The following is a 56357-nucleotide window of genomic DNA, read 5'->3' on the forward strand; positions in this document are numbered from 1 at the left end:
CTGCTTATGCCGCGTCCGGCATAAGCAGGTTTCGATCAGAGACGCGATAACTGCCCAGTTTTGTGCCCCGGCATCGTGACCTGCGAAGAGCGCGTTTTTCCTGTTATGCAGAGGTCTCCATAACAGGAATTATGCCCACCAGGTGATTATGCACAGTTCGCTGAGGAGTCACCTGCAAGTGCCGCCGCGCTGGTGACTTTCAACACAACGAACTGCGCATAATTCAAAGGCTCTGAAGGAATTGCATCAACTGATCCGGTGGCCGATACCGACCGGGGCGCGCCCCGATGGGTTGCAGTTTATCAAGGGTGCGCTCCTTCATTGATAGATCAGCCTGGAGGTACATGTGCGTTGTGGCGGGGCTTTCGTGGCCCAGCCAGAGTGCGATGACGGTGATGTCGACCCCAGACTGCAGAAGATGCATTGCCGTGGTATGGCGGACCGTATGCGGTGATATCGAACGTTGCGCGAGTTGTGGGTGACGCTCAGCCGCGGTTGCAACGGCAAGCTTGAGGCGCTGAGTAACACTTGAGCGCGCCATCTTTCCCCCGCTTCGGCTTGGGAACAGAAACTATCATCGGCTGTACCCTCCAGCCTGCGTTTCCAGTTCCGGATCAGCGACGCGGTTGAACGCCAGAGCGGGACGCTACGTTCCTTTCGCCCCTTGCCGTGAAGGTGTGCTGACATTGCCTGGTCGATGACAACATCGCCGACCCGCAGGCCTATGGCCTCTGACACGCGCGCACCGGTGTTATACATTAGACTGAAGAGTGCTCGATCCCGCTGACCTGCCCAGGATCGAGGATCCGGTGCCTCGAGGATCGCCTGCATCTCTGGGCGCGACAGAAACCCCAGTACCGGTTTGTCAAACCGCTTCATAGGGATAGCCAGTGCTTGCTGGATCACGGGGAGCGCGGTCAGGTCGTAGTGGGCGGCGTACTTCAGGAATGATCGGACCGCTGCCCAGCGAGCGTTGCGGCTGCGCGCTCCGTTCTTGCGATCATTCTCCAGATGATCGAGGAAACTGAGGATGAACTGGGCGTCGAGATCAACCAAAGCCAATGCGGTCGGAGCCTTGCCGATTTTGGACTCTGCGAAGCTGAGCAACAAGCGGAACGTGTCCCTATAGGAGGCGATTGTGCGTGGACTGACAGCACGCTGATGGCCCAGGTGTTCAACGAAGAAACGTTGGAGCAAAATGGAAAATGTCGGCATCGGGGTCGGATCAGCCATGATGGTGTTCTCCTGCTGACGCCGCGAATTGCTCAAAGCTCTTGCCGGCTACGGCCATGAGATCCGGGACGCCAGTCAGATACCAGTATGTGTCGGACACCTTGGCATGGCCGACGTAGGTCGAAAGTGCGGCCATGGCGTTGCCGATATCGGCTCCATGCTCATGCCAACGTTGGACGCGACGGCAGATGAACGTGTGGCGCAGATCATGTATTCGCGGTTGAGCGTAGGCACCACGCGCAATCCACCCGAGTTCGCTTCGCAGCCGCTGAAACACCCAATGGATGGTTCGTGTTGGCAGCACTCCGCCGGATGACGACGGGAATAACGGCATATCTGGGTGGGTAGCGCTGTGTCGCGCGCGCACAACCATATAACGGTTCAATGCCGACACCACTGTCGGATGTATTGGAACGTGTCTGGATTTGCGAAATTTTGTGTTCCGGACGGTGAGGACGCCCTGATCAAGATCTGCATCGCCACATCTCAGGTGAAGAGCTTCGGAAAGGCGGAGGCCAGTGGCGGCAATCAATCCGAAGATCGTCTCATAGGTCGCAGGTCGCAACCCATCGTGTGGAGCAAGGTGTCGGGCGGCGGCGAGAAGATCGCAGATCTCCTGCTCCGAGTAGATGTGCGGCGCCAAGCGGCGATGTGAGCGGCCAAAGATTGCGGTCTGCGGAAACTCGGTCGCAGGATCGAGCCGCGCCAAATATCTTGCAAAGGGGCGAAGGATGTCCAGACGGCGCGCCCAAGACAAGGGCTTGGCGTACTTGGCTTGACCCTGCACCCAATCCAGGGTGATACGCGTTGTCAGAGGACCAGTATGCCCTGTCGCATCAACGAAACGGGCGAACGCGGTGATCTGGCTTCCCGGAATCCGCAGATCAAACCCCAGCTCGCGGCGTTCGGCAAGGTAATCCTCGGCCAGCGAGAGCAGAGTGCGGGAGGCGGTCATGACGTGCTCCCCGGCCAAGGCAAGGCCACTGCCGAGAGTTTGGTCAAATCGACTTTGGCATAAATTGCCGACGTATCAAGGCTGCGATGTCGCAGGACGTCGGCGATATCCTTCATAGGCACACCGGTACGTAAAAGACGACTGGCCACGCTGTGCCGCAAAATGTGGACCCCCGTGCGGGTCCATCCACATCTTCGATAGCCAGCCAAGACCGCGCGCTTGACAACGCCTTTCTCGATCGGCTCGTCATACGGCGCGACGTGCCGAACAAATATGGCACGGTTGGAGGTCTGGGGTCGCTCCTCGCGTAGATAAGCGGCAATCGCGCTGCCCGTTGCCGAGGGTAAAGGGAGAAGATCGGCGCGCCGCCCTTTGGTTCCGATAAGGCTGATCGTCCCATCGGCCCAATTGATGTCCTCCAGGCGCAGGTTGACGACCTCGCTGGATCGCAGGCCGAGATCAATCAAACACCGCGTCATCGCATATGCGCGCCGGTGCGACGGAAAGGGTTGATCGAAGGATTGCAGCAGTTCGTCGATCTCAGCGTCACTGAGAACTTCCGGCAAGGATGACAATCGCCAGTGGGCCGCACGCGGAATGGTGGCAGTCAGTTCGCTAACCCGGTCGCCGGACATGCTGCGGAAGCGAAGATAGCAACCAATAGCGCCGCCGATCACGCGGATGGTGCCGGGGCTGCGCCCGTGATCGCCGAGAACAAAGCGCCGGACAGCGGTGGTGCCGATCTTCGATAGCGTGATCGGTTGGTCGCTGAAATGGGCAAGCAGAAACTCGCCAACGATGCGACCGCGCTGACGGCGGGTGCTGTCCGCCAAACCCCAGACATCGCGCATATGTTTGTCAAAACGCGCCAGCTCTTGCGCAACGGCCGTGTCGGAGGCGGGATCCTGCGCTCCTATGCCTTCGGCTCTCAGCACTTCCAGCAACTGGGCGAGTGCAGCGCGCAGCTCGTGGCGCGACCGACGGACCGGATAAAGGCAACTGCATACAGGCAGATGTTCGGACAGAAACCGCGCGACCATGGCCTCGCCAATCATGCTCAGGCTACACTGCTCCGCAGTCAGCCAATACGCAAAATGCGCAACGCAGCATAGATAAACACGCTGCGTGCTCGGCGCATATCGCCCGCGACGCAGGTGCGCCCCGTAGCGCGAAACGTAGGGCTGAAGAATGCTGTCCTCTAACCACATGTGTGGCTGCGCTTGAACGACGATCTCTTGGGACATGATGAACTCCTGTCAGGTTGAATGAACCTTCAAGGAAATCAGGATTATGTGCAGAACGAACCCATATACGTGACCGCTATCTTCCAACGGTACCAAAGGAAATGCAGCTTCTCCCTCAGCGAACTGTGCATAATCACCTGGTGGGCATAATTGCGGTTGAGGGCGATGGGACGGATTGTGCGCTCGACGGCGTTGGAATCCAGTTCGATGCGACCGTCGTCGAGGAACAGGATTAGCCCGTCCCAGTATTTGGCGATGTATTTCAGGGCCTCTCCTGTCGGCGATTTGGCTGAGACGCGTGCACGGCTTTGAGCGAGCCAAAGCTCGAATGCATCGATGATGGGTTTTGAGTGCTCCTGCCGCGCGGCGCGGCGTCGGTCGGCACTTTGATCGCGCAGGTCTTTTTCGATGCGATAGAGCGCTTGGATTTGCGTCAGGCCTTCCTGCGCGATTGGGGCCGCGCCGGATTGGGTGACGTCGTGCAGTTTGCGACGGGCATGGGCCCAGCAATAGGCCAATGTCACATCCTGCGCAGGCCGTTTGAGCAGGCGGTTGTAGCCCGCATATCCATCGACTTGCAGGGTACCGCTGAAGCCTTTCAAGATACTGTCTGCATGCTGGCCGGAACGTCCCGGTGCATAGGTGAAGGCGACCCCGGGTGGGTCCTCGCCACCCCATGGCCTGTCATCGCGGGCCAAGGCCCAAAAGTATCCGGTTTTGGTGCGTTTGCGCCCAGGTGCCAGAACGGGCGCAGGGGTTTCATCCATGAAGAGCTTGGTTGAGCGCTTCAGATCGGCCATGAGCGCCTCATAGACCGGGGTCAGTTCAAACGCCGACTTGCCCACCCATGCGGCCAGGGTCGAGCGATCCAGATCGATCCCTTGGCGGCTGTAGATTTGCGCCTGCCGATAGAGCGGCAGGTGATCCGCATATTTTGAGACGAGCACATGGGCGAGCGTTGCCTCGGTTGGCATGCCGCCAGCGATGATGTGGCGGGTGCAGGAGCTTGGGCAATCCCGCCCTCGCAGGACCGGCAAGCGTATTTAGGGCGGCGTGTGACAATCACCCGGAACTGGGCCGGAATGATGTCCAGCCGTTCGCTGACATCCTCGCCAATGACGTGACGCTCAGGTCCGCAGGCGCAGGATCGCTCGGGTTCAATGACCACCTCAACCCGTTCCAGATGTTTGGGTAGTGATCCGCGATTGGTCTGGCGCTGCTTCGGTGGCCTAACCCGACAGCTTCGGGCGGCGACCTTTCCGGGTCAGCCGGGTTGGCAAAGGTGGAAGACGCGCTCTCGATGCGCTGGAACATTGCGAATGATCATCCGCGCCTGAAGCGCCAAGGCATCTCAAGCTCCCGTGCTATGCGATTAGCCTCGTCGACATCGCCATGCATTTCAGCCGCGTAATAGGTGCTGCCGGGACTGTCGCCTTCGACGACGTAGATCTCCAAGGCGTCAAGGATTTCAGGATCAAAATCCCAGAACAGTCGGAATGCCAACTGGCGCCCGTCCATCGGACGCACGATATCATTGCTATCAAGTTCCTCGAAGTCAGGTTTCTGCTCGAACCAACGCTGAAGTTCCCGGGTCAGGTCCGCGCGCTTGTCCTCCGGCAGATTGTCGATGAAGTCGGTAGCCATAGCGGTATTCCACTCTTCGAGCGCCTCGGCATCCTCGGTGATATCAAAGGCGTATGTGTAGATGGCGTCTTGCAATGCCTGAATGCGATCGAGCAGGTCATAGGTTCTCTCGCCAAACTGCAGGTCTTCGGGAGATACGTCATAGGCCGTGTAGCGATCGGCATTTGGCAAGTAATTGGACGCAACCAGTTCACCACCACCTGGCAGAACATCAAAGATTAGCGGTTCGGTTTCCAGTGCGCGTTCGAGGACATCAAGATCGTTCAAGGCACCAGCGGTGCTTGGCCCATCCGGAAAGCAGAACCCGGCTGCCAGCAGTGCGGTCAAGAAGCTTCTTCTGGTGAGTTCGGACATGCGTGTCTTTCCTTTCATGGGAGGATGAATGTTAAAACGAGGCTTTTCTTTGAAGACTTGCCGTTTCAATAGCGATTGAGCCACCAGCGCCCTGTGGCATCGCTCATCTCGGTCTCGCCGGTTACTGCCTGCAGAAAGCGGCTGAGCCGCTGGCTTTCGCGGCGAGAGTTGAGCCGGGAGAGCTCCCTTGAGACCTCCCAATAGCGCCGAAGGACGTCATGCGCCTTAAGGGGCCAGGACTGCGGGGGGTCAGGGGGCATCAGCGCAGGTCGGAGGTCTTCACCGGTAATCTCGCGGAGGTGGCCGAGAAGGGTTTGCTCACGCTCCTTGAGGGGGATGCTCGCCGGGTCTTCTGCAAAGACCTGATCAGTTTGATCGGTCTGGGTCATGTGATTTTTCCTTGATCGTAAATGTCATTCAGCTGGATGCGGCTAGCTCTTCCGGTGCGCATGGGGCTGGATCCAAAGTTTGAGTTCGATCTGTTCGGCGGCCTCGACCAGGCGTTGAGGCCCGTATCCGCGCAATTCAAGATCCATCGCCCGCTTGCTGACGGGGTAGTCTCGCCCGATGGAGGCAAGAAGAAAGCCGCGCACGCCCAGCTGATGCCCGTCGGCCGCGATGGCAAGCAGGCGCTCAAGTTCGTGTAAGGCATAGACCCGCTTCAGCGTGCGCGGCGTCATCGCGCGCGCAATTGTCAGCCTCAGGAATAAGGTTCGTGGGGTTCGATCAAGTCTCGGTGGGTGGTGCTGTGCCATTGGTTTCGTCCTCTGCGGAAAGACAGAAAGACCAAAGGTCGGCATGGTGGTGCGCACACTGGCGATAGACATCTTGTATTGCGCGGCGTGGCTCATGGGATAAACCCTTTCGTTGCCTGATCTTCGGCCGCATCTCCCAATATGGGGACCACCTTGCTGGGTCAGCAGGTTGGTGAGAGCTGCGTGCCCTCTCTTGATGCAACATTGAGAGTATCGCAGAGGGGGTTAAATTCCAATAGGGATTAGCATTTCGACCAAGCACGGCTTCGGTTGACCAGATTGCACCCAATGAGCACTGGTCTGCTCAAAAGGATTCGATTGCCCTGCACACGAAGTTCTGAGTTGATGGTCCAACGCATCTGCTGAGTTCGAATTCACGAGGGTATTCCTAATGGCACGAGACGTGTTTCCGAACCTTACTCAAGAGTTTCAATGCCGTGTTCAAAGTGGCCTCAGAAAACATTTCGGGGCCAGGGCACCGGAGATTGACGCCGAGAGCTGGGAAAAGCTCAAGCCTATCTTGGCCGCTTACAAGAAAGAGGCCGAATACTTGCGCGGTTTTGTAAACAAAGGCCAAGTTGCAAAGCTACGTCGGATCTCCGAGAAAACACAAAATCTTCTGACGGCACTGGAGCAAGCAGACGAAGCCGGACTGACACTGATTGTCGCGCATGCTTTGAAAGAAGATCCTTCCGAGGATGCGCAGAACTCTCTGGATGATCTTCGTGGCGCGCTAGAGGCCCTTATCCAAAACTTGACGACCCAGCCACGCGATGAACCTTTCCTGAAGGACACGTCTCGAGAGCACCTGGTGGAGTGGTTTATGTACTGGTGGCGCCGTTCGACCGGGGAGGAGCCTAAGATCCAGGAAGGAATTGACGGCTTCCCGCCGCCGACGCCATTTATGTACGTCGCCAATGAAGTGTTTAACCTTCCAAGCATGCCACATCCAACTGGAGCATCTTACAAGTCGCTGAAAGATCATTTTCGTAACATACGCGATCGAAAGAACAAGATCGTGCGCCTAGGAAAACACATATCAAGTCTATCCGGTCCTCAATCAGATGACACCTAGGGGATAGGCAGTTTTCAAAAACGGAAAATCGTCCATCCCTGATCCCGGCTGCTCCAATCGATAGATCTCCTCCATGAAGAGCAACGACATGGAGTGGCCGATGCGCCGGGACGTTTCACAGCAACAGAGCGCAGAGCACGCAGATGAGACGCTGCGCGCGCTGGTTCGGTTGTTGGCGCGTGTCGCGGCCCGTGAGGCGTTGGCGGCCACTCCTCAAGCGGACGAGGAGCATCAGCATCCTCTTCCTGACGAAGGGGATCAAGATGCCGAGTAAGTCCAACCAAAAGCCCGAGCCGATGCTGGACATTATCGATGTCGCAGCGATCTGCCGGGTCTCTGAGAAGACCGTGCGCCGCTGGATTGAGGCTGGCGATTTGCGTGCAGCGAAGCTTGGAGGCCAGTGGCGGATCAGTCATCGCGACCTCAATGCCTTCGTTAGAGACCGGATGAGCCAATGACCAACTCTGTCCACATATGTCCCGCTTTGTCAGTGGGTTACGGAGATGTCGGGATAGCGTGGCCGTGCAATCCGAGCCCGATTATTATGCTACGCTTTCCCGAATATCCCCCGGTGTCCACCCGTGACCACCCGAGGTCAGCCCTTTACATGAGGAATGTCGCCCGATGACTGATCATACAACTCCGCAAGCCTCTGTCAGCCCGTTTGTCGCCGAAGATACGCCGATGCTGAGCGACGTGATCGCACAGGTCGATGGCCTCCCGGACCTCAAACAGACGCGCCAGCGCGATTTCAAGTCAGCGTTGACCACAATTGCGCGGTTACTTGGCAAGGCACCGGACAGAGTGCCGGCCAATATCAACTGGCTGCACGTCAGGCTGCGCCGTGTCGCGCCGGCGGCGTACAACATGTCCAACAAGCGCTTTCAGAACATCAAAAGCGACGCCATCAAGGCCCTGGCGCTGACCGGGTGTTCGCGCGATCGCGCAGACTGGCTGCGTCCGCCGTGTCCGGCCTGGCGGGCCCTGCTGGATCGCGTAGCTGACAAACATGACCTCTGGAAGCTTACGCAGCTGGCGCAGTACTGCACCGCCCTTGGCGTTTCGCCCGATGCCATCAGCGACGATCATATAAACGGGATGCTGGAGGCCCTAATTGCGGAAAGCTTTCAGAATAATCCCGAGCACAAGGCCGCAGACGCCATAAAGGTCTGGAACCGGTTGCGCAAAGAGGTGGACGGCTGGCCGGATATCGAGCTTAACCGGTTGCCCCGCAAAAAAGAGCCATGGACCATTCCGCTCGAACAGTTCCCGCAAAGCCTGCAGGACGACGTGGCGACTTGGATCAACCGTCTCGCCAATCCCGATCTTCTCGACGAAGACGCGCCCGCCAAACCGCTCCGGCCAACCACCATCAAGCACCGGCAGTTTCAGCTGCGCGAGGCAGCCTCGGCTTTGGTGCGGTCCGGCATGCCGATCGCCCAGATCGACGGCCTCGCAGTGCTGGTGGATCTCGACAACATGAAGCGGGCGCTGCGCTGGATGATGGGACGCTTCGACAATAAACCGACAGAGGCCATAAAGGGGGTGGCAGTTTGCTTGCAAGCTGTCGCACGGCACCAAGTCCGTCTAAAGGAAAGCGAGATCAAATCCATCGCTGCCCTGATCAAGCGGCTTGGCCAGGATGTCGATGGCCTGCGTGAGAAGAACCGGCAACGGCTTCTGCAATTGGACGATCCGAGCAATCTCGCCAAGTTGCTTAACCTGCCAGCCGCGTTGGTGAAGACTGCGCAGAAGTTGGAGTCGGCCAAACCCCGCAAAGCCGCCCTCAAGCTGCAAGCGGCGTTGGCGATTGAGATCCTCCTCAATGCCCCGTTACGCGCCGGCAACCTCTCAAACCTACACCTGGAGCGTCATCTGCGCCCGATTGGGTCCGGCCGGACGCGGCAGGTTCATATTCATATCCCCGCCGATGAGGTCAAAAACGACAAGGCGCTCGATTATCTGCTGCCGACGAATGTCGCTGTGATGCTCGACCTTTATATGCAGAAGGCCCGGCCGATTCTGGAGGGCCAACCTTCGGACTACCTGTTTCCGGCTCAGAACGGCGGGGCCAAACGCCCGGCACACCTGAGCCGGCTCATCAAAGATACGATCCTCGAGCACACCGGCCTGATCATCAATGCGCACCTTTTCCGCAGCATCGCGGGCAAGATCCACAGTCTCGTGCAACCGGGAGATTACGTGACGCTAAGCCATGTTCTGAACAATTCGCTCCCCATGGCCATGAAGGCCTATGCGCAGTTTGAGCGTCAGTCCTCGCTACAGCACTACCAGAACTCGCTGGAGGCAGCCCGGCGCGGAGGCGGAGTCTGATGCATCCTTCGAAAGACCCAAGACGCCATCGTCTAAAGCTTGATGACTGGCCTGAGAGCGACCGGGCAGCGTGGGCGGAGGCTCTTGCCCCGGGAGACCTGCTCGACGGCACCATGGGACCTGCGCATCACTGGGGTGAGGAGACACGGGATCTTCGTCGCAAGGCCTATGGGCGCTGGCTCTCGTCACGGATTGCTGCAGGGGGGCTTGATCCTGCGGCAGTCCCCACCTCTCGGATCACCCGCGATTCTGTCAGCGCGTATATCTCCGAGCTACAGGCACAGGTCGCTCCTTGGACAGTATTGGGATACATTGCCGGATTGCATGCCATCGCTGTGACCTTCAACCCTGAGGGCGATTGGCAATGGCTGCGCCGCGTAGTGGCTAAACTTGAGGTGTCCGTCCGGGACAGCAAGGACAAGCACAGCCGTCTGCGCCCGGCACCCGAGATCCTTGATTGGGCCATATCACGCCTGCAGAAGATTGAGCGCGAACCGCCAAAACGCTTCGCAGATACGCATTACAGGGATGCATTGATGATCGGTCTCCTGATCTGTTGTCCTACGATGCGCTTGCGGAACCTGACCGGTATCGAGATCGGCCGGCATCTGATCCCGCGCTCGGATGGCTGGGAGTTGCGGTTTCCTGGCGCGGAGATGAAGGCGCGCAAGCCGGTGGAGATGCGCGTGCCCGAGATTCTGAACCAATATCTCGCGCGCTACTTGGACTGCCACCGCCCGGCCTTGCTGGACGGGGCTGCTTCCGAACGGCTCTGGATTACGCAGTATGGCAAACCCATGACCCAGAAGATGGTCAGTTCACGTATCATCATCGTCACCAAGCGCGCCTTTGGCATGCCCATCAATCCACATCTGTTTCGCGACTGCGCGGTCACCTTTGTCGCGCTGAACGATCCCAAACACGTCGGTATTGCAGCACCCCTTCTCGGTCACATCGATCCGCGCACAACGGAACGCCACTATATCCAGGCTCAACAAATCGCAGCAGGCACCAAATTACAGTCCTCGCTTCAGACCTTGCGTAAACAACATGCGCCGCTTCAATATCGACCGACAGACCAAGAGGACCCAGACACATGAAAGCCGCCATTTATGCACGGTATTCGACGGACATGCAGAACCCTGCATCGATCGAGGACCAGATCCGGACTTGTGAGGAAAATGTCTTGGCGGCGGGCGGAACGACGGTTCAGGTCTATACGGACGCGGCCATCAGCGGCGGTTCGATCAAGACACGCCCCGGACTTCAGGCGCTTATCGTGGATGCAGGACTGGGTCGGTTCGATACGGTCGTCGCCGAGTCCCTCGACCGAGTAAGTCGGGATCAGGAAGATATCGCCGGTATTTACAAACGCCTGCAATATGCAGACATCACGCTCACGACCCTGGCCGAAGGTGAGATCAGCGAGTTGCACATCGGCCTGAAGGGCACGATGAATGCAATCTTTCTCAAGGATTTGGCGCAAAAGACCCGTCGCGGACTGCGCGGCCGTGTTGAGCAAGGTTTGTCCGGCGGTGGCAATTCTTATGGCTACCGTGTTGTCCGCCGGCTGCTGGCGGATGGCAGTGCCGCAACGGGTGAACGTGAGATTGAACCTGCGGAAGCTGAAGTTGTTTCGCGTATTTTCTCGGAATACGTCGAAGGACGGTCTGCCCGTAAGATTGCAGCCGGTCTGAACAGCGACCGCATCCCCAGCCCGCGAGGCGGAGAATGGAATGCGTCAACGATCCACGGCAGCCGCCAGCGGCGCAATGGCATTCTTAACAACGAGATGTATGTTGGGCGCCTCGTCTGGAACCGGCAGCGGTTTGTGAAGGATCCGGACACTGGTAAGCGGCAGTCGCGTCTCAACCCCGCCGAAGAGTGGATTACCACAGATGTGCCTGATCTGCAGATTATTGACGAGGATATCTGGCTAAAGGCGCAAGCGCTCAAGTCTCGCTACGCCAGTCATGCGGGCAATAAGCGTCAAACGAAGAAGCGCCTGCTCACAGGGCTCGTCAAATGCGGATGCTGTGGCGGCAACATGACGATTGCCCGCAAGGACCGTTACTATTGCGCGGCACGCCGCGAGAAGGGCACCTGTGAGGCGGCCTTTGGCATCGCCGCCGCGGAAGTCGAGAGCCGCGTGCTGGACGGGTTGCGCGATATTCTTGTTGGTAATGATGCTCTGGTTGAAGAGTTTACAACCGAGTTGAAGGCCGAGTTCGCTAGGTTGAGCAAGCGCAGCACCTCCGACCAGGCAGTGTTGCAAAAGGACTTGGCAGAGGTTGAACGTGGGATCACCCGCTGTGTCGATTTCATAATGTCGGGAGACGGGGCACCTGCCTCGGTTCGTGACCGGCTGACCACCCTGGAAGACCGCAAGTCCGCCCTGCAGGCACAGATCGCCCGCAATCCGGTGTCGCCGGTTGTCAGGTTTCACCCGAACTATGTAGATCTCTACCGGAAGAAAGTCGGCGAACTCGCAGGCCTTCTCTCGGATGAGTCGACGCGTGAAGATGCCATGACCGCTATCCGCAGCCTGGTTGACCGTATTGAGGTGCGCGCTGGCGTCAAGCGGGGCGAGACCGAAGTGACCCTGGTCGGCACGTTGGCCGGAATATTGGCGCTTGGCACAAACACGAACGCCGCCCTGAAGGACGGCGGTACGTGCTTGTTGGTTGCGGGAGTAGGATTTGAACCTACGACCTTCAGGTTATGAGCCTGACGAGCTACCGGACTGCTCCATCCCGCGCCAAAACTGGTCGCCCCAAGCAAAATACTATGAATGGGGCGCATCGAAAGAGAGATACATCGAGGTTCTTACTAGGTTTGGCAGTGACCTACTCTCCCACGTCTTAAGACGCAGTACCATTGGCGCGAAGGCACTTAACGGCCGGGTTCGGGATGGGACCGGGTGTTTTGCTCTTGCTATGACCACCAAACCGAGAAAGAACCTCGAAATTCCAAGTCAAACTGACTTTCTGTCCGTAGAAGTCTGACTTCTACTGGATCAAATCAAGCCTATCGGGCAATTAGTACCGGTCAACTGAACGCATTGCTGCGCTTACATCTCCGGCCTATCGACGTGGTGGTCTACCACGGCCCTCAGGGATACCTTGTTTTGAGGGGGGCTTCCCGCTTAGATGCCTTCAGCGGTTATCCTTTCCGATCATAGCTACCCTGCACTGCTGCTGGCGCAACAACAGGTCCACCAGTGGATCGTTCACCCCGGTCCTCTCGTACTAGGGGCAACTCCTCTCAAGTATCCTACACCCACGGCAGATAGGGACCGAACTGTCTCACGACGTTCTAAACCCAGCTCACGTACCTCTTTAAACGGCGAACAGCCGTACCCTTGGGACCTGCTCCAGCCCCAGGATGAGATGAGCCGACATCGAGGTGCCAAACACTGCCGTCGATATGGACTCTTGGGCAGTATCAGCCTGTTATCCCCGGCGTACCTTTTATCCGTTGAGCGATGGCCCTTCCACTCGGGACCACCGGATCACTATGGCCGTCTTTCGACTCTGCTCGACTTGTCAGTCTTGCAGTCAGGCTGGCTTCTGCCATTGCACTCAACGAGCGATTTCCGACCGCTCTGAGCCAACCTTCGCGCGCCTCCGTTACGCTTTAGGAGGCGACCGCCCCAGTCAAACTACCCGCCACGCAGGGTCCCGGATCCGGATAACGGACCGCGGTTAGACATCAAGAGTGCGAAGGGTGGTATCTCAAGGGAGGCTCCACAAGAACTAGCGTTCCTGCTTCAAAGCCTACCACCTATCCTGCACATCACAATCCTGATGCCAGTGCGAAGCTGTAGTAAAGGTGCACGGGGTCTTTCCGTCTAACCGCGGGAAGCCTGCATCTTGACAGGCAATTCAATTTCGCTGAGTCGATGTTGGAGACAGCGGGGAAGTCGTTACGCCATTCGTGCAGGTCGGAACTTACCCGACAAGGAATTTCGCTACCTTAGGACCGTTATAGTTACGGCCGCCGTTTACCTGGGCTTCAATTCAGAGCTCTCACCCCTCCTTTTAACCTTCAGGCACCGGGCAGGCGTCAGACCCTATACGTCGTCTTGCGACTTCGCAGAGCCCTGTGTTTTTAGTAAACAGTCGCCACCCCCTGGTTTGTGCCCCCAGCCAATACTTGCGTAGAAACTGGGCCTCCTTCTCGCGAACTTACGGAGGTATTTTGCCGAGTTCCTTCAACATCGTTCTCTCAAGCGCCTTGGTATTCTCTACCAGTCCACCTGTGTCGGTTTAGGGTACGATCTAGCGATGGAGCTATTTCCAGGAACCTCTAAGCGGCCCGTTCAATCCGATAAGAACGAACAACCCTCGAGATCCGTCACTTCCATCTGGCCCAGGAATATTAACCTGGTTCCCATCGACTACGCCTTTCGGCCTCGCCTTAGGGGTCGGCTTACCCTGCTCAGATTAGCTTTAAGCAGGAACCCTTGGACTTTCGGCGACAGGGCCTCTCACCCTGTTTGTCGCTACTCATGTCATCATTCTCACTAGTGATCTCTCCACCGGATGGCTCACGCCCCGGCTTCATCGAAAGCTCCTCTCCTCCAACACGCCCGAAGGCGCTAAGGAGGAATGGAACTATGTCACACTACGCTCTGCTACCAGTGCATACGCACTCCTAAGCTTCGGCTCATGGCTTGAGCCCCGTTACATCTTCGCCGCAGGACAACTTATTTAGACCAGTGAGCTGTTACGCTATCTTTAAAGGATGGCTGCTTCTAAGCCAACCTCCTGGTTGTTTTGGTCGTCCCACCTGCTTTCCCACTTAGCCATGAATTAGGGGCCTTAGCTGTAGGTCAGGGTTGTTTCCCTCTCCACTACGGACGTTAGCATCCGCAGTGTGTCTGCCATCTAGTACTCCTCGGTATTCGGAGTTTGGTTAGGATCAGTAAGCCTGTGGGGCCCCATTACCCATCCAGTGCTCTACCCCCGAGGGTATTCGGATGACGCTCTACCTAAATAGATTTCGCAGAGAACCAGCTATCTCCGAGTTTGATTGGCCTTTCACCCCTAGGCACAACTCATCCCGACCTTTTTCAACAGGTGTGGGTTCGGCCCTCCAGTAAGTGTTACCTTACCTTCAGCCTGGTCATGCCTAGATCACTCGGTTTCGGGTCTGATCCATCTAACTCATTCGCCCTATTAAGACTCGCTTTCGCTGCGCCTACACCTAACGGCTTAAGCTTGCTAGATAGACCAAGTCGATGACCCATTATACAAAAGGTACGCCGTCACAAGACTGGACACTAATAACAATCATTTGGTCGGGATCGAGACCCGGAAATGCACGGTCTCGAGTCCGGGGTTCGTGCTGTAGATCCCCGCGTTGGAGCGGTGGTCCACACCAAGGCTCATCCGCACGCCGTTACGGGCCTGGTAGCCGACTTCGATGCCCGATCTGAACTGGATCGGACCGCCGAGATCGACGCCATCGCCTTCATCATAAAGGCCGGCCATCGCGTGAAACTGCAAGAACAGGTTCTCACGGGCGTTGCTGAGCGTGTAGGCATAGCCGGCGCCGCCGAAGATCTCCTTGTCCGACGAAGCGGACAGGCCGTAGATCATCTGGAACGGGCCATATGCATGCCGGGTTTCCCTGCGGATGGCGAATTCCTCGCCAACCGAATTTTCCTGGAAAACCGTTTCCCCAAGTGAAAGCCCCGTATAGGGCTGGACCTCGCTTTTGGCCAGGCAGCCATTGTTTGTGCAATGATTGGCGCCCATGTCGATCAGACCGACGATGAGACCGATCACCGCAATGGTGCCGTCCGTAACAAATGCAAGATCCGACATGCTGTCCTCCGTGATGCGTTGATCACGTTGATGCAGCAGATTGTCATTAGAGTCCAGTCAAGCTCCGACTGATTGTAGGCGTTCGGTTTCAGGTACTGTTTCACTCCCCTCGTCGGGGTGCTTTTCACCTTTCCCTCACGGTACTGGTTCGCTATCGGTCAGTAAGGAGTACTTAGCCTTCGAAGGTGGTCCTCCGATCTTCAGACAGGATTTCACGTGTCCCGCCCTACTTAATACGTCCTATCGAGCTTCCCATACGGGGCTGTCACCCGCTATGGCCATGCTTCCCAGCATGTTCTGGTCACTCTCAAGGCTCGGCTAGTCCCCGTTCGCTCGCCGCTACTAGGGGAGTATCAATTGATGTCCTTTCCTCCGGGTACTTAGATGTTTCAGTTCTCCGGGTTTGCTCTTATAACCCTATGTATTCAGGTTATAAGTACCTGTTTCAGCTTTCTATTGATAGCAGAGCTAACAATAGAGAACTGTCAGGTGGGTTGCCCCATTCGGAAATCCATGGATCAAAGCTTATTCTCAGCTCCTCATGGCTTATCGCAGAGTATCACGTCCTTCATCGCCTCTTACTGCCAAGGCATCCACCAAACGCCCTTCTCGCGCTTGATTTGATCCAGAAAAAGACAGACTTGCATCCGCCGCGGCATGTCAGCTGGTCAGTTGACACGCCTTTATCCTGAACCAAAAGTCATACTTTCCCGCCCCGGATCGCTCCGGGACATTGGTTAGTGTACTTGACTTGGACAACTCTGTTCGTTTCAGCTGGCATACGCATGGGCGGTTGAGGAAGCAGCCGCGTCATACGCTCGCCTTCGGCCCGAGGGCCTTGGGCACCAAACTGAGATGTTCGCGTACTTACGAGCATCAAACAGTGTTGATATTTGTATCTCTCTTAACGATGTCAAATTCGTCCGATTGGACGGCAAAACGCCAGATGGCGCTTAACGGTCAAATCGAAGGATGGTGGAGCCTAGGAGGATCGAACTCCTGACCTCCTGAATGCAAATCAGGCGCTCTCCCAGCTGAGCTAAGGCCCCATAAGACCCAGGTCATTGCCCTGGATGAATGGTGGGTCGAGGAGGACTTGAACCTCCGACCTCACGCTTATCAGGCGTGCGCTCTAACCACCTGAGCTACCGACCCAAACAGGCCGGCGGGCCTGAAATCCTTGGTCTGAAGAGATATGAGGACGGCCTGGTCCGTCTGATGATGACCGGTCTGACTGACCGATCTTGCTAAGTGATCCACGAGATTGGCGAACCAATCTGCCAGGATCATCCTTAGAAAGGAGGTGATCCAGCCGCAGGTTCCCCTACGGCTACCTTGTTACGACTTCACCCCAGTCGCTGAGCTTACCGTGGTCGGCTGCCCCCTCGAAAGGTTGGCGCACCGCCTTCGGGTAAACCCAACTCCCATGGTGTGACGGGCGGTGTGTACAAGGCCCGGGAACGTATTCACCGCGTCATGCTGTTACGCGATTACTAGCGATTCCGACTTCATGGGGTCGAGTTGCAGACCCCAATCCGAACTGAGACAGTTTTTTGGGATTAACCCATTGTCACTGCCATTGTAGCACGTGTGTAGCCCAACCCGTAAGGGCCATGAGGACTTGACGTCATCCACACCTTCCTCCCGCTTATCACGGGCAGTTTCCATAGAGTGCCCAGCCGAACTGCTGGCAACTAGGGATGTGGGTTGCGCTCGTTGCCGGACTTAACCGAACATCTCACGACACGAGCTGACGACAGCCATGCAGCACCTGTCACTGATCCAGCCGAACTGAAGGAAACGATCTCTCGTAACCGCGATCAGGATGTCAAGGGTTGGTAAGGTTCTGCGCGTTGCTTCGAATTAAACCACATGCTCCACCGCTTGTGCGGGCCCCCGTCAATTCCTTTGAGTTTTAATCTTGCGACCGTACTCCCCAGGCGGAATGCTTAATCCGTTAGGTGTGTCACCGAATAGCATGCTACCCGACGACTGGCATTCATCGTTTACGGTGTGGACTACCAGGGTATCTAATCCTGTTTGCTCCCCACACTTTCGCACCTCAGCGTCAGTATCGAGCCAGTGAGCCGCCTTCGCCACTGGTGTTCCTCCGAATATCTACGAATTTCACCTCTACACTCGGAATTCCACTCACCTCTCTCGAACTCTAGACTGGTAGTTTTGGAGGCAGTTCCAGGGTTGAGCCCTGGGATTTCACCCCCAACTTTCCAATCCGCCTACGTGCGCTTTACGCCCAGTAATTCCGAACAACGCTAACCCCCTCCGTATTACCGCGGCTGCTGGCACGGAGTTAGCCGGGGTTTCTTTACCAGGTACTGTCATTATCATCCCTGGCGAAAGAGCTTTACGACCCTAAGGCCTTCATCACTCACGCGGCATGGCTGGATCAGGCTTGCGCCCATTGTCCAAGATTCCCCACTGCTGCCTCCCGTAGGAGTCTGGGCCGTGTCTCAGTCCCAGTGTTGCTGATCATCCTCTAAAACCAGCTATAGATCGTAGGCTTGGTAGGCCATTACCCCACCAACTACCTAATCTAACGCGGGCCGATCTTTCACCGAAATTCTTTCCCCCGAAGGGCGTATACGGTATTAAACCCAGTTTCCCAGGACTATTCCGTAGTGAAAGGCACGTTCCCACGCGTTACTAACCCGTCCGCCACTAGACCCGAAGGTCTCGTTCGACTTGCATGTGTTAGGCCTGCCGCCAGCGTTCGTTCTGAGCCAGGATCAAACTCTCAAGTTGAAAAGCTGTTGCCAGCTTATCCTTGACGTTCGAACCTCTGCACATCTCATCGACCCGGCAGGGCCGATGAAGTCATCTGTTTGATGTACATCGTTTCCAAGGAAACGTTGCCGTTCAAACAGTGAAGCTGACTATCCATCATCGGGTCCGTTGCGAAGCGCGGGGCCCTAGGTAGTTGATATGCAGGATTTGATCCATCGAAAGAACCAAACCGCCCACATATCTCTTCAGATACTTGCGATTTCAAAGAGCGTAGAGACAAAATCAACACGAAGCGCCTAAATCGTTTGGCGCAACCTGCGTCACTTACCTCAAGTATTTTTGCCTCGCTTCCCTCTGGAGCGTCGCTCCGTCGTTCCGTCTGGCGTCCCGTTGTGCGCCTCAGCGCCGCCGGTGAGGGGGTATTTACGGTTTGCCGCCGAACCCTGCAACCCCTTTTTTCGGGAAACGTCATCTTTTTTTGATGTTTCCGGTTTTTCTCATGAAAACATGGGGTTAGATGCGTCTAATTTCAATAACAGGTGCTCTGGCGCAATTTTGTTCCCCGCCCGCCGCAGGGCCGCGCGCAACATATAGCGTTATCCACAGGCTTATCCCCAAGACTCGCCGGTCGCGTTGCCGCAAACCCGGCGACTCGTCGCGATTCAGGGGGTGAATCGCGCGGGAATCTCCTCGCCCGACTCGAAATTTCCCGGAATTTTCCCCTCCGAGCCCGGATCACACCCCCGATTCAGCCGTGCATCGGGTGAATCGCGCCGGGGACAGGATCGGATTCGCGCCGAAAACGCGGTCACGACCCCTGACCAAGTGCCTTTTTCATGGGCAGGCGGCGAATCCGCAGCGCCAGCAACCCCAGAATCGCCGCCAGATAGGCCAGCGGCTCAATCTGAAAGCCCTTGGTCAGCCAAAGAAAGTGAATCGCACCCAGCACCGCGATCCCATAGGTCAGCCGGTGCAGCACCCGCCAGCGCGCCCCGAGCCAGCGCAGCGCCCGGTCATTCGAAGTCAGCGCCAGGGGAATCATCAGCACGAACGCCGCCATGCCCACCGTCACATAGGGCCGCTTGAGAATGTCGGCCCAGATCTGCGCCACGATCTGCACATCCAGCACCGCCCAGACCAGAAGATGCACCACCACATGAAAGAACGCCATCAGGCCCAGCGCGCGGCGGAACTTCAACAGATTGATGCCCGCGATGCGCCGCAGCGGCGTGATCGCCAGCCCCGCCACCAGAAGCTGAAGCGCGATCTTGCCCAGCTCCTGTTCCAGCGCCTTGATCGGCTCGGGGCCAAGCCCCCCGGTCGCGCCCATATAGAAGAGCACCGGCACCGGCAGCGCGCACAGTATATATAGGGCCGCTGCGGGGACCCGCCGCGCAAGGGCGTTGATGCGCGCCGCGATCATCAGAAGAACCGGGTCAGATCCATGCCGTCATAAAGCCCGGCCACGTCCTCGCCATAGCCGTTGAACATCAGCGTCCCGATGCGGGGCGAAAAGATTCCGCCGCCGACCCGGCGCTCGGTGGCCTGGCTCCAGCGGGGATGATCCACCTCGGGATTCACATTGCTGTAGAAACCGTATTCGCGCGGGTTGGCCTTGTTCCAGCTTGTCGGCGGCTCGGAATCAGTGAGCGTGATGCGCACCACCGATTTGATCGACTTGAAGCCGTATTTCCACGGCACCACCAATCTGAGCGGCGCGCCGTTCTGCTTGGGAATGTCGCGCCCGTAGATGCCTGTCGCCATGATGGTCAGCGGATGCATCGCCTCGTCAAGGCGCAGCCCCTCCACATAGGGCCAGTCCAGCACCGGATAGCGCGTGCCCGGCATCGCCTCCTTGTCCAGCACCGTCTCGAAGGCGACGTATTTCGCGCCCGGCTGCACCCCGGCCATGTCCAGCAGATCGCCCAGCTCGAAACCGTTCCACGGAATCACCATCGACCAGGCCTCGACACAGCGAAAGCGATAGATCCGCTCCTCGATGGTCATACGGGCCATGATGTCATCGAAGTCATAGGCGCCGGGCCTGTCGACCAATCCGTCGATCTGCACGCTCCAGGGGGCAATGCTCAGGCGGTCGGCATATTTATGGGGGTCGTCCTTGCCGGTGCCGAACTCGTAATAGTTATTGTAGGTGGTGATGTCTTCCCAGCTGTTGGGCTCAAGGCCCTCACCCTCTCCCGCGGCGCGGGCGCGCCCGCCGATCCCGGCCAGCGCCACGCCTCCGGCCATGCCGGCCATCCCTGCCATCCATTGCCGGCGGTTCAGGAAAACCGGCTCGGGGGTCACGTCGCGCGCGCTCAGGTCGTTCTTCCAGCGATAGGCCATCTGCGGGTCTCCTAAGGGTGGTCCACATATCTCTATATAGAGAGGCCCCGCCGCCGGTCACGCCCCGGCCCCCCGCAAACCCCGTCACATTGGCGTGGTCGCGTTGTAACTTGGCCGGATCTTGTTGAACGGAATCGAGGTGCCATCGGCCTGCACGATCCGCACATGGCGCCGCCGCATCAGGCGCGGTTCGGCCACGCCGACGGAATGGGCGATGGTCTCGACCTCGCTGATCACCGAGCGCGCGTAATGGGCGACCTTCTGGAACTTGTCCTCGACCACCAGACCGGCCTGCAGGCGCGGATCGTGGGTGGTGATCCCGGTGGGGCAGGTGTTGCGATTGCACTTGAGCGCCTGGATACAGCCCAGCGCGAACATGAAGCCGCGCGCCGATGTCACGAAATCCGCCCCCGCACACAACGCCCAGGCCACGTCCGACGGGTTGACCAGCTTGCCGCTGGCGATGATCGGGATTCGCTCTTTCAGACCGTGGCGGTCGCGCAGGTCCACCATGCGCGGCAGCGCCTCGCGGATCGGCATGCCCACCAGATCGATCAGCGGCATCGGCGCAGCACCTGTGCCGCCCTCGCCGCCATCCACGGCGATGAAATCGGGTGCGCTGTCGGGGCCACGCTCGTTGATCAGCTCGAACATCTCGGTCCAGGCATCCGAAGAGCCGATCACCGTCTTGAAACCGCAGGGCTTGCCCGAGACCTTCCTTATATGCGCGATCGTGTCCAGTAGTTCGGCGAAATCGTTGATCTCGCGGTGGCGGTTGGGAGAGATGCTGTCCTTGCCCTCGGGGATGCCACGGATCATGGCGATCTCGGCATTCACCTTTTCTCCGGGCAGGATGCCGCCTTTGCCGGGCTTCGCGCCTTGTGCCAGCTTGAGCTCGAACATCTTCACATAGGGGTTGGCGCCCATCGCCCGCAGCTTCTCGTCGTCAAGATTGCCGTGGCTGTCGCAGACGCCGTATTTGGCCGTGCCGATCTGATAGACCAGATCGCAGCCGCCCTTGAGGTGAAACGGCGACAGCCCGCCTTCGCCGGTATTGAGCCAGATACCCGCCCTTGCCGCCCCCCGGCTTAGCGCCTCGACCGCCGGGCGCGAGATCGCCCCATAGCTCATGCCCGAGATGTTGAAGATCGACCGCGCGCGATAGGGCACGGCCGCCGTCGGCCCGATCTCCATCGGGGCGGTGGTGGCGAACTGGTCATCGAGCGGCGGAAAACAGGCATTGACGAAGATCGGTGTGCCGGGGATCGACAGGTTGCGGGTCGAGCCGAAGGCCACCGTGTTCCCCTTGCCCTTGCCCGCATGATAGACCCAGTCGCGTTGCGCGCGGTTGAACGGCATCTCCTCGCGGTCCATCGCAAAGAAATACTGCCGGAAAAATTCGCCCAGCTTGCTGAACAGCCCCCTGAACCGTCCGATCACCGGATAGTTCCGGCGGATCGCGTCGCCGGTCTGGGTCTTGTCGAGGATATAGAAGGCCAGCGCCAGCGCCATGGCGACGCCCAGAACCAGTACAAACAGCAACGCCAGAATCTGCAAGGCGCTCATCGCGTAATTCATTTGGCCGGATCTCCGTTGGATGGGCGCGGGCGCGCGCGGGCTTGATCTGGCGCGAAAATACCCCTTCCGCGCAAGGCTACAACCGGAAACCGGGCATACATCCGTATGCAGGGATCAGCCCCGCACATCACCCTTGGCGCGGGCGTCAAGGAACCATGCGTAGGTCTCGCGCAGGCCCTGTTCCAGACCGATACGCGCACGCCAGCCCATCGCGGAAAGACGCGTGACATCCATCAGCTTGCGCGGCGTGCCGTCGGGCCTGGAAGGATCGCAGGTGATGCGCCCGTCAAAGCCGGTGACGCGGGCGATCATCCGCGCCAGTTCCAGGATGCTGACATCCTCACCGAAGCCGACATTGATATGGCTCAGCATCGGGCTGGTATTGGCGCCGTAGGTCGCCTCGTCCAGGTCGAGCACGAAAAGCGAGGCCTCGGCCATGTCATCCACATGCAGGAATTCGCGCCGCGGCGTGCCGCTGCCCCAGATCACCACCTCGTCGCGCCCGTCTTCGCGCGCCTCGTGAAAGCGGCGCATAAGCGCGGGCAGCACATGGCTGTTCTCGGGGTGGAAATTGTCGCCGGGACCGTAAAGATTGGTTGGCATCACGCTGCGGTAATCGACACCGTGCTGCCGGTTGTAACTTTCGCAAAGCTTGATCCCGGCGATCTTGGCGATGGCGTAGGGTTCGTTGGTGGATTCCAGCGGCCCGGTCAGCAGCGCGTCTTCCGCCATCGGCTGCGCGGCGTCGCGCGGATAGATGCAGGACGATCCCAGCTGCAACAGGCGACGCACACCCGCGCCGTAAGCCTCGTGGATCACGTTGCATTCGATCATCAGGTTGTCGCGGATGAAATCGGCGGGGTAGGTGTCATTGGCATGGATGCCGCCCACCCTGGCGGCTGCCAGAATCACCACATCGGGGCGCGCATCCTGCATGAAGGCGCGCACCGCGCCCTGATCGGTCAGGTCCAGCTCGGCATGGGTGCGGGTGATCAGCTCGATCGCCTCGCCCTTCGCCGCGCGCGCCTCGAGGTGGCGCATGATCGCGCCCCCCACCATGCCGCGATGCCCGGCGATATAGTATCTCATCCCCGCCACCCCGCGCGCTCAGTTTTCCAGGGACACCGGCAAATCATAGCCATTCGCCTTGAGAAAGGCATGACGCCGCGCCGTTGCCAGATCTTCGGCCACCATCTCGGCGCACATCTCGCGCGCGCTGATCTCGGGCACCCAGCCCAGCTTGTCCCTGGCCATGCCGGCATCGCCCAGCAGGGTCTCGACCTCGGCGGGGCGGAAATACTTCGGGTCGATCCGCACGATCACGTCGCCCTCGCTGACCGCCGGAGCCATGTCGCCACTGATGGCGGCGACCGTTGCCACCTCGCCCACGCCCTCGCCCGAAAACTCCAGCGTGATCCCCAGATCGGCGGCCGCCCAGGTGATGAAATCGCGCACCGAATACTGCTGGCCGGTGGCGATCACGAAATCCTCGGCCTCGTCCTGTTGCAGCATCATCCACTGCATGCGCACGTAATCCTTGGCGTGGCCCCAGTCGCGCAGCGCATCGATATTGCCCATGTAAAGGCACGTCTCCAGCCCCTGCGCGATATTGGCCAAGCCGCGCGTCACCTTGCGCGTCACGAAGGTCTCGCCGCGCCGGGGGCTCTCGTGGTTGAAAAGAATGCCGTTGCAGGCATAAAGCCCATAGGCCTCACGGTAATTCACCGTGATCCAGTAAGCGTATAGCTTGGCGACACCATAGGGGCTGCGCGGATGGAACGGCGTGGCTTCGGTCTGCGGGCTTTCGGCGACCTTGCCGAACAGTTCCGATGTCGAGGCCTGGTAGAAACGCGTTTTCTTCTCCAGCCCCAGAAAGCGGATCGCCTCGAGCATCCGCAAGGTGCCGATGGCATCCACATCGGCGGTATATTCGGGCGCCTCGAAACTGACCGCCACATGCGATTGCGCGCCAAGGTTATAAACCTCGTCGGGTTCGACCGCGCGCAGGATGCGCGTCAGGTTCGACGTATCGGTCAGATCGCCGTAATGCAGGAACATCTGCGGGTTGCTGTCATGCGGGTCCTGGTAGATCCCGTCGATCCGCTGCGTGTTGAAGGACGAGGCACGGCGCTTGATACCGTGGACCTCATAGCCTTTCTCAAGCAGGAATTCGGCCAGATAAGAGCCGTCCTGCCCCGTGATCCCGGTGATCAGCGCGCGCTTGGTCATGTCCCCGGTGTCTCCTTTCGCATGAATCGTTACCGCTTACAGATGCCTGTCCTTGCGCGGCCCGGCCCTGGTGACGCCGCATTGTCCGCGTCACCCGGCCACCGGACGCGGCGAAAGGAAAATCCGGGATTGGTATGCAACCTCTCCGGGCCTTATGCAAGCGCCGCCTGCCGGGGCCGCGTGGCGGTTCGTCGCCCTGCCGCGTCCTTTGGCGATTGATTTGCATCATAGGCAGCAGCAATGTGACATCGTAAGGTCTTCGGCACGCAAGCCGGTCGCTACCTGACCGCAAGACCTTGGGAGGATACCAATCATGAGACTCTGGACACTCGCCGCCGCACTGATCGTCGCCGCACAAACCGCCGCCGCGCAGGGCGTGGTCAGCTATACCACCGAACAGCCATTCGAGGACGTGGCCTTCGGCCTCGAAACCGCGATCGTCAACGAAGGGCTGGTGATCGACCATGTCAGTCATGTGGGCGACATGCTGGAGCGCACCCGCGCCGATGTGGGCTCGGATGTGGAACTTTACGCCAATGCCGATGCCTACACCTTCTGCTCGGCCATCGTCTCGCGCGAGGTGATGGAGGCGGACATGATGAACATCGCCTTTTGCCCCTATGCCATCTTCATCGCCGAACGCGCCGATACCCCGGGCGAGGTGATAATCGGTTTCCGCGCCTTCCCCGAGGGCGAAATGCAAAAGGTGCAGGCGCTGCTGGATGGGATCGTGCGCACTGCGATCGGCATGGAATAGATCACGTCGCCTCGCGCAGGATCACAAGAGTTTGACTGGAAACATGAAGGGCGCGTGGCTTAGGCCGCGCGCCTTTCACGTCAAGCCGGATCGGCGGAAACCCCCGCTGAACCAGCCACCAATATCCCCCGTAGCAGTCCCGTAATGTCGATGACGGCATTGCCAAGACGACATGCAAAGGAGGAACAAACATGTTTCGCAGAACCTACCTCGCCCTGACCGCGGCCACCCTGATGGCAGGCCCCGCCCTGGCCGACGGTCACGGCAAGATGGATATCGTCGACACCGCCGTGGATGCCGGCAGCTTCGAAACCCTCGTGGCCGCCGTTCAGGCCGCCGGTCTTGTCGAGACGCTGAAGGGCGAAGGGCCTTTCACCGTGTTCGCCCCGACCGACGAGGCCTTCGCCGCGCTGCCGGAAGGCACCGTCGAAGACCTGCTCAAGCCCGAGAACAAGGATCAGCTGACCGCGATCCTCACCTATCATGTGGTGCCGGGCAAGGTGATGTCGGGCGATCTGAGCAACAACATGATGGCCGCGACCGTCGAAGGCAGCGAAGTCACCATCATGACCGAGGGCGGCGTCACCGTTGACGGCGCCAGCGTGGTGCAGGCCGATATCGAGGCATCCAACGGCGTGATCCACGTGATTGACGGCGTCATCATGCCCAAGTAAGGCCCCGCGCCTTGCCACCGGACGGGCGGCTTCAGCCGCCCGTCCGGGCTTTTTCAGGCTTGCCTTTTCTTAAGCAGCCGGTCTCGCCGGTTGCGATAGCGCTGCTGGTTCGGCGCGATCGCAGCGGCGCGTTCCAGCGCGGCGACCGCACCCGCGTGATCGCCCGCATCGCGGCAGAACTCGGCCAGATGCGCGTGCAACTCTGCGGTGCTGTCATCCATATCGGAGGCGGTCTCGTAACAGGCGCGCGCGCCCTTGCCGTCCCCGGCCCCTTGCAGGATCAGCCCCTTCAGGAAATGCCAGAAGGCATGATCCGGCGCGAGTTCCATGCAGCGCTCGATTTCGGTCAGGGCCGCGTCATGCGCGCCCTGCATCATCAGGATCTCGGCCTGCCGTTTGTGCAGCAGCGCCACGTCGGGCGCATGTGACAGCGCCTCGCTGTTGCGCGTGAGCGCTGCATCCAGCTTGCCCATCCGTGCATCGAGCAGCGCGCAGAAACTGAACGGCAGGCTGCCCGGAACGCAGCTTTCATGTGCTTCAAGGCGCGCGCGCATCTGTTCCAGCTCTTCGGGCGCGTTCAACAGGCGGCTGGTCTTGCCATCCATCGCGAACCAGGGCCATTCGATCGCGATCACCGAAAGGTCGGCGGCGCGGCGGCGCAGGATCTTGTTCTGTTGCAGGGCGATATTGGTCTGCTGATAGCGCATTGGCAGCAACAGCAGCGTATCGCGGTCAAAGGGCAGCACCCGCCCCGGGCGCAGCCGCCGGCGCTTGATCATGAACGAGCCGATCACCAGCACATCGGGCAGGGTGGGCTTTTGCCAGAAGGCGCGCAGGAACGACTGGCGCGCGCCGGTGCGTTTTCCAAGCGCGCCCAGAACATGCGCGCGCACCACCAGCCCGGTGATGTAGTTCTCCTGCCATTGCCTGGGATCGGCCAGCGCGCGCTCCACATGCTTGAGCGCCTCGTCCCATTTGCTCAGATAAAGCCCGTTGATCGCATGCATCAGCGGCATGAACGCATTATCCGCGCCCGCGTCCAGAATCGCCTGACCGATATCCCATGCCTCCTGATCGCGGTTCTGCTCTTGCAGCCGGCGCACCAGCTTGACGTAGACATGCGCCGCCTCGCTTGGCGTAATGAAAGCCCCCGGCCCGCCCTGAAAGCGCTCGAACACCTTTTCATAGGCGCTTTCGCGTTCCTCAAGGGTCATCACTTCGTGAAAGCACTTGCGCTCCTGTCCGCTCAGGCGCGCGGCGGCGCGGCTGAAGGCGCTGATTGGCGGCGCCACAATCTCGGACGCGCGCGACATCGCGAAAAGCTCCAGGAAGTCGCGCTGCACCGGCTTGCATTGCGACAGGTCCGCCAGCTTGTCGATACTGCCCACCTTGGGATGCGCCTTGGTGAACCGCTCGATGCTTTCGGCCTGATCCGAGAACACCAGCGCCCCGGCATCGGGGTTCTTTTCGAGGTAAGCCGAGTAGAGTTCATCCGGCTCGATCTTGGCGGGCCATTCCTTGTGCTTCCAGGGGTCCTCGTTGAGGATGTCGCCGCGCCGGATGTGATAGGCGATGGTGCGACCGCCATCCCGGTTCATCGCGGCCTCGATTGTGGCGATATGGTCGCGCACGACCGGGTTGAACCCGATCTTGGCGATGAACCCCCGGAACCTTCCGCGCAGATCGCCTGCGTCCTCCCATGGGAACGCGACGATCTCGAACCCCTCGTCCAGAAGCACATGACCACCCCCCGCCAGATGCGCCTCCAGCTTCTCGGGGCCGGGATCGTTGAGAAAACTCCAGATCGGGCGCGTCACATCGTCCAGCGCCTCGAAGGCGTCGTTCTCGATGAAATGCCGCGCGATGAAAGCCTCGTTGAACAGGTCCGCAGGCGTGTCGAGCTTGGGCGCCATCGCCCCGCGCGGAAACCAGTTGATGCGGAAATCGGTGCCGTAATCCTCGGCCAGCCGGATACTGTTGAGCATCATCAACAGACGCGCGCCCAGCTGGTCCTTCCTCATTCCGATGAAGAGCCCCCGCTGCGGGCATTCGCATTCCGACATAAATCAACCTTTCCCGACTGCATGAAAATTTATACACTGGATGGAAACAGTGACAAGCGCTCCCCCCATCCGGGCAGACGCGAAGAGGTAATCGAGTACATGACATCCAGTCCCAAATTGTTCCTTGGGTGTTTTCTGCGTGATGAACGCTCGGATTTTCTGGAATGGCTTGCCTGGCACCGGGTGATCGGGGCCAGTCACGTCCACATCTTCACCGATGAGAAGACGGCCGGGAACACCCCCTTGCTGGATGTTCTGGCCGCCGCCGGGGCAATCATTCTGCACCCCGTTCCCAGCGACCCCGATATCCTGGAGGAGCCGCGCAACACCGCCTTGCGCTTTGCCGCGCTGGAGGCCGGGGAAACTGGCGGCTACGGGCTCTGTCTTTCGCAGGACGACTATTTCCGGATCAACAGCCGCGCGCAGACCGTGCAATCGCTGATGCGGGCCTGCGGCGGCGCCGATGTTCTCAGCGCGCCGGTGCATGTCTTCGGCCCCGGCGACCGGATCGCGCATGCGCCCGGCCCGGTGCTGCATACGGCGACGCAGCGCGCGCCAGTTCCCTCCGGCACCGCCGCGGGCTGCGCGCTGCGCAGCGTTGTGCGACTGGGGCTTTTCGGCGCGCGCAGCCCCGAACTGCCCACCGGCCCCATGCAGGGCGGCGGCTCACCCAAATGGGTCAATGGCGACGGGGCCGAGATGCCCGAACCCTTCAGCCGCCTGACCTGGAACGAGACCCCCGGCGCGATCGGAGCCGCCAAGGCCGCGATCCTGACACTGCCCGCGCCCTCGGTGGAAACCTTCCTGCTGCGCATCGCATCCCTGCCCGAAAGAAAACAGCCCGACGCCGAGACGCTGGCGGCCGAGCTCGACAGGCTGGCCGCCATGCGCGAACCCGATCCCGGCCTTTCGGCGCGGGCCGATGCGATCATGCGCGAAACCGAAGCGCTGATGGCCCTGCCCGGCGTTGCCAAGGCGCAGGCCGATCTTTGCGCGCGCGAGGTCGCCCGGCTTGACGCGCTGCGCGCCGATCCCTCGGATATCGGCCGCCTCCTGGCAGCCGCCAGGGAGCAGGACGCGCCCGCGCCGCCCAAGCTGCCCCGCGCCGAAAAGCCCGAAACAGCCCCGCAACCCGCCGACGCTGGTGCCCTGCCCGGCACGGACACGCCCGCGACAGGCACGCCGGCCCTGCCGCCGTGGTTTGCCGAAATCCACACCGGCGGCGACAGGGAAGGCTTCTACACCCGCCTCAAACACCACGCGGTCGCCTGCATCCGCCGCGACGATGCCCGCCTTGTCGTGACCTTCGACAACCTCTCGAACGTCAACGACCTGTCACCCGAGCGCGAACCCTGGGCCTATAATTTCCTGCGCTCCAACGACTGCTCGCATCTGTCAATCATGGCGCGCCGCAAAGACTGGTATCGCGACCCGCAACTGATCGCCTACCTCGAGAAACTGTCCGCCGAAGGGTTCTTCCAGCAGTTCGGCAAGGTATTCATGACCGGCACCTCGATGGGCGGTTTCGCGGCGCTGGCCTTTGCCTCGCTCGCCCCCGGCGCCACGATCATCAGCTTCAGCCCACAGACCACGCTCGATGAATCCCTCGTGCCTTGGGAAGAGCGTTTTCTCGTCGGCCGGCGGCGCGATTGGTCGCTTCCCCATAGCGACTGCGCCTTCGAGATCGACGATATCGAAAAGGCTTTCGTGTTCTACGATCCGTTCTTCGAACCGGACCGTCGCCATGTGGAGCGTCTGGAAGGCGACAACGTGATTCCGCTCAAAACCTGGTTCTCGGGGCATTTCTCGCCGGTTTTCCTGCGCCGCGCCAACCTGCTCAAGCCGGTGATGCAGCACGCGCTCGATGACACGCTGACACCTGCCGTGTTCTACACCCTCTTTCGCGAACGCCGTCTGCTGCCTTGGTATCGCAAGTCGCTGGAAACCAACCTGGTCGAACGCGGTCACGCGGCGCTTGCCCGCCGTGTCGCCCCGGCCTTCCGCAAACTCAAACGACAGGCTGCCGAATGACCGCCGCGAACACGCCCTTCCCCATCGCGCCCGCCTGCGGCGGGCCGCATGTCATCATGACCACGATGAAGAACGAGGGGCCATTCCTGCTGGAATGGATCGCCCATAACCTGACCATCGGCTTTTCCGGCGTCGTGATCTTTACCAATGACTGCGACGACGGCACCGACCTCATGGCGGATCGGCTTGACGAACTGGGTTACTGCAGTCACCGGCCCAACCCCGTCTCGGATGGCTCGCCGCCCCAGCACAAGGCGCTGCGCCGCTCGGTCTTTCATCCTTGGGTGCGCCAGGCCGAATGGCTGATATGCATGGACGTGGACGAATTCATCAACCTGCGCGGCGGGCTTGAAACGCTCGATGACCTGTTCGCGCGGATCGGCGATTGCGACGCGATTTCCTTGACCTGGAAACTGTTTGGCTGCGGCGGCGTCGAGGCCTATAGCGACACGCCGGTGACGCGGCAGTTCCTTCTGGCCGATGCAGAGGACGACCCCGCCAATGGCCGCGCCATCGGCTTCAAGACCCTGTTTCGCAACAATGGCGTGTTCAACCGCTTCAACCCTCACCGCCCCAAGGTCATTCCCGAGGATGCGGCCAGGGATGTCCGCTGGTCCGATTGCGGCGGCAACCTGCGGCCGATGGAGCAGGTGGGATGGCGCGCCTGGGAGGGCTTCAGCCATGAACACGCGCGGCTGAACCATTATTCGGTCCGCTCGCTCGAAAGTTTCCTGGTCAAACGCGATCGCGGCCGCACCAACCACATCGCCGTGGAACAGGCCGAACACTATTGGTCGGACATGAACGTCAACCGTGACCGCGATGAATCGATCCTGCCCCATGCCGACCGCGCACGCCCGATGCTCGAGGCGCTGCTGGCCGATCCGGTGCTCTCCATGCTGCATGAGCGCGCCTGCGACTGGCACCGCGCCAAGATCGAGGATCTCAAGGCGCGCCCGGACTGGACCGGCTTTCGCGCCTGGCTGCGTGAGAACAAGCTGGAAACGCGCGACCGGGTTACGCAGAAAGACCACTGAGGCAGCGTTCAAACCGCTGCGGCGCGTGCGTTTGTGGCGGGCTTTCATCACTCGGGTGCAACTTCCATGTCCGGGCCGCGCCCTTCGTTGACTGGATCAGGGGCCGCGCATACTCTTTTTTCAGAAAGCACTGACCCATGCGTGTTTTTGCGCGAAAAAAGAGTGCTGAGTTTGGAGTTTGTGGGCGCGTGGCAGTCAAGAAAGCGAAAGCGAAGAGCAGCGGGAAGATGGACTTCTCGATGTTCTCGAGGGGCGATTTACTCAACCTTATCCTGCAGCGATCCGAGGTGCTTCACGACGTCCCGCGATCGGGGCGCCTGATCAGAGCCTGGATGAGGGGCAACAGCGCTCCGCTCGAGGAACAGGTGGATCGGCTCGGCCCCGAGATCGCCGAACGCGCATTCACGGTCATTGACTCCGAGTTCGGGGTGATGCGCCCGGCACTGGATCGTCTCGCGCCCAGACGTGTCGCCGATATCGGTTGCGGTTACGGGCTGGTCGATCTGCTGATCCATCGCGCGACCGGCGCTGAAATCGTGCTGATCGACACCGAACAGAACGAGCACCGCCATTTCGGCTTTCAGGACGAGGGGGCGGCATATGCCGATCTCTCCAAGGCCCGCGCCTTTCTCGAGGCCAACGGGGTCGACAGCGCGGCGATCACCACGCTGAACCCGCTTCATGATCCGCTGTCAAAGCTGCGCAAGGTCAATCTTGCCATCAGCCTGTTATCTTGCGGGTTTCATTTCCCCGTTTCAACCTATGGCGCATTCTTCGATCAGCAGATCACGAAGAACGGCGCGGTCATCCTCAATATGCGTAAGCGGTTTGAAGAACTCGCCGAACTGGCACGGCTGGGCCGCATCACGATCCTGGACGATACACGCCCCAGTTCGTCAATGGTGCTGATGGAGAAACGGTAGGGCCACCCCGGCCTTGCCGGTATGAAGGCGCAGAACGCAGAAAGGCTCGGGGTTCCCCATGGCGAAAAAGAAATCGTCCCGTCCGGCCCGTAACAGCGCGATCCACAGCGCCACATCCACCGATGCCTTCGACGCGGCGCGAAAGAACAAGCTGCGCCGCTACCCCTCGCCCGAAATCGACGGCGAGCGCCTCTATCCACTGGCCGATCCCGCCGTCTCCCCCGGCTTCACCATCGGCAGGAAGGACAGCGTATTCGCCATCGGCTCCTGCTTTGCGCGCAATATCGAAGGGGCGCTGCACCGTGCCGGCATGACCGTGCTCAGCCGCGAACCGGATCTTGGCCCGATCGGCGAGTCTGTCGGCAAGGCGTCTACCTTTCTCAACAAGTATACCGCGCATTCCATCCTGAACGAGATGAGATGGGCACTGGAACGCGACAGCTTCCCGGGTGAGAAAATCATCTACCCGCTGGGTGACGGGCTTTATTGCGACCCGCAACTGGGGCTTGTCCGCCTGCCCTTCGCGCTGGCCGATATCATGGACATGCGTGCGCGCTACCTCGATGCGATGGCCGGGGTGGCGCAGGCGGATGTCATCATCCTGACCCTGGGTTATGTCGAGGCCTGGTATGACAGGGAACTGGACCTCTATCTCAACATTGCGCCGCCGCCGCGCATCTGCAAAGCCGATCCCGAACGCTTCGAATTCCGGGTGCTTGGCTATGACGATGTGCTGGACGCGCTCGATGGGATCTACGCGCTTCTCAAGGCGCATCGCAAGAAGCCGCTCAAGATGCTGCTGACGGTTTCGCCCGTGCCGCTGGCCTCCACCTTCCGTGACATGGATGTCATGCTGGCCAACACCTATTCCAAATCCGTGCAGCGCGCGGCAGCCGAGACCTTCGTCGCCGACAAGCCGGACGTGGATTACTTCCCCTCCTACGAGACAGTCACCCTGGCCAACCCCGATGTCTGCTGGGCGCGCAACGATTACCGCCATATCTCGCCGGATATCGTGGCCCGGATCATGTCCAACGTGCTGGTCAGCTACATTCCCGACTTCGAGGCCGGCGGCACATATCACGGCAGGCCGATGACCGAAGATGCCATCCTTGCGACCGCCCGGATGCTGGCCAAGCTGAACGAAGGCCCGGAACTGGCCGCGCTGTTCGCGCAGAACCGTCACATCCTGCGATCCGACGAAAAACTGCTGGCCCGGATCGCCGATGTCCTTCAGCATGCCGACCTGCCCGAATGCGAAGCCGAAGTGCTCGACGAAATGGTCACCCTTGCCCCGCAACGCCCCAGACTGCTGCAGCGCCTGATCTCCGCCGTGGCCAGAACGCCGGACAGCACCGAAAGAACCCGCACCCTTCTGGCCCTTCATGCCGAACGCTTCCCGACCCGGTCCGATTTCCGCGCGCGGGTTGAACGATCGCTTGCCGCGCTCGAAGATCAGCCCTGAGCGCTGTCGTCATCCTGATTGATGAAAACCGAGCGGCGCACGAAAAGCGCATCGCCCCAGCCGAAGCGCTTCAATTCGCAAAATCCCAGCTCGAACCCGAGCGCCTCAAGAAGAATCACGAAGCGCGACAGCGGCATATCACCATCGTAGATCCCGCCGATGCTGACTTCCGCCCAGATGAAATCAATTGATTTCAGGGTGTTCAGCGCGCCGGTGATGACATGCTTTTCCGCACCCTGCGTGTCGATGAACATCATGTCATAGCCATCGGACTCAATCTCGTGCTCCGGCAGCAGACTGTCCAGCGAGCGCAATGTCATTTCACGCTTTTCCGAGAAATGGATATCGGGCTTGATCTCTGTATGGCCGCTGGGTTCCAGAAAGCTCGAGGATTCCCCGGTATTGCTGGACACATTGAAGGTGACCTGCTTGCCGTCCTCGTCGCCGATCAGCGCCTGGATCGCGACATAGCCGTCCACGTCCGCAACCCGCTCGCTCAGCGTGCCGAACGTCTCGTGCAGCGGGTCGATAAACACCGCCTTCTCCACACCCGAGCGCGCCATTCTGGGCACTTCGCGGCCATTATGAGCACCCACCTGAATGACTCCGCGCGGAAGCCTCTTGAATCGCGACTTCACGATTTCCACCGCGCGCAGACCGTTCTTGACCTCGGCCAGACTGTTCTTGTTCATGGGTAAACGTACATCCATTCCTGGCCGCCTTAAGGTCGATGGCAGCTTGATTTACCAAACGCCTGTGAAGCTTACCCCATCCCCGCGGGCCTTCAAAGCCGTGATCGCGCGACGCGCTCAGTGGATCACCCGGCTTCCTCTCCGGGCTGTCCGGGCACCTTCAGTTTGAAAAGATGCGCCGTTTGCGCCGGGTCCACCCCGTGATGCCTGCACAGATCGTCAGCATAGGATCCTTCGGGCGGCAGGCCGCCGCTCTGTGCGAATATGTTGCGAAAGCGCCGGCCGTAGAAATGCACCGACAGCGTCTCGTCGGCGATCGCCTCCAGCACGCTTCGTTTCAGATGGCGGCGGTGAAAGGAACGCGTGCCCGCAAAGGGCACCGGATAAAGCACCGCCCCGTCAAACGCATGTTCCACCTCGCCCGTTTCATGCGCAAAGTAATGCAACGCCTCGGGGCCGCATATGCCCCATTGCATCAGCGACATATGCACGCCTTTTCCGGCCGCTTTCAACGCGCGCAGCTCTTCCCGCCGCGCCTCGGGAAGCCAGGGGGGAACGGGGTATTCGTCCTTCGTAAGCTCCAGCATGGCGCGCAGGGTTTCGGAACCATCGGGCAGGCCCAGGACCCCGGAACAGATGATCCGCCGCTTGTCGGTGCCCCATCCGTAAAAGAATCCATGCGGCTGTTTCTCGAAGGGCTTGAGGCAATAGGCATCGGTATCAATCCACAGAAAATCCGTCTGCGCCAGCATTCTGAGGCGAAACACGTCCGAATGAAACGCGGGACTGCCGGTGTTGACGTGATAGATGATCTGATCGGTGGGCATGACTTCGCGCGCATCGCGGATCTCGACGCCGTCGGGCACGGATTTCACATCGTCATAGACATAAAGGACAGTGCGGTGCCCATGCTCCAGAAAGGACATCAGGCAGATCTGCTCCATCCAGCTCAGCTCGTCCCCGATCCAGAGGCTTGCGACATCGTAAAGCGCCATCGTGGTCTTCCTCTTTTCGGGCCCCGGACCGTTCACAGCTTGCGAAACAGGACGACACCACCATGCGACACGCGCTGATCGTAATAGAAGCCATGCGCCGACAGCGCATCAAAGCAGGCCTTGATCCCCTTTGGCCGGATATACCGGGTGTGCAGCTCGACATAGATCTTGCGCACCGATCCCAGATCGCCGCCCTTGAAGATATCGCGCTCGCCGCCTTCGATATCCACGATCAGGGCGGTGGCGCCAGCATCCGCGATCAGGTCCGAAAGGTACTCCTGCGCGATATTCTCGACGGCGATGGCATCGCGTCCCGGATCCAGCGAGGACGACCAGAACGGCTCGCGGATATAGAAGGGCATCGTCTTGTCGGGGGCCATTTCGGCGCCACCGGGAAGGGCGACGCAGTTGCGCACCTCGGTGTTTTCCAGCCCCTGCATTTCATGAACGCCGCGGATATATTCCGCCAGTTTCGGGTTCGCCTCGACACAGGTCACATGCGACACGCCGATGACCTTGGCGGCATAGGACGAGATGTAACCAAGCCCCGCCCCCAGTTCCAGGACGCGATCCTCGGGTTCCAGAAACTTCGGCGTGGCCAGAACCTCGGCCCGCTCATAGTTGCCGCGCTTCAGGGATGCCGCGACCTGCGGCGTGATGATCGCGTCGTCATGCGGCAGGCTCACGCCGTTCAATTCATATATGACTGGCTTCGACACCGGTTGCCCCTGCCTTGAATGCTACATTTACCTGCGCCGCTTTCCACCCGGTGAAGAGAGGGCGGCGGCGCTTCACACTGATCCCTTGCACCCTCTGGTTTCCGGCGGCTTGCGCAAGAGGTCAGCGGCGCGCGGGGCATTTTGTTGCGTCGGTATAGCCGATAGGACACTACATCTGTCAATCTGCACGCAGCCGTTTTCGGCAAAAGCCCGGCCCCTGCCGCACCCGTTCAGGCAGGTTCGGGGGTGAATCCGAAATACGCGATCTCACGCGCAAAGACCGATTGCACCCGTTTGGCGGCGCCATTTTCCAGATCGGCACCATAGAAGCGCTGCAACTTGTGCGACGCCTTGGGCCGGATATCCCCCTTGGCGCGGACGCTGCCGATGGAAATTTCGGGCAGGCCCAGCTTGTCCGTGACCTGCGCAAACTCCTCCGCCAGATTCTCATAGCGCAGAACGCGATCCACCTGCGGTTTGTCCTTTCGCATGTAGAGATCATAATCCGAGAAGAAGCCCAGCCGTTCACTCTCGGCGAAGGCGAGGAAATTCTCCTCCTCCGTCTTGCTGCTGTCGTGGCCATGACGCGAAATCCAGAAAAAGAACGCCGAAATCGCCTTGTCCCACGGGTTGCGCTCCACGCAGAAGCGATAATACCCCTTGGTTTCCCTGGCGAAGTGATCGGCGACGACACTATAGGGAAGATGCGGGTTGCGCGCCCTCAGGCTGGCGTCCCTTTCGCGCAGGATACGCACGAATTCCTTTGAATATCGCCGCGTTCCGGGCGCGTGTTCCACCAGCGGCGAGGTCAGGTCGCCAGGTTCCAGATAGGGCGCCAACGCGCATTCGATCGAGGTGCCGGCGGTCTTCTTCGTCTTGACGAAAACGAACTTGCGGCTGTGTGAAATCATCATCCGGTGCCGCTCCTCCTCACTACCTCACCTCGTATTCGTGCCATTAGCACATGTTCGCGCATCCCATCCAGCCACCGCGCGCCCTCAGAACGCATTCGAGAAGGCCCCGACGATCTGCGTCAGCCCGTCACGCGGCAACGCTTTCTTGCGCAGTTCGAACTTCGCCATGCGCCCGCGCGTCTCGACCGGTTCGATGAACGCCTCGACGCGGTGATATTTCGGCCGGTTGACGTAGTCGTCGAACAGCACCACCGTATTCTTGGTGCAGCGCAGCATGGCCGCGTAGAAACACGCCTCGCGAAACCGCCCGTCGATCAGCACAAGATCGGGATGGACGAAATCGGGATGATCCCAGATTCCGAGCGGATAAAGATGATAGCGCCGGAACCGCGAATGATCGACGGGATGACCCCATTTGCGGGTCTTGCCGACCCCGGCCAGATGCAGATGCACCGGCGACTCTGTCCCGGCCTGATCCAGGTAAGCCTGCATCGCGCGCAGCCAGCGCCGGTCGTTCTCCACCGAAAAGATCGTCTTGCCCGGCATCTCCGAGGCCAGCACCGTCGACCCGCCGCTGCCATATTCCAGAATGACCCGCGCCGCCGCGTAATGCTCGCGCACCCAGTCGGCCACCTCCGGCGAAAACGTCAGTTCCGGCCGCTCCAGGTTCTGTTCACTCATACCGCCCTCTCAATCACCGCCCGACCATTGGCAATTCTTGCGTCATTGGTCAAGAAAGCAACCAGATTGTCCGCACATTGGAAACAATACGGCCCCCGGATCGCTCCGGGGGCCGCTCTGCCTGTGCATGGTGCCGTGATCAGTGGACAACCGCATCCTCGGGTGGCTGGCGGTCGGAACTGCCAAGCCGCTGCCCGATGACCAGCCCGTCGGCCCCGGCACTGACCGGCACGGTCTCGCCATCCTTGATTTCGCCGGCCAACAGGGCCTCGGCCAGCGGGTCCTGCAACGCCTTCTGGATCACCCGCTTGAGCGGGCGTGCGCCATAGACCGGGTCATAGCCCTGATCGGCCAGCCACTTATGCGCGGCCTCGTCCAGCTCCAGCGAGATCTTGCGCCCGGCCAGCCGCTTGAGCAACCGGCGCATCTGGATATCCACGATACCGTCCATCTGGTCGCGCGTCAGCCGGTCGAAGATCACGATCTCATCGAGACGGTTCAGGAACTCGGGGCGGAAATGTGCGCGCACCGCGTCCATCACATCGCGCTTGGCATCGGCGGCGTCCGCGCCCTCGGGCATCTGGCTCAATGCCTGGCTGCCCAGGTTCGACGTCAGGATGATCAGCGTCTGCTTGAAATCCACGGTGCGGCCCTGACCATCGGTCAGCACACCATCGTCAAGCACCTGCAACAATACGTTGAACACCTCGGGATGCGCCTTTTCGACCTCGTCGAACAGCACCACCTGATAGGGGCGCCGGCGCACGGCCTCGGTCAGCACACCGCCCTCGTCATAACCCACATAGCCCGGAGGCGCGCCGATCAGACGGGCGACCGAATGCTTCTCCATGAACTCCGACATGTCGATGCGCACCATGGCGCTGTCATCGTCGAACAGGAATTCGGCCACCGCCTTGGTCAGCTCGGTCTTGCCCACGCCGGTCGGCCCGAGGAACAGGAACGACCCCAGCGGGCGGTTCTCGTCGTTGAGCCCGGCACGCGCGCGGCGCACGGCATTGGCCACGGCCTTCACGGCCTGATCCTGACCGATCACGCGGGCGTGCAGGTTGTCTTCCATCGACAACAGCTTTTCGCGCTCGCCTTCCAGCATCTTGGCCGTGGGAATCCCGGTCCAGCGCTCGACCACCTGCGCGATCTGCTCGGGGCGCACCGCCTCTTCGACCATCACGCCGCTCTCGTCTTCGGCTTTCTCGGCCTCGGAAAGCTGCTTTTCAAGCTGCGGAATGACACCGTAAGACAGCTCGCCCGCGCGGGTCAGATTGCCCTCGCGCTTGGCATGGTCCAGCTCGATGCGGGCGCGGTCCAGCTTCTCCTTGAGGTCGCGCGCGCCGGCCAGCTTGTCGCGCTCGGCCTGCCATTGCGCGGTCATCTCGGCGGATTTCTCCTGCAACTCGGCCAGCTCTTTTTCCAGCTTCTCCAGACGGTCCTTGCTGGCGCTGTCGTCTTCCTTGCGCAGCGCCTCGGCCTCGATCTGCTTTTGCAGGATGTCACGATCCAGCGCATCCAGCTCCTCGGGCTTGGAATCGACTTCCATGCGCAGGCGGCTGGCGGCCTCGTCCATAAGGTCGATCGCCTTGTCGGGCAGGAACCGGTCGGTGATATAGCGATTGGACAGCGTCGCCGCCGCCACAAGCGCCGAATCCGAGATCCGCACACCGTGGTGCAGTTCGTATTTTTCCTTGATGCCCCGCAGGATCGAGATCGTGTCATCGACCGTGGGTTCGGAAATCACCAGCGGCTGGAAACGGCGCGCCAGCGCGGCGTCCTTTTCCACATGCTTGCGATATTCATCCAGCGTGGTCGCCCCGACGCAGTGCAACTCGCCGCGCGCCAGCGCGGGCTTGATCAGGTTCGCCGCATCCATCGCGCCATCGGCCTTGCCCGCGCCCACCAGCGTGTGCATCTCGTCGATGAACAGGATGATTTCACCGGCAGCCGACGTGACCTCGTTCAAAACCGCCTTCAGGCGTTCCTCGAACTCGCCCCGGTATTTCGCCCCGGCAATCAACGCGCCCATGTCCAGCGCCAGAAGGCGCTTGTTCTGAAGACTCTCGGGCACGTCGCCATTCACGATGCGCAGGGCCAGGCCCTCGGCGATGGCGGTCTTGCCGACGCCGGGCTCGCCGATCAGCACCGGGTTGTTCTTGGTGCGGCGGCTCAACACCTGCATGGCGCGGCGGATTTCATCGTCGCGCCCGATGATCGGGTCGATCTTGCCCTCTTCGGCGGCCTTGGTCAGGTCATGGGCGTATTTCTCGAGCGCCTCATAGGTGTCCTCGGCGCTGGCGCTGTCGGCGGTGCGGCCCTTGCGCAGGTCGTTGATCGCCTCGTTCAGCTTCTGCGCGGTGATCTTGCCCTGCTCCAGCGCGTCCTTGGCGGGCGATTTGACGATCGCCAGCGCGGTCAGGATCCGCTCGACGGGCACAAAACTGTCGCCCGCCTTCTCGGCCAGCTTCTCGGCCTCGGCCAGAATCTTGCCGGTCTGCTGATCCATGTAGGTCTGCCCGGCATCGCCGCTCACCTGCGGGATCTTTCCCAACGCAAGATCAAGCGCCTGCACGACACGCGCGGGCTCGCCCCCGGCGCGTTTGATGAGGTTGCTTGCCAGCCCCTCGCTATCGTCCATCAATGCCTTGAGAATATGTTCGGGCGCCAGCTTCTGGTGGCTTTCCCGCATCGCGATCGTCTGCGCGGCCTGAATGAATCCGCGCGACCGCTCCGTGAACTTGTTCAAGTCCATGGTCTGTCTCCTTTTTTCACAAGCGTTACCCCGGATGCGCACCCTTTTTAGGCATACGGCTGTCGGGAACCTCGCTAATCGAAATGGGTAACGCGCGCGCGATCTTCAAGTGCCTTGCGACAAAACCTTCGCCGGGCTTGACGGCAGTGGAAAGCGCCGCGACAAGGACGGCACATGACCCCATGACCAATCAGCCAGAGGCCCGCCCCATGTCCGATGACCGCCTGATCGTCGCCCTCGATGTTCCCGACGCGCTGCAGGCGCTCAAGCTCAGCGAGATGCTGGGTCAGGACGTGTCCTTCTACAAGATCGGCCTCGGGATGCTGACCGGCGGCGGGCTGGGGCTGGCCAATGAGCTCAAGCAGGAACATGGCAAGCGCATCTTTCTGGACATGAAGCTGTTCGATATCGGCGCGACGATTGAAAAGGCGGTGCGCGGGCTGGCGCAGTTCGATCTCGATTTCCTGACCGTTCATGGCGACCCGCATGTTGTGCGCGCCGCATGCGAGGGCGCTTCGGGCAGCGACATGAAAATTCTGGCGGTGACGATCCTGACCTCGCTCGACCGCGCCGATCTCGATGCCAGCCTGATCCGCCCCGGTAACATTTCCGACCTCGTCGCAGAACGCGCCGCGCGCGCCTTCGAGGCCGGGGCCGGTGGCGTGATCGCCTCTCCGCAGGAGGCCGCCATGATCCGCGCCCTGCCCGAATCGAAAGGCCGCCTCATCGTGACGCCGGGCGTGCGCCCCGCCGGGTCCGATCTGGGCGATCAGAAACGCGTGGCGACTCCGGCGCAGGCGATCGCCGACGGCGCCGATCACATCGTCGTCGGCCGCCCGATCTGGGCCGATCCCGACCCGGCCCGCGCGGCCCGCGCCATCCTTGACGAACTGCCCGGCTGAAGCCGCGCGCGTGAGTATTTCAGGCAAGATTAAGCGGGCAGGAAGAGGATTTGTACCAAACGCTTTCCGGCGCGACCGAATTGCGTACAATAGCGGCGTACAAAACGTCCGTTTCGTACTGACCCCGAGGCCCCGATGCCTGCCCTCTGCCGCGACTGCCTGACCACGTTCGACAGTGGCGCGCGCTGCCCTGCCTGCCGCAGCCCGCGCATCGTTGCGCATGCCGAGCTTGGCACGCTTTCCATTGCCCATATGGATTGCGATGCATTCTATGCCAGCGTCGAGAAGCGCGAGAACCCGGCGCTTGCGGGCCTGCCTGTGATCATCGGCGGCGGGCGGCGCGGCGTGGTGTCAACCGCTTGTTATATCGCAAGAATTCGCGGAGTGCGCTCGGCGATGCCGATGTTCAAGGCGCTCGATCTGTGTCCCGATGCGGTGGTTTTGAAACCCCGGATGGAGCTTTACGCAGAAGTCTCGCGCCAGATCCGCGCGCTGATGGAAGAGCTGACTCCGCTGGTCGAGCCGCTGTCGCTTGACGAGGCATTCATGGACCTCACCGGGACCAGGCGCCTGCATGGCGCGCCCCCCGCCGTGATGCTGGCCCGGCTGGTCAAACGCATGCGCGACGAGTTGGGCGTGACCGGGTCTATCGGCTTGTCTTATAACAAGTTTTTGGCAAAGGTTGCCTCGGATCTGGACAAGCCGAACGGCTTTTCGGTGATCGGCGAGGCAGAGACCGATGACTTCCTGCGCGACCGACCCGTCAGCCTGATCTGGGGTGTGGGAGGTGCCACCAGGGCTGCCTTGGAGAGCGCGGGCATCCGGACATTCGCCGATCTTCTGCGATGGGACCGCCGCGATCTGAGCGCGCGTTTCGGCGCCACGGGCGACCGGCTGTGGCATCTGGCCCGCGGCCAGGACGCACGCCGCATCGCCGCCAACGCGCCGGTCAAGTCGATCTCGAACGAGACCACGTTTCCCGAGGATACCGGCGATCCCGACATCCTGGACGGGCATCTTTGGCGGCTCTCCGAGAAAGTCTCGGACCGCGCCAAGGCGCGCGCGCTCGCGGGCCGCGTGGTGACGCTCAAGCTGAAGCGCGCAGACCATGCATTGTTGACCCGACGCATTGCACTGCGCGATGCCACACAGATGGCAGACATGATTTATCGCAGCGTGCGCGCATTGCTGGACCAGGTCGAAAGCCAGGCGCCCTACCGATTGATCGGGGTGGGCCTGTCGGAGCTGGTCAATGAGGCTGGCGCCGATCTGTCGGGGGATCTCTTGGACCCCGAGGCTTCGCGTCGCGGGCAGGCCGAGCGGGCAACGGACCGAATACGCGCCAGGTTCGGCGCACAGGCGATCCTGAAGGGGCGGTCGCTGCGATAGGTGCTGTGCGCGGGTCTATTCGGCGGCGAGCGGTTGCTGGGTGGCGGCGCGTCCGATCGCGGCAATTTCGGCGATGACCCCGTCCAGAATCTTGCGGAACGTATCGAAATGGCGATTGGGGCGGATCAGTTGCTCGTTCATGTAAAGCGCGCGGTCGATCTCGATCTGGACGGCGTGGCGGCCTCGCGCGGGGCGGCCATAATGCTGCGTCACGAAGGCGCCTGCAAAGGGGGTATTGCGCGTCACAACAAGCCCCGCAGCGCGAAAGGCGGCTTCCACGCGGTCCATGATCTCGGGTGCGGCGGCGGCGCCGAACCGGTCGCCCAGCACCACTTCGGGGCGGCGCACACCGGTGCGGGCGACCGAATCCATGGCCTCATGGGGCATCGAGTGGCAATCGACCAGAATCGCCTGGCCGAACATCAGATGCGCCTGATCCAGCTGTGCCGCCAAGGCCTCGTGATAGGGCCGCCAATAGGTGTCGATGCGGCGTGTGGCCTCGGTCATGGTGATCTTGCCGGAATAGATCGCCTGCCCGTTCGCGACCACGCGCGGTATTACCCCGAGACCCGAGGCCACGCGCGGATTGTGGCCGGTGCTGCGCGCGCCTTCGATCAGCGCCGGGTCGAGCTCGTCCGCGCTACGGTTGAGATCGACGAATGCCCGTGGCACCCTGGCCCGGATCAGCGGCGCGCCGTGGCGCGGTGCGGGTTCGAACAACTGATCGACAAAGGCATCCTCGGAGCTGCGCACCGAATGTTCGTCAAGGTTGCTGCGGCGCAGGAAAGACCATGGATAATCGCAGCCGCTGTGAGGCGAAGCAAACACGACCGAGGTCGTGCGCCGGTGGGGATGACTCAGATGATAGGCGGCTTTCGGCATCGTTTCTCCTGTCGAAGCCATCATAGAGCGAAATTAGCGTTCTAAAAGCCCTTGATCCCCTTTCCGACTCCTTTTATAGACGCGTCTCACCGGCGCGGACTCCCGCGCCCCTTTTCCTTGGGGCATTGGACTGTGTTGGTATTCATGGGCGATTAGCTCAGCGGTAGAGCACTTCGTTGACATCGAAGGGGTCACAAGTTCGAACCTTGTATCGCCCACCATGAATTCATCGCCCGGCGCCACTGCGCAAGGCACCCGCAACCACAGGCGCTGGCCCGCGCCGCGACAGACAGGAGACGACCATGAAGGTTCGCAATTCGCTCCGCTCGCTGAAGAACCGGCACCGCGATTGCCGTGTCGTGCGCCGCAAAGGCCGCGTCTACGTCATCAACAAGACGCAGCGTCGCTTCAAGGCCCGTCAGGGCTGAACCGCGCTCAGCAGTGACAGTATCAAGGCCCCGCCATATGGTGGGGCCTTTCGTTTTCGGGTAAGCGTACCGGCGGACCACTTGCCGATGGCCCAAAGGCCGGGTTAATTGGCGCGTGACGCAGCCTTTTGGATACCCCCGCAATGACTACCCCCAACAAGATCATTGTCATTGGCGCAGGAATCTGCGGGCTCAGCACGGCGATCTGGCTACGCCGCGCGGGCCATGACGTGACGCTTGTGGATCGCGAAGGTCCGGGCGCGGGGGCGTCCTTTGGCAATGCCGGATTGCTGGCGCAATGGGCGATGGTGCCGGTGAATACGCCGGATCTGTTGACCACGGGCTTGAAATACCTGGTCAATCCGGGCTCGCCGCTGTTCATGCAATGGGGTTACCTTCCGAGGCTTGCCCCCTGGCTTATGCGCTTTGTCGCCAGGGCCAATGCGCGCGACTGCCGCCGCGCGATCGAGGCGCTGATCCCGCTGGTGACAGACAGCGTCGACCAGCATGTCGCGCTGACCAAGGGCACACGCGCCGAACAGTGGATCGCGAGCAGCGATTTCGGCTATGCCTACCCATCTCGCAAGGCCTTTGAGGATGATGCCTATGCCTGGGGGTTCAAGCGCGGTTGCGGCATGGTGCCCGACATCATCGAGGGTGACGCGGTGCGCGACGTCGAACCGATCCTCGGGCCGGCGACCCAGTGCCTTGCGATGCTGAAGGGTCACGGGCATATCACCGATCCGGGCGCCTATATGGCGGACCTCGCCAAGGTTCTCTGTGATGAGGGCGGCGCCTATCGGCGGGCCGAGGTCAGAGACATCAAGCTTTCGGATGGGCGCATAACCGCGGTGGAAACCGATCAGGGGCTGATCACTTGCGATCACGCGGTTCTGGCGGCAGGGATCTGGTCGAAGGCGCTGATGCGCAAGCTCGGCATCAAGGTGCATCTGGAGGCAGAGCGCGGTTATCACCTGCATTTCAAGGGTCCGTCACAAGTGCCGCGCAACCCGCTGATGATCTCGCAGGGGAAGTTCGCCGTGAACCCCATGGCTACGGGGCTGCGCTGTGCCGGAACTGTGGAACTGGGCGGGATCCAGAAAGGGCCGTCGCGCGCGCCGCTCGACCTTATCCGCAAACATGCCGCGGCGGTATTTCCCGATCTCACCTATGACAGCATCGAGGAGTGGATGGGATTTCGCCCCACGACCCCGGACAGCCTCCCATTAATCGGGGAACTCGGCGGTACGGGCGTTTTCGCCGCGTTCGGGCATCAGCATGTCGGCCTGACCGCCGGACCCAAGACCGGGCGGATCGTGGCGGGGTTGATCGACGGGCAGCGTCCGAACCTCGATATGGCGCCCTATGACGCCAACAGGTTTCAACCCTCGACGCGGTAGTGATCGACGAAGTTGCGCAGTATGCGCTCGGGCGCGTACACATCCGCAGCGCGGCACATGGCCACTAGGTCGTCTGCGGTTTCGGGCGGGAAATAGCCCCGATGCCGGTAAATCCTGATTCGGGTCTCGAAACCGGCGGCGTCGGCCTCGGGATGAAACTGCGTGGCATAGACGTTGCGCCCAAAGCGCACCATCTGGAAAGGACACGCGGGCGAAGCCACCAGATGTGCGCAGGATTCGGGCAACGCCTGAAGGGCCTCCTTGTGGCCGACGAAAGCCTCGAACCGATCGGGAATCCCATCGAGCAAAGGATCGGCGCGGCCCGCTTCGGTGACGGTGCAATCCGAGGTGCCGACCGGCTCGCCAAAGCGGCCCTTCCCGACATCGCCATTCAGATGCTTGCCCATGATCCCAATGCCGTAGCAACAGCCCAAGAAGGGGAAATCCTGTTCCGTCACGCGCGGCATGACCGACAGCACATCGGCTTCGATCCGGGCTTCGATCTCGGACTTGTCGGCGGGGGCGTCGCTGACGCAGCCTGGCCCGCCGCCCACGATCACCCCGGAAAAATCATCCAGCGTCAGCGCGTCGGGCAGGCGTTCCTGATCGAGGCGGATGCGGCGGGTCTCGCTGTCGGCCAGCCCGCCCTTGCGCAGGATCGCCGCGAATTCATCGTCGGCGGCCTCGGCTTCCGGACGCAATTGCAGGATCAGAAAGGGCTTGGGCATGGGCGGCATCCGCTTGGCGATGGCGTCTGGTGGCGGGTTTTCCCGGCCCCGTCAAGGCACCCGCGCCGCAGGCGCCATTCGCTTGACCCTGATCTGCAATCGAATACCCTGCGCCGCAGCGCAACCCGGACAAGGATTTTCCCATGGCCCAACGCCTGCACCTCGTCTTCGGAGGAGAGCTGGTCGATCCCAGCCGCAATGTCTTCAAGGATGTCGACGACCTGCATATCGTCGGGATCTTCCCGGATTATGAATCGGCCTATCACGCCTGGAAGGCCGAGGCTCAACGCACCGTCGACAACGCGCATATGCGCTACTACATCGCGCACCTTCATCGCCTGCGCGAAGAAGACTCCGAAGCTTCGTCAACCGAAGAACTGCGATAAACCACGATGCGGCGGTCGCTTAGCCTTGCGGCATACCTGGCTCTTGCGCGCCGCGCGGCACATGAACCGGTCGCTCCGGCAACCGCGCGCCCCGAGGGCGAACTGGTCTGGGCGCATGCCACGGAGCCCGCGCATCTGGACGCGCTGCAGCAGCTGGCCGAACGGCTGGCCATGCTGCGACCCGGTCTGAATATGCTGATCACGTCTCGCGGCATCGGTCCCGAGCCACTGAAATCCAAGCTCGTCATGCACGAGACCTTGCCGCCCGACAACCTGCCCGAGGCCAAGGCTTTTCTCGATCACTGGCACCCGGATATCTGCCTGTGGACCGGGGGGGATCTGCAACCGGCCTTCATTACCGAGGCCGATGACCGCGACGTGCCGCTTTACCTGATCGACGCCGAAGAGGCGTTGCTGGAAAAGTCATCCTGGCGCTGGTTTCCCGACATGCCGCGCGCGCTGCTTGGGCGCTTTGCGCTGATCCTGTCGCGCTCGGCGAACACGGCGCGGTTCCTGCGGCGTCTTGGCGTGAAGGATGCCGAGATTTCAGTGACCGGCCCTTTCCAGGAAGACGCTTTGGCCTTGCCCTACAGCGAATCCGACCGCGAGGAACTGGCGACGCTGCTGCGGGGGCGGCCTGTGTGGCTGGCGGCGATGTTGCAAGTTGCCGAACTGGATGTCGTGCTGGAGGCGCATCAGGCGGTCAGCCGGCTGGCGCATCGGGCGCTGCTGGTGGTGGTACCGGACGAGCCGGATGACGGCCCGGCCTTCAGGGACCGTCTGGAACAAGACGGGCGGCGCCATGTGGTGTGGTCCCGGGGCGCGATGCCCGAGGAAACCACACAGGTTCTGCTGGCGGATACCTATGGCGAGATGGGGCTATGGTATCGCCTGGCGCCGATCACTTTCATGGGCAGTTCGCTGCAATCCGGGCAGTGGGGGCGCGACCCCAACGAGCCTGCGGCGCATGGGTCGGCCATTCTCTATGGGCCGAATGTGCGGCGGTATCTGTCGAGTTATTCGCGGTTTGCCGAGGCCGGTGCCGCCAGAATCGTGCGGGATGCGGAGACGTTGGGGGCGGCGGTGAAGCGGTTGATACCGCCGGATCAGTCGGCCGCGATGGCCCATGCCGCCTGGGACGTGGCCTCGCAAAGTGCTGGAGTCACTGACAAAATCCTGGATCTCGTCCAGGACACGCTAGACATCATGGGGGCGCGGTGATGCGGGCGCCGGGATTTTGGTTCACGCCACCGGGAAAGCCGGCCCTGATGGCGCGGATCCTGGCGCCGCTGGGGGCGCTTTACGGGGCCGCCACGGCACGAAGAGTGACCCAGAATCCAGTCTATGCACCTGATATTACAGTGATTTGTGTGGGCAACATCAATGCGGGCGGCACCGGCAAGACGCCGACGGTGATTGCCTTGGTGCAATACCTGCAAGACATGGGCAAAACCGTGCATGTGGTATCGCGCGGGCATGGCGGCGCATTGGAAGGGCCGGTCGAAGTTCTGGAAAAAACCCATACATCCCAAGATGTTGGCGACGAACCCTTGCTGATCGCGGCGTTCACGCGGGTCTGGATCGCCAAGGAGCGGGCGAAGGCGGCGAAACAGGCGGTCGAGGCCGGGGCGGACGTGCTGGTGATGGATGACGGACACCAGAACCCATTGATCCGAAAGGATATTTCCATCGTTGTCGTGGATGCCGCGACGGGGTTCGGCAATGGCCGCTGCATTCCGGCAGGGCCGCTGAGAGAGCCGGTCGAGGCAGGTCTCAGGCGCGCCGACATGGTCCTGTCGATCGGCGGCACTTCACAGCAGGAAAGTTTCCGCGAGAGCTGGGGAAGGGCCATCGACGTGCCCCATATGACGGGCCATCTTGCGCCGCTGGAGACCGGGATGGACTGGACCGGAACACGGTTTCTGGCCTTTGCGGGCATTGGCCATCCGGCGAAGTTTTTTGCGACACTACAAGTACTTGGCGCCGAACTGGTGCGGACCGAGGCGCTGGAGGACCACCAGCCGCTGACCCAGGCCTTGATGGGGCGGCTGGAGGCGGAGGCGAAGCTGCTGAATGCGCAGCTTGTGACCACCGAGAAGGACGCGGTGCGCCTGCCGCAGGGGTTCAGGCAGAAGGTTCTGACCCTGCCGGTGCGGTTGCAGATCGATGATTGGACTGCGCTTGATGCGGCGCTGGAACGGGTCGGGCCAAGCGGCGGCTGACCGGGCCTGAATTCAGTACAAAACGTCCGTTTTGTACGGCGGTTTTGTACCGAAATCAGAGGTCGCCCCGGATATTTCGTACAAAACCCCGAAAACCCCGGATTCGGCCCCCCGAAATCCGCGCCTCAGCCGTCCTCGTTCAGGCGGGGTGAGGGACGCTTCAGCGAGAGTTCGGCATCCGAGAAGCGGAAGGGCGAGCGCACGCCGGGCACCCCGTCGAGGTCCACCCGCATCCCGCGGGCCTGCACCTGGGGGTCGTCGAAGACTTCGGCGAGGTCGTTGATCGGACCGGCGGGCACGCCATGCGCCTCGCAGGTGGCGAGGAGGTCGGATTTGGAAAAGGCCAGCGTGCGGTCGGTCAGGATTTCGTCAAGCTGTTTGCGGTTGGATACCCGTGCGGGATTTGTCGCGTAATCCGGATCGGCGGCCAGACCGGGACATCCCAGAAGATCGCAGAAGCGCGCGAACTGCGCGTCATTGCCCACGGCGACGATGATGTAGCCGTCGGAACAGTCGAACACCTGGTAGGGAGAAAGGTTGGGATGAAAATTGCCAAGGCGCCCCGGCGGCGTGCCGGTGGAGAGGTAATTCATCGCCTGATTGGCGGTGACCGAAACCGCCACATCGAGCAGCGCCATGTCGATATGCTGGCCGCGCCCGGTGCTGGCGCGCTGATGCAGGGCGGCAAGGATCGCGGTGGCGGCATAGACGCCGGTGAACACATCGGTCACGGCGACGCCGACCTTGGTGGGCTGGCCTTCGGGATGGCCGGTGATCGACATGAGCCCGGACATGCCCTGAATGATGTAATCGTAACCGGCGCGATGCGCGTAAGGCCCGTCCTGCCCGAAACCGGTGATCGAGCAATAGATGAGGCCGGGATTGATGGCGGCGAGGCTGTCGTAATCGAGCCCGTATTTCGCCAGCCCGCCGACCTTGAAATTCTCGATCACGATATCGGCGTCGCGGATCAGGTCGCGCACCTGCGCCTGCCCTTCGGGCGTGCGGAAGTCGTTGGCGATGCTGGCCTTGCCACGATTGGTGCCGTGGAAATAGGCGGCGGAGCGGTCGCCCTCGCGGGTGATGAAGGGCGGACCCCATTGGCGGGTGTCGTCGCCTGCGGGGCTTTCGACCTTGATGACCTCGGCCCCGAGATCGGCGAGGGTCTGACCGGCCCAGGGGCCGGCCAGGATGCGGGCAAGCTCGACCACCTTGAGGCCGGACAGTGGAGAGGTCATTACTCGGCCAGTTTCTCGTCGATGATCGTGCTGATTTCTTCGTAGGACATGTTCGAGTATTTCTCGCCGTTGATCACCAGCGAGGGGGTCGAATTGATGTCATGCTTTTCGGCGTTCTGCTGGAACCACGCGACAAGCGTCTTGGCCTTGTCCTGATCGGCGAGGCAGGCATCGACCTGATCGCCGTCAAGACCGGCGACCACGCCGATCTTGCGCAGCCGGTCCGCGATCCCAACCGCGTCGCCCGAGCCGATCCATTCCTTCTGCTGGTCGTAGATCATCGAGATGGTTCCGAAATACCGGTCCTTGCCGCCGCAGCGCGCCACCAGCGAGGCCCAGAGGCCGAAGCGGTCGAAATAGACATCGCGGTGGATGAAGTTGATCTTGCCGCTGTCGATATAGTTCGCCTTCAGTTTCTTGAACTGGTTGGCGTGGAAATCGGCGCAATGCGGGCAGGTGAAGGAGGCGTATTCGATCACCGTGACCGGCGCGTCGGGATTGCCCCGGTTCATTTCGACGACCGAGGAAGTGTCGACATCGCCGGCGTCCTGCGCGTTGGCGGCGAAGGGCAGGTCGGGCGGCGTGGCGGAACCGGCGGTGAGCCAGTAGGCGCCACCGGCGACAAGAACAAGGCAGAGGGCCGCGATTGCGGTCAGTCGGGTCATGGTGATCCCCTTTTGAGTGTCAGCGTTTCGTCTTGGATAGAACGTTCCGCCCGAGGGCTTCAAGCGCCGTTCGCAGGCCCGTGTCGCCGATCGGGGCGACAAGCGAGTGCGCGCGGCTCTGCGTTTCGGGGTCGGGCGCGGGCGGCGCGACGGATTTCGGGCGGTGATCGAAGCTGGCCTGCCCTTCGGAAAAGCCGGTGGGCGCGGTCTGCGTGATGCGGATGCGCGCGATGGCCTTGTAGCCATAGACGGTGTTCACCTTGTCGCGCAGCGTTTCCTTCTGCATTTCCAGCATCGGCGCCTGCGCGCCCGTGGTCAGCACCGTCAGCACCGCGCCCAGCCCGTGACTCCCGTAAGATACATTGACGGGCCGGGCGATGGCGGCGATATCCTCGCCGACGATTTCGGGCCAATGTGTCAGAAGGCGCGATTGTGCAAAGCCACGCGATTCAGAGGCGCGCCGCACCCTGCCCTGCACAAGCTGGGCGGTGCGCTTGAAACCCCGTGTGGTGCTTTCGCGCTTTGGCATGGTGGCATCCTCGAATTGGCGCCTATCTTAGGGCATGTGGCGGGCCTTGCCAGCGTGAAAACCGCCCGCAGGAGATAACGAATGTGTGAGCGCGCCGGGGCGGCGGAAATCCTTGATTGGTATGACAGGCATGCGCGCGCCCTGCCATGGCGCGTGGGGCCGGAGACGCGCGCGGCCGGTGTGCGGCCCGATCCCTACCGCGTGTGGCTTTCGGAAATCATGCTGCAACAGACCACCGTGGCCGCCGTGATCGGTTATTTCGAGCGGTTTACCGCGCTCTGGCCCGATGTGCGGGCCCTGGCGGATGCGCCCGAGGCGCAGGTGATGGGGGAATGGGCGGGGCTTGGATATTACGCCCGCGCCCGCAACCTCGTGAAATGCGCCCGCGTCGTGGCGCATGAGCTGGACGGGGTGTTTCCGCAGGAGCGCGCCGCGCTTGAGGCGTTGCCGGGGATCGGCCCCTATACGGGGGCGGCGATCGCGGCGATCGCCTTTGACGCGCCCGAGGTGGTGGTGGATGGCAATGTGGAGCGGGTGATGGCGCGGCTTCACGACATCCGCACGCCGCTGCCCGCCGCCAAGCCCGAGATCAGGGCCGCCGCCGCGGCGACCACGCCGGATGCGCGCCCCGGATGTTATGCGCAGGCGGTGATGGATCTTGGCGCGACGGTCTGCACGCCGCGCGCGCCGGCCTGCGGGATCTGTCCCTGGCGCGCGCCCTGTGCGGCGCGCGCGGCCGGTGTGCAGGGGGAATTGCCGCGCAAGGCCGCCAAGAAACCAAGGCCGCTGCGCCACGGCATCGCCTATGTGGCGCGGCGCGAGGATGGCGCCTGGCTTTTGGAGCGGCGCCCTGCAAAGGGGCTTCTGGGCGGGATGCTGGGCTGGCCGGGAAGCGAATGGAGTGACGCGCCAGAGCCTGCGCCGCCGCTGGACGCGGAGTGGCAGGAGCTGCCGGAGGAGGCGCGCCATGTGTTCACCCATTTCGAACTGCGCCTGAAGGTCCGCGTGGCGCGTGTGCCGGTGGATCGCATCGCCCTGCGCGGTGAATTCCATCCGGCTGCGGCGTTTCGCCCGTCGGATCTGCCCACCGTGATGCGCAAGGTGTTTGACCTTGCCCGTGGAAGGCTGGAAAATGCGCGCTGAAACGTGCGCCAGTTGTGTTGTTGCCCCGCAGGAGACCTGTGCATGATACCGTCAGACCAAGTTGCCAAGTTCCGCAATGCCGCGCCGTTCTGGATGTCGTTGATCCTTGTGCCCGTCGCGCTGACCGGCGCGCTTTACGGGGGGTGGACGGTGATCCTGTTGCCTCTGGCCACATGGTACCTGTTCTCGATCCTCGATGCGATCCTGGGGCTGAACCTGGAGAATGCGGATCTCGAGACCGGCGAGGACCAGTTGAGCTGGTACAAGGCGATCACGATCATCTGGGCGCCGGTGCAGTTCGTGCTGCTGTTCTGGATGATCTGGTATGTCACCGGGCCGGGGGATGCGCATCTGTCGCCGCTGGAAACCATCGTGCTGTTCTTCGGCGTGGGGGTGATCAGCGGGACGGTGGGGATCGTCTACAGCCATGAATTGATGCATCAGAAGGACCGGGGCGAGCGGTTTCTGGGCGATGCATTGCTGGCGATGGTGCTTTATTCGCATTTCCGCTCGGAACATCTGAGGGTCCATCACCCCTATGTGGGCACCGCCCGCGATGCGGTGACGGCGCGCTATAACGAGGGGTTCCACCGCTATTTCGCGCGGGTGCTGCGCGAATCGCCCTTGTCGGCGTTCCGGTCGGAGCAGGCGATGCTGGCGCGCAAGGGCAAGAATTGGACCGCGCCTGAAAATCCGTTCTGGCGGTATCTCGGGCTGCAGGCGTTCATGCTGCTGCTGGCGCTGCTGGTGGGGGGCTGGACGGGGCTGTTGCTGTTCATCTGGCAGGCGGGCGTCGCGATCTGGCAGCTTGAACTGGTCAATTACGTCGAGCATTACGCACTGACGCGCAAGCATCTGGGCGAGGGCAAATACGAGCATGTCAAACCGCATCACAGCTGGAACGCGGCGCATAAGGCGTCAAACTGGCTGCTGATCAACCTGCAACGCCATTCGGACCACCATTACAAGCCCGACCGCCGCTTTCCGCTGCTGCAGAACTATGACGAGAGCGAAGCGCCGCAATTGCCCTATGGCTATCCGATCATGACCATGGCGGCGATGATCCCGCCGGTCTGGCGGCGGGTGATGAACCCGCGCGTGCGCCAGTGGCGCAAGACCTATTACCCCGAGATCACCGACTGGGCGCCCTATAACAAGGCCGATCTGCCGATGCCGCGCGGGTCGGCCTGAGGCGGGCAAGGCGCGACTCGGCCTTGCCTCGGACACGCGCGGGGGCTAAGCCCATGCGCCATGAGCGATGCACCCAGATCCCACGGCCGCAAATCCATCCGGGCCAGCCTGCAACCGCAGGAGTTGATGGCCCACAACCCGCGCCTTGCGCGGGCGTGGCGTGCACAGGTGATCACCCTTTTTCCGCAGGCATTTCCGGGCGTGCTGGGCGAAAGCCTGACCGGCAAGGCCCTGAAAGACGGGCTGTGGCAGCTTGAAACCACCGATCTGCGCCCGTTCGGCGAGGGCAAGCATCGCAATGTGGATGACACGCCCGCAGGCGGCGGCGCGGGCATGGTGCTGCGCCCCGACGTGATGGGGCGCGCCATCGAACATGCCCGGAGCGAAGCGCCCGAAGGCGCGCCGATCCTGTATCTGAGCCCGCGCGGGCGACGCTTTGATCAGGCGATGGCGCAGCGCCTGTCCGAGGCCCCCGGCGTCACGCTGATCTGCGGGCGTTTCGAGGGCATGGACGAGCGGGTCATCGAATATTACGGCATCGAGGAGGTCTCGTTGGGCGATTTCGTCCTGACCGGGGGCGAGATCGCCGCTCAGGCCTTGATTGATGCGACGGTCCGACTTATACCGCGCGTGCTTGGGAATCAGGCATCGACGGAAGAGGAGTCCTTTTCCGAAGGTCTGCTTGAACATCCCCAGTATACGCGACCAGCCGTCTGGAAGGGCCTGCCGATCCCCGAAATTCTTCTTTCGGGCCATCACGGGCATATAACCTCCTGGCGGCGCGCAATGGCCGAAAGGCTGACAAAGGAACGACGACCTGATCTCTGGCGGGCTTACCGTGATACACATGGTAGGGACCCGGACGAAGACCAAGAGCTCTGAGGCGGCACCAAACTTTGCGGATGAAACCGCAAGCATATAGGAGAAATAGCGATGGATCTGATCGCTCAACTGGATGCCGAGCAAATCGCAGAGCTTGGCAAGACCATTCCGGATTTCAAGGCCGGTGACACGATCCGTGTCGGTTACAAAGTCACGGAAGGCACCCGTTCGCGCGTGCAGAACTTCGAAGGCGTCTGCATCAGCCGCAAGAACGGCGCCGGCATTGCCGGCAGCTTTACCGTGCGCAAGATTTCCTTCGGTGAAGGTGTGGAACGCGTGTTCCCGCTCTATTCGACGAATATCGACAGCATCGACGTCGTGCGCCGTGGCCGCGTCCGTCGTGCCAAGCTGTATTACCTGCGCTCGCGCCGGGGCAAATCGGCCCGGATCGCCGAGGACAGCACCTACAAGCCCAAGAAAACCGACAAGTCGGCATAAGGAGCGGCACGATGAAAAAAGACATCCATCCCGATTATCACCTCATCGACGTCAAGCTGACCGATGGCACCATCGTGCAGATGCGTTCGACCTATGGCGCGGAAGGCGACACCCTGTCGCTGGATATCGATCCGTCGGCGCACCCGGCCTGGACGGGCGGCAGCTCGCGCCTGATGGACACCGGCGGCCGCGTGTCGAAGTTCAAGAACAAGTATTCGGGCCTCGGCTTCTGAAACCGGGCAGCCTGCTGCAAGACCGAACGCCGTCCCGGATCGGGGCGGCGTTTTTCATGCCGCCCGGCAAAGGCGCGGCAGCTGTGCCACAGGGGCCGCAACCTGCGGCGACACGGCAACACGGTCTTTGCAAAACCGTCCCTCGCGGATAGAGTGCGTTCAATCAAAAACGGCCCCGAGCAGGGACAGAGGAACCAGGACACATGGCCCATATCATCGTCGTCGGCAACGAGAAGGGCGGCGCAGGCAAATCCACCGTTTCGATGCATGTCGCCACGGCATTGGCACGCATGGGTCACAAGGTCAGCGCGCTGGATCTGGATCTGCGCCAGAAGACATTCGGCAGCTATGCCGCGAACCGCAAGCGGTTCCTGGAAAAGTCCGGCATGAGCCTGCCCAGCCCCTATTACCACGATCTGCCCGAGGTCGATCAGGACAGCCTGAAGCCCGGCGAGAACGTCTATGACCGGCGCCTTTCGGCGGCGGTGGCCGAACTGGAACCCGACAGCGATTTCATCGTGATCGACTGTCCCGGCTCGCACACGAGGCTGAGCCAGGTGGCGCATAGTCTGGCCGATACACTGATTACGCCGCTCAATGACAGTTTCGTGGATTTCGACCTGCTGGCGCATGTGGACAGCGACGGGATGCGCATTCTTGGGCCGTCGGTCTATTCCGAGATGGTCTGGAATGCCCGCCAGCTGCGCGCGCAGGCGGGGCTGAAGCCGATCGACTGGGTGGTGGTGCGCAACCGGCTCGGGGCGCAGCAGATGGTCAACAAGAAGAAGATGGGCGATGCGCTGGAAAACCTTGCGCGGCGCATCGGTTTTCGCACCGCGCCGGGGTTCAACGAGCGGGTGATCTTCCGCGAGCTGTTTCCGCGCGGGCTGACGCTTCTGGATCTCAAGGATGTGGGTGTGAAGCAGCTCAACATCTCGAATGTCGCCGCGCGCCAGGAGCTGCGCGACCTGATCCGGGCGCTGAACCTGCCCGGCGTCAACGCGGATTTCTGAACAGGGGCGGCGTTGCCGCGTCAGAGAAAGCCTGAAAAGGGCAGGTATCGCACCGGCGTGCCGGGGGTGATCCTTGCCGCGCCGTCGGGCAGTTCAACCAGCCCTTCGGCCCAGCTCAGCCCGCTGATGCGGCCCGATCCTTCGGAGGGGAAGACCTCGGCGCGGCCATCACGCATGCGGGCGCGCAGATATTCGCGCCGCCCCGGTTTCTTGGTCTTGGAAAAGGCGGCGGGCAGGTCGAAGCCCTGCGGTTCATGCCAGCCTGCCCCCGCGAGCAGGCCCATGGCGGGACGCGCGAAGATCAGCGTGCAGACCAGCGCCGCCACCGGATTGCCGGGCAGGCCGAAGACCGGTGTGTCGTTCCAGAGGCCAAGCGCCAGCGGGCGGCCCGGTTTGACGGCGATGCGCCACTCAGCCATCGCACCGGCCGCATTGAGCAGCGCCGAGACATGGTCTTCGTCCCCCGCCGATGCGCCGCCCGAGGTCAGGATCACATCGGCCTCGCGCGCGCCGCGGTCAAAGGCGGCGCGCAGGGTGTCGCGGTTGTCGGGGATGCGGCCAAGGTCAAGCGTCTCGAAGCCGAACTCAGCGGCCAGCCCCAGAAGCATGGGGCGGTTGGCGTCGAATATCTGCCCCGGCGCGGGGGTGTCGCC

49 protein-coding genes, 4 tRNA genes, 3 rRNA genes, 2 pseudogenes and 1 riboswitch (1 of these 59 running past the window's edge) are annotated in these 56357 nt (G+C 61.3%); of the genes and pseudogenes, 26 read left to right on the forward strand and 32 right to left on the reverse strand.

Annotation, left to right across the window (positions count from 1 at the left end; all coding sequences use genetic code 11):
* Positions 1–223 precede the first annotated feature (223 nt).
* The 8 genes and pseudogenes from N5A93_RS19580 to N5A93_RS14915 form a co-directional block, all read right to left on the reverse strand.
* Positions 224–541, reverse strand: a complete 318-nt coding sequence (locus N5A93_RS19580) for a tyrosine-type recombinase/integrase (protein WP_440590577.1) — start codon at positions 539–541, stop codon at positions 224–226.
* A 59-nt stretch (positions 542–600) separates the two neighbouring features.
* Positions 601–1233: pseudogene (locus tag N5A93_RS14885) on the reverse strand (tyrosine-type recombinase/integrase); the annotation flags it as partial.
* Positions 1226–2188: a tyrosine-type recombinase/integrase gene (locus N5A93_RS14890; RefSeq protein ID WP_268955896.1), complete on the reverse strand. Its 963-nt coding sequence runs from the start codon at positions 2186–2188 to the stop codon at positions 1226–1228. The gene N5A93_RS14890 and the pseudogene N5A93_RS14885, both read right to left, overlap by 8 nt.
* Complete coding sequence (locus tag N5A93_RS14895; protein WP_268955897.1) at positions 2185–3432, reverse strand: site-specific integrase; 1248 nt, start codon at positions 3430–3432, stop codon at positions 2185–2187. Before N5A93_RS14895 ends, N5A93_RS14890 begins: the two co-directional genes overlap by 4 nt.
* A gap of 143 nt (positions 3433–3575) precedes the next feature.
* Positions 3576–4654: pseudogene (tnpC, locus tag N5A93_RS14900) on the reverse strand (IS66 family transposase); the annotation flags it as partial.
* A gap of 101 nt (positions 4655–4755) precedes the next feature.
* Positions 4756–5430 carry a hypothetical protein gene (locus tag N5A93_RS14905; RefSeq protein WP_268955898.1) on the reverse strand — a complete coding sequence of 225 codons (675 nt, stop codon included), beginning with the start codon at positions 5428–5430 and terminating at the stop codon, positions 4756–4758.
* Positions 5431–5495: 65 nt separating this feature from the next.
* Positions 5496–5819, reverse strand: a complete 324-nt coding sequence (locus N5A93_RS14910) for a hypothetical protein (protein ID WP_268955899.1) — start codon at positions 5817–5819, stop codon at positions 5496–5498.
* A 42-nt stretch (positions 5820–5861) separates the two neighbouring features.
* Entirely contained in the window at positions 5862–6281 is a 420-nt protein-coding gene (locus N5A93_RS14915; RefSeq protein ID WP_268955900.1) for a hypothetical protein, read from the reverse strand.
* A gap of 2 nt (positions 6282–6283) precedes the next feature.
* Positions 6284–6390, reverse strand: a riboswitch (SAM-I-IV-variant riboswitch).
* Between the two features lie 186 nt (positions 6391–6576).
* On the opposite strand from N5A93_RS14915, the gene N5A93_RS14920 reads away from it, so the two are divergent.
* From N5A93_RS14920 to N5A93_RS14945, 6 genes are all read left to right on the forward strand, one after another.
* Positions 6577–7260, forward strand: coding sequence for a hypothetical protein (locus N5A93_RS14920; protein WP_268955901.1), 684 nt, complete (start codon positions 6577–6579; stop codon positions 7258–7260).
* A gap of 73 nt (positions 7261–7333) precedes the next feature.
* Positions 7334–7534, forward strand: a complete 201-nt coding sequence (locus tag N5A93_RS14925; protein WP_268955902.1) for a hypothetical protein — start codon at positions 7334–7336, stop codon at positions 7532–7534.
* The gene (locus N5A93_RS14930) at positions 7524–7718 is read left to right on the forward strand and encodes a helix-turn-helix domain-containing protein (protein ID WP_268955903.1); all 195 of its coding nucleotides are present in this window, start codon (positions 7524–7526) and stop codon (positions 7716–7718) included. The genes N5A93_RS14925 and N5A93_RS14930 overlap by 11 nt, the downstream gene beginning before the upstream one ends.
* Before the next feature lie 166 nt (positions 7719–7884).
* Positions 7885–9594: a site-specific integrase gene (locus tag N5A93_RS14935; protein WP_268955904.1), complete on the forward strand. Its 1710-nt coding sequence runs from the start codon at positions 7885–7887 to the stop codon at positions 9592–9594.
* Positions 9594–10694 carry a site-specific integrase gene (locus tag N5A93_RS14940; RefSeq protein ID WP_268955905.1) on the forward strand — a complete coding sequence of 367 codons (1101 nt, stop codon included), beginning with the start codon at positions 9594–9596 and terminating at the stop codon, positions 10692–10694. Before N5A93_RS14935 ends, N5A93_RS14940 begins: the two co-directional genes overlap by 1 nt.
* 32 nt (positions 10695–10726) lie before the next feature.
* The gene (locus N5A93_RS14945; RefSeq protein WP_268955972.1) at positions 10727–12319 is read left to right on the forward strand and encodes a recombinase family protein; all 1593 of its coding nucleotides are present in this window, start codon (positions 10727–10729) and stop codon (positions 12317–12319) included.
* Here N5A93_RS14945 and N5A93_RS14950 read toward each other — a convergent pair.
* From N5A93_RS14950 to gmd, 11 genes are all read right to left on the reverse strand, one after another.
* Positions 12276–12352: transfer RNA gene (locus tag N5A93_RS14950), tRNA-Met, on the reverse strand. The genes N5A93_RS14945 and N5A93_RS14950 overlap by 44 nt on opposite strands.
* 75 nt (positions 12353–12427) lie before the next feature.
* A 5S ribosomal RNA gene (gene rrf / locus N5A93_RS14955) occupies positions 12428–12542 on the reverse strand.
* 69 nt (positions 12543–12611) lie between these two features.
* Positions 12612–16046, reverse strand: a 23S ribosomal RNA gene (locus N5A93_RS14960).
* Between the two features lie 352 nt (positions 16047–16398).
* Positions 16399–16474 (reverse strand) — tRNA-Ala (locus tag N5A93_RS14965).
* Positions 16475–16503: 29 nt separating this feature from the next.
* Positions 16504–16580, reverse strand: a tRNA-Ile gene (locus N5A93_RS14970).
* 141 nt (positions 16581–16721) lie between these two features.
* A 16S ribosomal RNA gene (locus N5A93_RS14975) occupies positions 16722–18188 on the reverse strand.
* Together the 16S, 23S and 5S rRNA genes with 3 tRNA genes alongside form the textbook arrangement of a ribosomal RNA operon.
* A gap of 790 nt (positions 18189–18978) precedes the next feature.
* Positions 18979–19593, reverse strand: coding sequence for a protein-methionine-sulfoxide reductase heme-binding subunit MsrQ (gene msrQ, locus N5A93_RS14980; RefSeq protein WP_268955906.1), 615 nt, complete (start codon positions 19591–19593; stop codon positions 18979–18981).
* Positions 19593–20516 (reverse strand): protein-methionine-sulfoxide reductase catalytic subunit MsrP, encoded by a 924-nt coding sequence (gene msrP / locus N5A93_RS14985; protein ID WP_268955907.1) that lies wholly within the window; start codon positions 20514–20516, stop codon positions 19593–19595. The genes msrQ and msrP overlap by 1 nt, the downstream gene beginning before the upstream one ends.
* An 84-nt stretch (positions 20517–20600) precedes the next feature.
* A complete protein-coding gene (locus N5A93_RS14990; protein WP_268955908.1) occupies positions 20601–22094 on the reverse strand; it encodes an FMN-binding glutamate synthase family protein in 1494 nt (497 codons plus the stop codon).
* 114 nt (positions 22095–22208) lie between these two features.
* Positions 22209–23183: a GDP-L-fucose synthase gene (gene fcl / locus N5A93_RS14995; protein WP_328406870.1), complete on the reverse strand. Its 975-nt coding sequence runs from the start codon at positions 23181–23183 to the stop codon at positions 22209–22211.
* 18 nt (positions 23184–23201) lie between these two features.
* Positions 23202–24323, reverse strand: a complete 1122-nt coding sequence (gmd, locus tag N5A93_RS15000) for a GDP-mannose 4,6-dehydratase (RefSeq protein ID WP_268955910.1) — start codon at positions 24321–24323, stop codon at positions 23202–23204.
* Between the two features lie 313 nt (positions 24324–24636).
* Between gmd and N5A93_RS15005 the strand changes: the two genes are divergently transcribed.
* Both N5A93_RS15005 and N5A93_RS15010 read left to right on the forward strand, forming a co-directional pair.
* Entirely contained in the window at positions 24637–25080 is a 444-nt protein-coding gene (locus N5A93_RS15005; protein ID WP_268955911.1) for a DUF302 domain-containing protein, read from the forward strand.
* Positions 25081–25271: 191 nt separating this feature from the next.
* Entirely contained in the window at positions 25272–25754 is a 483-nt protein-coding gene (locus N5A93_RS15010; RefSeq protein ID WP_268955912.1) for a fasciclin domain-containing protein, read from the forward strand.
* 53 nt (positions 25755–25807) lie between these two features.
* Here the strand turns inward: N5A93_RS15010 and N5A93_RS15015 are convergent, their stop codons facing one another.
* The gene (locus tag N5A93_RS15015; RefSeq protein ID WP_268955913.1) at positions 25808–27775 is read right to left on the reverse strand and encodes a tetratricopeptide repeat protein; all 1968 of its coding nucleotides are present in this window, start codon (positions 27773–27775) and stop codon (positions 25808–25810) included.
* Positions 27776–27838: 63 nt separating this feature from the next.
* On the opposite strand from N5A93_RS15015, the gene N5A93_RS15020 reads away from it, so the two are divergent.
* From N5A93_RS15020 to N5A93_RS15035, 4 genes are all read left to right on the forward strand, one after another.
* On the forward strand, positions 27839–29848 hold the full coding sequence (locus N5A93_RS15020; protein WP_268955914.1) for a hypothetical protein: 2010 nt from the start codon (positions 27839–27841) through the stop codon (positions 29846–29848).
* The gene (locus tag N5A93_RS15025; protein WP_268955915.1) at positions 29845–30885 is read left to right on the forward strand and encodes a glycosyltransferase family 2 protein; all 1041 of its coding nucleotides are present in this window, start codon (positions 29845–29847) and stop codon (positions 30883–30885) included. The genes N5A93_RS15020 and N5A93_RS15025 overlap by 4 nt, the downstream gene beginning before the upstream one ends.
* 332 nt (positions 30886–31217) lie before the next feature.
* Positions 31218–31808, forward strand: a complete 591-nt coding sequence (locus tag N5A93_RS15030) for a class I SAM-dependent methyltransferase (RefSeq protein WP_268955916.1) — start codon at positions 31218–31220, stop codon at positions 31806–31808.
* Positions 31809–31866: 58 nt separating this feature from the next.
* The gene (locus N5A93_RS15035) at positions 31867–33273 is read left to right on the forward strand and encodes a GSCFA domain-containing protein (RefSeq protein ID WP_268955917.1); all 1407 of its coding nucleotides are present in this window, start codon (positions 31867–31869) and stop codon (positions 33271–33273) included.
* On the opposite strand, the gene N5A93_RS15040 is transcribed toward N5A93_RS15035, so the two are convergent.
* The 6 genes from N5A93_RS15040 to clpB all read right to left on the reverse strand — a co-directional run bounded on the left by N5A93_RS15040 (position 33264) and on the right by clpB (position 40035).
* The gene (locus tag N5A93_RS15040) at positions 33264–33965 is read right to left on the reverse strand and encodes an FkbM family methyltransferase (RefSeq protein ID WP_268955918.1); all 702 of its coding nucleotides are present in this window, start codon (positions 33963–33965) and stop codon (positions 33264–33266) included. The two genes, N5A93_RS15035 and N5A93_RS15040, sit on opposite strands and share 10 nt — an antisense overlap.
* A gap of 125 nt (positions 33966–34090) precedes the next feature.
* Positions 34091–34960 carry a hypothetical protein gene (locus N5A93_RS15045; protein ID WP_268955919.1) on the reverse strand — a complete coding sequence of 290 codons (870 nt, stop codon included), beginning with the start codon at positions 34958–34960 and terminating at the stop codon, positions 34091–34093.
* A gap of 32 nt (positions 34961–34992) precedes the next feature.
* Positions 34993–35679 carry an FkbM family methyltransferase gene (locus tag N5A93_RS15050; protein WP_268955920.1) on the reverse strand — a complete coding sequence of 229 codons (687 nt, stop codon included), beginning with the start codon at positions 35677–35679 and terminating at the stop codon, positions 34993–34995.
* A 230-nt stretch (positions 35680–35909) separates the two neighbouring features.
* Complete coding sequence (locus N5A93_RS15055; RefSeq protein ID WP_268955921.1) at positions 35910–36593, reverse strand: sulfotransferase domain-containing protein; 684 nt, start codon at positions 36591–36593, stop codon at positions 35910–35912.
* A gap of 84 nt (positions 36594–36677) precedes the next feature.
* Entirely contained in the window at positions 36678–37274 is a 597-nt protein-coding gene (locus tag N5A93_RS15060; protein ID WP_268955922.1) for a hypothetical protein, read from the reverse strand.
* 139 nt (positions 37275–37413) lie between these two features.
* Positions 37414–40035: an ATP-dependent chaperone ClpB gene (gene clpB, locus N5A93_RS15065; protein WP_268955923.1), complete on the reverse strand. Its 2622-nt coding sequence runs from the start codon at positions 40033–40035 to the stop codon at positions 37414–37416.
* A 209-nt stretch (positions 40036–40244) separates the two neighbouring features.
* On the opposite strand from clpB, the gene pyrF reads away from it, so the two are divergent.
* Together pyrF and N5A93_RS15075 are read left to right on the forward strand one after the other, a co-directional pair.
* Positions 40245–40937, forward strand: coding sequence for an orotidine-5'-phosphate decarboxylase (pyrF, locus tag N5A93_RS15070; RefSeq protein ID WP_268955973.1), 693 nt, complete (start codon positions 40245–40247; stop codon positions 40935–40937).
* 135 nt (positions 40938–41072) lie between these two features.
* Entirely contained in the window at positions 41073–42326 is a 1254-nt protein-coding gene (locus tag N5A93_RS15075; RefSeq protein WP_268955924.1) for a DNA polymerase IV, read from the forward strand.
* A 15-nt stretch (positions 42327–42341) separates the two neighbouring features.
* On the opposite strand, the gene N5A93_RS15080 is transcribed toward N5A93_RS15075, so the two are convergent.
* Positions 42342–43208, reverse strand: a complete 867-nt coding sequence (locus N5A93_RS15080; RefSeq protein WP_268955925.1) for an N-formylglutamate amidohydrolase — start codon at positions 43206–43208, stop codon at positions 42342–42344.
* Positions 43209–43354: 146 nt separating this feature from the next.
* Here N5A93_RS15080 and N5A93_RS15085 point away from each other — a divergent pair.
* The 3 genes from N5A93_RS15085 (at position 43355) to N5A93_RS15095 (ending at position 45036) form a co-directional block, all read left to right on the forward strand.
* Positions 43355–43429, forward strand: a tRNA-Val gene (locus tag N5A93_RS15085).
* 81 nt (positions 43430–43510) lie between these two features.
* Positions 43511–43636: a type B 50S ribosomal protein L36 gene (gene ykgO, locus N5A93_RS15090; RefSeq protein ID WP_005850168.1), complete on the forward strand. Its 126-nt coding sequence runs from the start codon at positions 43511–43513 to the stop codon at positions 43634–43636.
* A 143-nt stretch (positions 43637–43779) separates the two neighbouring features.
* The gene (locus N5A93_RS15095) at positions 43780–45036 is read left to right on the forward strand and encodes an NAD(P)/FAD-dependent oxidoreductase (protein ID WP_268955926.1); all 1257 of its coding nucleotides are present in this window, start codon (positions 43780–43782) and stop codon (positions 45034–45036) included.
* Here the strand turns inward: N5A93_RS15095 and N5A93_RS15100 are convergent.
* The gene (locus N5A93_RS15100; protein WP_268955927.1) at positions 45018–45764 is read right to left on the reverse strand and encodes a glutamine amidotransferase; all 747 of its coding nucleotides are present in this window, start codon (positions 45762–45764) and stop codon (positions 45018–45020) included. The two genes, N5A93_RS15095 and N5A93_RS15100, sit on opposite strands and share 19 nt — an antisense overlap.
* Positions 45765–45907: 143 nt before the next feature.
* Here N5A93_RS15100 and N5A93_RS15105 point away from each other — a divergent pair, with 143 nt between their 5' ends.
* Genes N5A93_RS15105 through lpxK form a run of 3 tightly spaced genes read left to right on the forward strand, consistent with a single transcriptional unit; the run spans position 45908 to position 48372 of the window.
* Complete coding sequence (locus N5A93_RS15105) at positions 45908–46150, forward strand: DUF4170 domain-containing protein (protein ID WP_268955928.1); 243 nt, start codon at positions 45908–45910, stop codon at positions 46148–46150.
* Positions 46151–46156: 6 nt separating this feature from the next.
* On the forward strand, positions 46157–47371 hold the full coding sequence (locus tag N5A93_RS15110; protein WP_268955929.1) for a 3-deoxy-D-manno-octulosonic acid transferase: 1215 nt from the start codon (positions 46157–46159) through the stop codon (positions 47369–47371).
* Entirely contained in the window at positions 47371–48372 is a 1002-nt protein-coding gene (gene lpxK / locus N5A93_RS15115; protein ID WP_268955930.1) for a tetraacyldisaccharide 4'-kinase, read from the forward strand. The genes N5A93_RS15110 and lpxK overlap by 1 nt, the downstream gene beginning before the upstream one ends.
* Positions 48373–48497: 125 nt before the next feature.
* On the opposite strand, the gene N5A93_RS15120 is transcribed toward lpxK, so the two are convergent.
* Genes N5A93_RS15120 through N5A93_RS15130 form a run of 3 tightly spaced genes read right to left on the reverse strand, consistent with a single transcriptional unit; the run spans position 48498 to position 50804 of the window.
* Entirely contained in the window at positions 48498–49610 is a 1113-nt protein-coding gene (locus N5A93_RS15120) for a CaiB/BaiF CoA transferase family protein (RefSeq protein ID WP_268955931.1), read from the reverse strand.
* Positions 49610–50275 (reverse strand): DsbA family protein, encoded by a 666-nt coding sequence (locus tag N5A93_RS15125; protein ID WP_268955932.1) that lies wholly within the window; start codon positions 50273–50275, stop codon positions 49610–49612. The genes N5A93_RS15120 and N5A93_RS15125 overlap by 1 nt, the downstream gene beginning before the upstream one ends.
* 19 nt (positions 50276–50294) lie before the next feature.
* Positions 50295–50804, reverse strand: a complete 510-nt coding sequence (locus N5A93_RS15130) for a DUF721 domain-containing protein (RefSeq protein WP_268955933.1) — start codon at positions 50802–50804, stop codon at positions 50295–50297.
* 81 nt (positions 50805–50885) lie between these two features.
* Here N5A93_RS15130 and N5A93_RS15135 point away from each other — a divergent pair, with 81 nt between their 5' ends.
* The 6 genes from N5A93_RS15135 (at position 50886) to N5A93_RS15160 (ending at position 55704) form a co-directional block, all read left to right on the forward strand.
* On the forward strand, positions 50886–51947 hold the full coding sequence (locus N5A93_RS15135; RefSeq protein ID WP_268955934.1) for an A/G-specific adenine glycosylase: 1062 nt from the start codon (positions 50886–50888) through the stop codon (positions 51945–51947).
* Positions 51948–51989: 42 nt separating this feature from the next.
* Positions 51990–53138: an alkane 1-monooxygenase gene (locus N5A93_RS15140; protein ID WP_268955935.1), complete on the forward strand. Its 1149-nt coding sequence runs from the start codon at positions 51990–51992 to the stop codon at positions 53136–53138.
* Between the two features lie 60 nt (positions 53139–53198).
* Positions 53199–54020: a tRNA (guanosine(37)-N1)-methyltransferase TrmD gene (trmD, locus tag N5A93_RS15145; RefSeq protein WP_268955936.1), complete on the forward strand. Its 822-nt coding sequence runs from the start codon at positions 53199–53201 to the stop codon at positions 54018–54020.
* 51 nt (positions 54021–54071) lie between these two features.
* Complete coding sequence (gene rplS, locus N5A93_RS15150) at positions 54072–54458, forward strand: 50S ribosomal protein L19 (protein WP_268955937.1); 387 nt, start codon at positions 54072–54074, stop codon at positions 54456–54458.
* 11 nt (positions 54459–54469) lie between these two features.
* Positions 54470–54691 (forward strand): 50S ribosomal protein L31, encoded by a 222-nt coding sequence (rpmE, locus tag N5A93_RS15155; protein WP_268955938.1) that lies wholly within the window; start codon positions 54470–54472, stop codon positions 54689–54691.
* A gap of 203 nt (positions 54692–54894) precedes the next feature.
* Positions 54895–55704 (forward strand): division plane positioning ATPase MipZ, encoded by an 810-nt coding sequence (locus tag N5A93_RS15160; RefSeq protein WP_268955939.1) that lies wholly within the window; start codon positions 54895–54897, stop codon positions 55702–55704.
* A 20-nt stretch (positions 55705–55724) separates the two neighbouring features.
* Here the strand turns inward: N5A93_RS15160 and N5A93_RS15165 are convergent, their stop codons facing one another.
* Positions 55725–56357: the 3' end of a molybdopterin-binding protein gene (locus N5A93_RS15165; RefSeq protein ID WP_268955940.1), read on the reverse strand. Its footprint extends 1494 nt past the window's final position; the window shows 633 of its 2127 coding nt (coding positions 1495–2127); its start codon lies beyond the right edge, outside the window; it ends in the stop codon at positions 55725–55727.

Source organism: Roseovarius salincola (assembly GCF_026891095.1).
In the GTDB taxonomy this organism is placed as follows: Bacteria; Pseudomonadota; Alphaproteobacteria; order Rhodobacterales; family Rhodobacteraceae; genus Roseovarius; species Roseovarius salincola.

What these genes read in the sequence shown, in the direction of transcription:
- N5A93_RS15040 (WP_268955918.1), bottom strand. Translation starts at nt 33,965, where the DNA reads ATGAACAAGAACAGTCTGGCCGAGGTCAAGAACGGTCTGCGCGCGGTG.
- N5A93_RS15015 (WP_268955913.1), bottom strand. Translation starts at nt 27,775, where the DNA reads ATGAGGAAGGACCAGCTGGGCGCGCGTCTGTTGATGATGCTCAACAGT.
- N5A93_RS14910 (WP_268955899.1), bottom strand. Translation starts at nt 5,819, where the DNA reads ATGACCCAGACCGATCAAACTGATCAGGTCTTTGCAGAAGACCCGGCG.
- msrQ (WP_268955906.1), bottom strand. Translation starts at nt 19,593, where the DNA reads ATGATCGCGGCGCGCATCAACGCCCTTGCGCGGCGGGTCCCCGCAGCG.
- N5A93_RS15060 (WP_268955922.1), bottom strand. Translation starts at nt 37,274, where the DNA reads ATGAGTGAACAGAACCTGGAGCGGCCGGAACTGACGTTTTCGCCGGAG.
- N5A93_RS14945 (WP_268955972.1), top strand. Translation starts at nt 10,727, where the DNA reads ATGCAGAACCCTGCATCGATCGAGGACCAGATCCGGACTTGTGAGGAA.
- fcl (WP_328406870.1), bottom strand. Translation starts at nt 23,183, where the DNA reads ATGAGATACTATATCGCCGGGCATCGCGGCATGGTGGGGGGCGCGATC.
- trmD (WP_268955936.1), top strand. Translation starts at nt 53,199, where the DNA reads ATGAGCGATGCACCCAGATCCCACGGCCGCAAATCCATCCGGGCCAGC.
- N5A93_RS14940 (WP_268955905.1), top strand. Translation starts at nt 9,594, where the DNA reads ATGCATCCTTCGAAAGACCCAAGACGCCATCGTCTAAAGCTTGATGAC.
- N5A93_RS15100 (WP_268955927.1), bottom strand. Translation starts at nt 45,764, where the DNA reads ATGCCCAAGCCCTTTCTGATCCTGCAATTGCGTCCGGAAGCCGAGGCC.
- N5A93_RS14905 (WP_268955898.1), bottom strand. Translation starts at nt 5,430, where the DNA reads ATGTCCGAACTCACCAGAAGAAGCTTCTTGACCGCACTGCTGGCAGCC.
- N5A93_RS14925 (WP_268955902.1), top strand. Translation starts at nt 7,334, where the DNA reads ATGAAGAGCAACGACATGGAGTGGCCGATGCGCCGGGACGTTTCACAG.
- N5A93_RS14890 (WP_268955896.1), bottom strand. Translation starts at nt 2,188, where the DNA reads ATGACCGCCTCCCGCACTCTGCTCTCGCTGGCCGAGGATTACCTTGCC.
- N5A93_RS15045 (WP_268955919.1), bottom strand. Translation starts at nt 34,960, where the DNA reads ATGGCGCTTTACGATGTCGCAAGCCTCTGGATCGGGGACGAGCTGAGC.
- N5A93_RS15135 (WP_268955934.1), top strand. Translation starts at nt 50,886, where the DNA reads ATGTGTGAGCGCGCCGGGGCGGCGGAAATCCTTGATTGGTATGACAGG.
- N5A93_RS15105 (WP_268955928.1), top strand. Translation starts at nt 45,908, where the DNA reads ATGGCCCAACGCCTGCACCTCGTCTTCGGAGGAGAGCTGGTCGATCCC.
- msrP (WP_268955907.1), bottom strand. Translation starts at nt 20,516, where the DNA reads ATGGCCTATCGCTGGAAGAACGACCTGAGCGCGCGCGACGTGACCCCC.
- N5A93_RS19580 (WP_440590577.1), bottom strand. Translation starts at nt 541, where the DNA reads ATGGCGCGCTCAAGTGTTACTCAGCGCCTCAAGCTTGCCGTTGCAACC.
- N5A93_RS15020 (WP_268955914.1), top strand. Translation starts at nt 27,839, where the DNA reads ATGAAAATTTATACACTGGATGGAAACAGTGACAAGCGCTCCCCCCAT.
- N5A93_RS15125 (WP_268955932.1), bottom strand. Translation starts at nt 50,275, where the DNA reads ATGACCCGACTGACCGCAATCGCGGCCCTCTGCCTTGTTCTTGTCGCC.
- N5A93_RS15095 (WP_268955926.1), top strand. Translation starts at nt 43,780, where the DNA reads ATGACTACCCCCAACAAGATCATTGTCATTGGCGCAGGAATCTGCGGG.
- N5A93_RS15120 (WP_268955931.1), bottom strand. Translation starts at nt 49,610, where the DNA reads ATGACCTCTCCACTGTCCGGCCTCAAGGTGGTCGAGCTTGCCCGCATC.
- rpmE (WP_268955938.1), top strand. Translation starts at nt 54,470, where the DNA reads ATGAAAAAAGACATCCATCCCGATTATCACCTCATCGACGTCAAGCTG.
- lpxK (WP_268955930.1), top strand. Translation starts at nt 47,371, where the DNA reads ATGCGGGCGCCGGGATTTTGGTTCACGCCACCGGGAAAGCCGGCCCTG.
- pyrF (WP_268955973.1), top strand. Translation starts at nt 40,245, where the DNA reads ATGTCCGATGACCGCCTGATCGTCGCCCTCGATGTTCCCGACGCGCTG.
- N5A93_RS14935 (WP_268955904.1), top strand. Translation starts at nt 7,885, where the DNA reads ATGACTGATCATACAACTCCGCAAGCCTCTGTCAGCCCGTTTGTCGCC.
- rplS (WP_268955937.1), top strand. Translation starts at nt 54,072, where the DNA reads ATGGATCTGATCGCTCAACTGGATGCCGAGCAAATCGCAGAGCTTGGC.
- N5A93_RS15075 (WP_268955924.1), top strand. Translation starts at nt 41,073, where the DNA reads ATGCCTGCCCTCTGCCGCGACTGCCTGACCACGTTCGACAGTGGCGCG.
- N5A93_RS14915 (WP_268955900.1), bottom strand. Translation starts at nt 6,281, where the DNA reads ATGAGCCACGCCGCGCAATACAAGATGTCTATCGCCAGTGTGCGCACC.
- N5A93_RS14895 (WP_268955897.1), bottom strand. Translation starts at nt 3,432, where the DNA reads ATGTCCCAAGAGATCGTCGTTCAAGCGCAGCCACACATGTGGTTAGAG.
- N5A93_RS14990 (WP_268955908.1), bottom strand. Translation starts at nt 22,094, where the DNA reads ATGAATTACGCGATGAGCGCCTTGCAGATTCTGGCGTTGCTGTTTGTA.
- N5A93_RS14920 (WP_268955901.1), top strand. Translation starts at nt 6,577, where the DNA reads ATGGCACGAGACGTGTTTCCGAACCTTACTCAAGAGTTTCAATGCCGT.
- ykgO (WP_005850168.1), top strand. Translation starts at nt 43,511, where the DNA reads ATGAAGGTTCGCAATTCGCTCCGCTCGCTGAAGAACCGGCACCGCGAT.
- N5A93_RS15010 (WP_268955912.1), top strand. Translation starts at nt 25,272, where the DNA reads ATGTTTCGCAGAACCTACCTCGCCCTGACCGCGGCCACCCTGATGGCA.
- N5A93_RS15140 (WP_268955935.1), top strand. Translation starts at nt 51,990, where the DNA reads ATGATACCGTCAGACCAAGTTGCCAAGTTCCGCAATGCCGCGCCGTTC.
- N5A93_RS15005 (WP_268955911.1), top strand. Translation starts at nt 24,637, where the DNA reads ATGAGACTCTGGACACTCGCCGCCGCACTGATCGTCGCCGCACAAACC.
- N5A93_RS15080 (WP_268955925.1), bottom strand. Translation starts at nt 43,208, where the DNA reads ATGCCGAAAGCCGCCTATCATCTGAGTCATCCCCACCGGCGCACGACC.
- N5A93_RS15160 (WP_268955939.1), top strand. Translation starts at nt 54,895, where the DNA reads ATGGCCCATATCATCGTCGTCGGCAACGAGAAGGGCGGCGCAGGCAAA.
- N5A93_RS15110 (WP_268955929.1), top strand. Translation starts at nt 46,157, where the DNA reads ATGCGGCGGTCGCTTAGCCTTGCGGCATACCTGGCTCTTGCGCGCCGC.
- N5A93_RS15055 (WP_268955921.1), bottom strand. Translation starts at nt 36,593, where the DNA reads ATGATGATTTCACACAGCCGCAAGTTCGTTTTCGTCAAGACGAAGAAG.
- N5A93_RS15130 (WP_268955933.1), bottom strand. Translation starts at nt 50,804, where the DNA reads ATGCCAAAGCGCGAAAGCACCACACGGGGTTTCAAGCGCACCGCCCAG.
- gmd (WP_268955910.1), bottom strand. Translation starts at nt 24,323, where the DNA reads ATGACCAAGCGCGCGCTGATCACCGGGATCACGGGGCAGGACGGCTCT.
- N5A93_RS15035 (WP_268955917.1), top strand. Translation starts at nt 31,867, where the DNA reads ATGGCGAAAAAGAAATCGTCCCGTCCGGCCCGTAACAGCGCGATCCAC.
- clpB (WP_268955923.1), bottom strand. Translation starts at nt 40,035, where the DNA reads ATGGACTTGAACAAGTTCACGGAGCGGTCGCGCGGATTCATTCAGGCC.
- N5A93_RS15025 (WP_268955915.1), top strand. Translation starts at nt 29,845, where the DNA reads ATGACCGCCGCGAACACGCCCTTCCCCATCGCGCCCGCCTGCGGCGGG.
- N5A93_RS14930 (WP_268955903.1), top strand. Translation starts at nt 7,524, where the DNA reads ATGCCGAGTAAGTCCAACCAAAAGCCCGAGCCGATGCTGGACATTATC.
- N5A93_RS15030 (WP_268955916.1), top strand. Translation starts at nt 31,218, where the DNA reads ATGAGGGGCAACAGCGCTCCGCTCGAGGAACAGGTGGATCGGCTCGGC.